Here is a 56,825-nt window from a genome sequence, read left to right as displayed (position 1 = left end):
GACAGGAGATTGCGCAGGGCTGCTGCCGTATCGATCTGACCCTGATGCCCACGCAATGTGTGAATATCTGGATGAAACGGAGCCGTTGAACCCATGGCCGCATCGGTCGAAAGTGCGCCGGTGATGAGGGCTGCCTGCAATGCACGATGCGCGCGGAACAGGCCGGCCAATGCCAATGCGGTTGAGGTCTGTGTGCCGTTGATGAGGGCTAGACCTTCCTTGGCAGCCAGAACAACCGGCTTGAGGCCGGCTTTTTTCAGTGCGTCAGCAGATGGCAGGCGTTCGCCCTGATAGAAGGCTTCGCCTTCGCCGATCATTGTCGCGGCCATATGCGCAAGCGGCGCGAGATCGCCAGAAGCACCAACCGAACCCTTGGCCGGGATCATCGGGATCACGCCCTTTTCCAGCATGGCTTCGATAAGGGTAATGAGTTCCAGCCGCACGCCTGATGCACCACGGCCAAGCGAAATGAGCTTCAGCGCCATGATGAGGCGCACGATGTTTTCGCTCAGCGGTTCACCGACGCCGCAGCAATGCGACAGGATCAGATTGCGCTGAAGTGTTGCTACATCTTCGGGCGCGATGCGGATCGAGGCGAGCTTACCAAAGCCGGTATTGATGCCATAGACCGGTGCATCGCCGGCGGCGATTTCGGCAATGCGGCGAGCTGCCTTTTCAACGCCTGTATGGAAAGACGGATCGATGCGAACGGCATGATTTTCGCGGTAAATCTGTTCAAGTACGCCAAGTGAAACGCTGCCGGGTTTCAAGATAAGGGTCATGGAAAACTCCTTAAGAGCGCATCCCGAAAAGTGTGAAGCGCTTTTCGGACAAGGTGCGCGTTGAAATAAACTCTGATTAAATCTGGCCTTTGAAAACCCGCTTCCACAGCGGGTTGAAGCCGATGCGGTAAACAAGCTCTGCTGGGCGCTCGACGTTCCAGATCGCGAGATCCGCGTCCTTGCCGACTTCAAGCGTGCCGGTCTTGTCGAGCACGCCGAGGGCACGGGCTGCTTCGCGGGTGACACCTGCAATGCATTCATCGACTGTCATGCGGAACAGGGTTGCGCCCATATTCATGGTGAGCAGAAGCGAGGTCAGTGGCGACGTACCGGGATTGTTGTCGGTGGCCAGCGCCATCTTTGTGCCAGCGGTACGGAAAAGCTCCACCGGCGGCTTCTGCGTTTCGCGGATGAAATAATAAGCGCCGGGAAGCAGAACTGCGACAGTTCCAGCCTTGGCCATAGCGGCTGCACCTTCTGCATCGGTATATTCGAGATGATCGGCGGAAAGCGCATCATAGGACGCGGCAAGGGCTGCGCCATGCAGATTGGAAAGCTGATCGGCGTGGAGTTTGACTGGCAGGTCGTGCGCCTTTGCAGCATCGAAAACGCGTGCGATTTCGTCCGGCAGGAAGGCGATGCCTTCGCAGAATCCGTCCACTGCATCGGCGAGATTTTCGCTCGCAATGGCAGGCAGCATTTCATTGACGATCTTGTCGATGAAAGCCGTTTTATCGCCATTCATTTCCGGTGGCAGGGCATGAGCGCCCAAGAAGGTGGTGCGAATAGCAACATCGCGTTCATGCCCAAGACGCCGGGCTGCTCGCAATGATTTTATCTCGCTTTGCGTATCGAGGCCATAACCCGATTTGACTTCAACCGTCGTCACGCCTTCAGCAATCAGCGCATCGAGGCGGGGCAGGGTTTCACGGACCAGATCATCTTCGCTGGCCGCGCGCAGATTTTTAACAGAGGAAACAATGCCGCCGCCCGCGCGCGCAACTTCTTCGTAAGTGGCACCATTCAGGCGCAGCTCAAATTCATGTGCACGGTTGCCTGCGTGGACCAAATGCGTGTGACAGTCGATCAGACCGGGCGTGATCAGGCGGTTTTCGCAGTCAATCTTCTCAAGCGAGGCATATTCAGCAGGAAGATCAACTTCTGCGCCGACATAAGCGATTTTGCCATCCTTGACGGCAATTGCTGCAGCTTCAATCAAGCCAAGCCCTTCCGCCTGCTCGTTGAGCGTGGCGATGCGTGCATTGGTCAAAACGAAGTTCGATTTCTGTGTCATGAGCGTTTTCTCGCTTCCCCTGTTTTTCGATAATGTATATACATATTAGCGAAGCCGCCAAGAGAAAAAATGCATCCGATTGTGATCTGTTGAAAAATGGTGCTGCAAAACGGATGGAAAGAGGAGCGAAACAGCATGTCCGCCATGGTCGAAAAAACGCAATTTATTCATGCGCAACAAGCGCTTTTGCAAAGCGGCTGGGCAGAAGATGTGCGGCTTGGTCTGGCGCATGGAAAAATTGCTTCTGTGGAAGCTGGTGTTGGTGCGCAGTCGGGTGACGAGCGTTACAAGGTGATCGTAGCTGGGATGCCGAACCTCCACAGCCACGCGTTTCAATATGGCATGGCTGGCCTTGCTGAACGGCGCGGACCATCGGCTGACAGTTTCTGGAGCTGGCGCGAGATCATGTATAAGTTCGCGCTGACCATGACGCCGGAACAGGCGGAGGCAGTCGCATTGCGGCTTTATATCGATATGCTGGAAGCCGGTTTTACACGCGTCGGCGAGTTTCATTATCTGCATCATGATCGCGACGGCACGCCTTATAGCAATATTTCTGAAATGGCGGATCGTATTGCCTCGGCAGCGCAAAGCGCTGGCATCGGTCTAACGCTGTTGCCCGTGCTTTATGCGCATTCGAGTTTTGGCGGGGCCGAACCCAATGAAGGCCAGCGTCGTTTTATCAATGATCAGCAGAGTTTTGCGCGCCTGATCGAGGGCTGCCAAAAGGCGCTTTCAGGTTTTGAGGGTGCCGTGCTTGGCGTGGCACCGCACAGTCTGCGAGCTGTCACCCCGGATGAGCTGACATTTGCAGCAAAGCTGTTGCCCGGCGCGCCAGTGCATATTCACATTGCCGAGCAGGTCAAGGAAGTCGAGGACTGCATTGCGTGGTCGGGACAGCGACCTATCGAATGGCTGCTTGACCATCAGGAATTGTCGTCGCGCTGGTGCCTTATCCACGCAACGCACATGACTGACGAGGAAACCGTGCGCATGGCGAAAGCTGGTGCGATCGCGGGTCTTTGCCCGGTCACGGAAGCCAATCTCGGCGATGGCACATTTAACGCTACCGTCTTTGAAGCCAATGGTGGCCGTTTCGGCGTTGGTTCTGATTCCAATGTGCTGATCGGCATTGGCGATGAGTTGCGGCAATATGAATATTCGCAGCGTTTGCTGCATCGAGCGCGCAATGTGCTGGCGAAAAACGAAGGCTCGACCGGACGCGCCTTGTTCGATAATGCATTGGCAGGCGGGAATATTGCTATGGGTCGTGAGGGTGATGGATTGAAGCAAGGTGCTTCAGCAGATTTTGTATCGCTTGATGTTGAGCGTCTGCCCCATGCAAAAGGGGATGCGGTTCTCGATGGCTGGATTTTTGCCGGTCGTGCGCGTGCCTCTGATGTGTGGGTGCGCGGCGTGAAACAGGTGGAGGGCGGACATCATCGCTTGCGCGATGCGGCAGAGCGTGCTTTCCAGAAAGCAATCGGCGAATTGCTGAACTAATAAATGGGGCGAGCGGGACGTGCAGGACAATCCATCCGGAAAAGAAGAGCCGACATTATCGCTGCATCAGCGTATTCTGGATGATATTGAAACGCGCATTATTTCTGGCGAGTGGCAGCCCGGTCATCGCATCCCGTTCGAGCACGAGCTGACCGAGTATTATAATTGCTCGCGCATGACCGTGAACAAGGCGCTGACGCAGCTGGCAAAAGCCGGTCTGATTGAGCGAAAGCGCCGTTCGGGAAGCTTTGTTTCCGTCCCGCAGTCGCAAGCCGCAATTCTCGAAATCCATGATATTCGCGATGAGGTTGCAGCGCTTGGGCAGCCTTATCGTTTTGAGCTGCTGAAACGAAACGAGCGGTTAAGCGGCCCTGCCGATGCACGTCATATCGACATGCCACGACACACGCCGCTCATCGAACTTGTTTGCCGTCATTATGCCGGAAAGCGGGTCTTTGCGCTGGAAGAACGCATTATCAGTCTTGATGCCGTGCCAGGCGCAGCAGAGACCGATTTTGCCGAGCAGTCACCCGGTCCATGGCTCGTTTCATGCGTGCCGTGGAGCAATGCGCAGCATTCCATCCGCGCGGTTGTCTCAACCGAGGAAAATGCTGCGACACTTGGCGTACCTGCCGGTTCGCCCTGTCTTGTTGTTGAGCGTCAGACATGGAATGCCGATCAACCAGTGACGCATGTGCGTTTCACTTATCCGGGCGATAGTCATGCGCTTGTGGCGAAGTTTACACCGTCGCAGAGCTGAATTTAGCGATGTAATGTAACGTTATTACGCTTTTGGTGGCTTCGCGCGTAGTGGCCGCTAAAATGATAATGTGCAGAATCCTTTGCGCGCGATTCCAGAGAATGCGATTCACAAAAAAAGCCGCCGCAGGGGAAAGCGGCGGCTACAGCATCGGCCCAAAAATCGATTTCGATTTTTGGAAAGCTCGATGCGTAGTTAAATTTTCAGAGCGTCCTTTGCGCGTCCTATCGGACGCGCGGCGCTCTGTTGCAGCCTGACCTGGGTGGTGATCAGGCCGCGCGTTTAAGCGCATCTCCGATCATGGAAACGATGGTGTCGATCTGTTCCTTTTCCACGATGAGCGGTGGCGAAAGCGCGATCACATCGCCGGTGACGCGGATCAGGAGACCCTTCTTGAAGCAATCGACAAAGACATCGTAAGCGCGTGCGCCGATGGCGCCTTCGCGGGACGAAAGTTCGATTGCGCCAACGAGGCCAAGGTTGCGGATGTCGATGACATTTGGTGCGTCTTTGAGCGAATGCAGCGCATTTTCCCAATGCTCGGCCAGCTCTGCGCCGCGGGTCAGAAGACCTTCTTCGGCGTAGATTTCAAGTGTTGCGAGACCAGCAGCACAGGCAACCGGATGGCCGGAATAGGTGTAGCCGTGGAAGAGCTCGATGGCATTGGCCGGGCCAGTCATCAGCGCATCATGCACTGTGCGGCTGGCGAAGACTGCCCCCATCGGGATTGCGCCGTTGGTCAGGCCCTTGGCAGTGGTGACGAGATCAGGCTTAACGCCGAAATAATCAACCGCAAATGGTGTGCCGAGGCGACCGAAGCCGGTGATGACTTCGTCATAGATCACCAGAATGCCGTGCTTGTCAGCGGTCGCGCGGATGCGTTCGAGATAGCCCTTTGGTGGCAGAATAACACCGGCAGAACCGGACATCGGTTCGACGATGACGGCAGCAATCTTTTCTGCGCCATGGAGCTGAACCAGACGTTCCAGATCATCAGCCAGCTCGATGCCATGTTCTGGCAAGCCTTTGGAGAAGGCATTGCGGCCAATATCGAGCGTATGGCGCATATGATCGGCAGGAATCTGCGGGAAGACACGACGGTTGTTGACGAGGCCGCCGACAGAAATGCCGCCGAAGCCAACGCCGTGATAACCTTTTTCGCGACCGATCACGAGCGTACGGGTGCCCTGACCAATGGCACGCTGATAGGCGATGGCGATCTTGAGTGCAGTATCGACCGATTCCGAGCCGGAATTGGTGAAGAACACGCGATCAAGCTTGGCATCCGGGCCACCGGGCGCAATGGCTGCGAGCTTTTCAGCAAAATCGAAAGCGATGTTGTGGCCCATCTGGAAGGTCGGCGCGAAGTCCATGGTCGAGATCTGGCGCTCGACTGCCTGGGTGATCTGCTTGCGGCCATGACCGGCATTGCAGCACCAGAGGCCTGCGGTTCCGTCCAGAACCTGATTGCCGTCGACATCGGTGTAATACATGCCCGAAGCGCTTGCGAGCAGGCGTGGGGCGGCCTTGAACTGGCGGTTGGCCGTGAACGGCATCCAGAAGTTATCAAGACTTGGCGCGTTGGTGTTGTTAAGCATTCAGACCTCCTATTTGATAGCCTGTTCCAAAAGCCGCCCTGAGCGGCTGCAAATGGCAATTTGCTGCGTTCCGGTGCTCATGTACCTTTAAGTACACTGCGCTCCGGTACTCGAAAATCACCATTTTCGCGCGCACATGCCGCTTTTTGAATGAGGCTCTTTGGAGTAAAAGGACATGTATCACCGAAGGCAACAAGTCCTTTTCTCATAAAATTTAAATCATTGAAATTATGTGCTTTGAAACAAAAGTTTGTGATATATCGAACATCATAAACAGTAAGGGACGTGTCGATGAGCATCGATATTGGGGGCAGGCTTCGTTATGTGCGCATGCGGCAGAATCTGTCTCAGCGCGAGCTTGCAAAACGGGCCGGTGTGACCAATTCCACCATATCGCTGATCGAAGCCAATCAGTCCAATCCATCAGTGGGTGCATTAAAGCGCATTCTGGATGGAATTCCTATCGGAATGGCCGAGTTTTTTGCGCTTGAGCCGGATGCACCGCACAAGGTCTTCTATCAGGCGGATGAGCTGGTGGAGATCGGCAAGGGGCCGATTTCCTATCGGCAAGTGGGTGATCACTTGTTCTCGCGTTCGTTGCAAATCCTCAAAGAGCGCTACGAGCCGGGGTCTGATACCGGTAAGGTTCTGCTCATGCATGAAGGCGAGGAGGGCGGCATCGTGATTTCCGGTCGCATCGAAGTGACGGTCGGCAGCGAGCGTCGTATCTTAGGTCCGGGCGATGCCTATTATTTCTCAAGCAAGCTGCCGCATCGGTTCAAATGCGTGGGGCCAGTGGCCTGTGAGGTGGTGAGCGCCTGCACACCACCGAGTTTTTGATAGTGTTACGCTTATGAGTAGCGGGCGATGCTTAAATCATCAGCCTGAATGTCTGGCTTGTTACCCGAGATAAGGTCCGCGAGCAGCTTGCCGGAACCCGGGCCCATGGTCCAGCCAAGCGTGCCGTGGCCCGCATTGATGAACACATTTTCATAGCGGGTTGCACCGATGATCGGCGTTGAATCCGGCGTCATTGGACGCAGGCCCGACCAGAAGGTTGCAGCCTTGAGATCGCCACCGGGGAATAGATCGCTCACCGACAGATCAAGCGTTGCACGACGTGCAGCGGGCAGATCTTTGGTGAAGCCTGAAACCTCGGCCATGCCGCCGACGCGGATACGGTCGCCAAGGCGGGTGATGGCAATCTTGAAGCTTTCATCCAGCACGGTCGAGACCGGCGCCAGCTCTTCATTGATGATCGGTGCGGTGATCGAATAGCCTTTGACCGGATAGATTGGGGCGTCGAGGCCAAGAGACTTAACCAGCGCTGGCGTGTAGCTGCCAAGTGCCACGACATAACGATCAGCCGTCAGAATGCCTTGCGAAGTTTCAACGCCTGAAACCTTGCCACCAGACATGAGCAGCGATTTGATATCCACACCAAAGCGGAATTTAACGCCAAGACCTTCGGCAATTTTGGCCAGTTCATTGGTGAATTTGAAGCAATCGCCGGTTTCATCATTGGGCAGGCGCAGGCCGCCGACAAATTTATCGCGGGCGCGGGCCAGAGCTGGTTCAACACGCACGCAGTCTTCCCGGTCGAGCACTTCAAACGGTACGCCATCCTGACGCAGAACTTCAATATCCTTGCCGATACCATCAAGCTGATATTGCTCACGGAACAGCTGTAACGTGCCCTGCGTGCGCTGATCATATTGGATGCCGGTTTCATTGCGCAGTGCCATAAGGCAATCGCGGCTATATTCGGCCACGCGTACCATGCGGCTCTTGTTGACCTTGTAGCGTCTCTCCGTACAGTTCGCGAGCATCTGCAACAGCCAGCTATATTGCTTTGGATCAGAGGTCAGGCGCAGAACCAGCGGCGCATGTTTCTGAAACAGCCATTTGGCGGCTTTTAATGGAATGCCGGGGGCAGCCCATGGCGATGCGTAGCCCGGCGAAACCTGTCCGGCATTGGCAAAGCTGGTTTCCAACGCAGGGCCTTCTTCACGGTCAACAACGGTAACCTCGTGACCTTGTTTGGCCAGATAATAGGCCGTGGTGACGCCAATAACGCCGCTGCCGAGAATGGTGATCTGCATGTTCGCCTCTGTTTTATGCTTTTTCTTTTGGTGTTGGGCCATCCACGTAAACACGGGCATAGCGGTGGCCTAACGAAGTCAGGATTTCATAGGGAATGGTGTCGCAATCACGTGCCACATCTTCGAGCCGCTGATGTGGGCCGACGAGTTCGACCATGCTGCCGAGTGTGAGCGTGCCTTCGGGCAGGGCCGTGACGTCAAGCGTGATGGAGTCCATCGACACGCGACCGACAATCGGCAGGCGTGTGTCGCCATAAAAGGCAGAACCCTTATTGCTCAAAGCGCGGAACCAGCCATCGGCATAGCCAACTGCAATGGTTGCAATGCGCATGGGCTTGTCGGCGATGAATGTGCCGCCGTAACCGACCGCCGCACCTTTATCGATATCGCGCACCTGAATGACGCGGGCGGAGAGTTCCAGCACAGGCTTAATCGGGTTTTCGCCAGCGGCAGGTCCGACGCCATAAAGCGCTACGCCCGGACGGGCGAGATTGAAGTGATAGGTCTTTTCGAGGAAACAACCGCCGGAGTTTGAAAATGCCACGGGCATTTTTGGCAAACGGGCAAGCGCTGCCGACATAGCTGCTAGCTGGCGCGCATTGGCGGGGTTTTCCGGTTCATCACCACTCGCCAAATGGCTGATGACAAATTTGACGTCGATAGGGTCCAGAAGGTGCTTGTCATCGACAAGCTGATCGAGTTCTTTGGCGGACAGGCCAAGGCGCGACATGCCAGTATCAATTTGCAAGAGCGCGGGCAGTTTTTCGTTCAGGCTTGCCGCAAGTGCCGACCAGTTTGCAATTTGCTCCAACGAGTTGAGAACAGGCAGGATTTTCTCGCGTGCACAGGCAGCTTCCGTGCCGGGCTGCAAACCATTGAGCACATAAAGCGTTGCATCAGGATTGAGAAAAGGGCGAAGGGCAATTGCCTCGCCAAGATGGGCGACGAAGAAATCGCGGCAACCTGCTTCATAAAAAGCCGGTGCGACGCGGTTTGCGCCCAAGCCATAGGAATCTGCTTTAACCACTGCTGCCGCACGCGTTGGCGCGATGCGTTTTGCAATGGTCGCATAATTGTGGCGCAGAGCTTGGAGGTCGATGGTCAGCACGCCACCAGCGGCGAGGTCTCGTTCTGTTTGAGAAAAATGCATCGACATAGGGCTCATTTCCAGTGCACTCAATTTGTTAGTGGGATGACTGGAATTTAATCCGCTTCCTCCCAAAAGCACATCGCCTCGGCGGTGCGGATCACAATTCCTTGCCACCAAAGCGATAGGCTCAATGATAGTCGAAGACTATTCGAATGTTTTTGCTATTTGTCGCATATTATGCGAATTTTAACACGAATTACGCATTTATTAGCTTCTAGATTGAAGATTCTGCATGCCGACACTCGATAGCATTGACCGTAATATCATCCGCTGCCTCCGTCGCGACGGGCGTATGACCAATAGCCAACTTGCAGCCGAAGTCGGGCTTTCGCAGTCCGCTTGTCTGCGGCGTGTTCAGATTCTCGAAGAAAGCGGGGTTATTCGCGGCTATACGGCAATTGTCGGCTCATCGGGTGGCGATGAGCGGTTGGTGGCGATTGTGCGCATTACGCTGGACCGGCAGACGGAAGAATATCTCAACCGGTTTGAAGAAGCCGTGCGGCGCCATCCGGAAGTGCAGGAATGCTATCTGATGACCGGCGATGCTGATTATATTTTACGCGTTGAAGCGGAGAATGCTGCTTCCTATGAAATCATTCACAAGGAAATTTTGTCGCGATTGCCGGGCGTCGCACGCATTCATTCGAGCTTTGCAATACGCACTGTGCTTTTATCAAAAGCACCCGTTACGAGGACATAAAAAAACCCGGCTCTTGCCGGGTTTTTCTAATTATTTTTCAGATATTAGTTGAACTCGTAGCGAAGACCAGCGCGGACGGTATGGATGTTGAAGCCATTGTCGCGTGCCTGTGCGCCTGTTGCGCCCGGACCTTCGGCGTTGCCGTATGGGTTGGTGCTGCGATCAGCAGCGTCATAACCATAGGCCTTGCCACCGTTGATGCGCAGATACCGATAGCCCAGGTCAAATTTCAGCTGCTGGGTGAGGTCGTAGCTGACACCAGCCATCAGGCCCATGGCAAAGCGCCAGCTATCCAGACCATTCTTGTCGGATTGGTAATCACAATCACGGGTTGTGACGCCAGAGCATATCTGACGTGTATCCCAATTGCCGTATTTCACATAGGCAGCACCAAGACCGGCACCGAGATATGGGGTGACGGCTCCAACCTTTGGCAAGTCAACATAGGCATTCGCCATTGCCGTCCAGATATTTGCCGTCGAAGCATCTTCATAATTGCAATTATCTTCAACCGGATTGAGGCCGTGGGCGCTCTTTACATAACTGGTGCACTTGGTCCGGCCGTTGATATTGGCTCGGAAAAAGTCCAGCGTGGCATCGGTGCGGAACATTTCGTTGAAACGATAACCAACGCCGAGGCCATAAGATGCGCCCCCTTTCAGCTTGAAACTATCGTATTTCAAGGTGTCGTCGATGCCGCGATAAGGTGGATCAAACTGGTTCCAGAAATTCCAGTTGCCATCGGTTTTGTTCTTAAAATTATAGCCAAGGTCACCGCGAATATACCAGCCGGATGCGACAGGGGGTGGAGCGATGATCGTTGGAGCTGGCTCATCGTAAACAATGTCAGCAGCGCGCGCTCCGTTGGCGCAAAATGCTGTACCAAGGGCGATGAACGCGATCGCTGAAACATTCTTCATCTAACCAACTCCAGACTAATTTCACCACAGCTCCCGAACTGTTGGTTGAAGTTGGTAAACGAATATACTTAAATTAAGGTTACTTCTTATTAGGTTACACTAAAATTTAACGTTTTAGTTGTGTCTTAAATACTGTTTTTATTGAAAAAACCCGACACAAGCCGGGTTTTACAATTTTAGATGGTTGTCAGGATTTTAGTTAAAATTCGCTGACTTGATGATGGATTGATCAATGTCGTTGATGTTGCGTTTACCGCAAAGCGCCATTGTCACGTCGAGTTCTCTGCGGATGATGTCGAGCGCCAGCGTTACGCCTTCTTTACCCATTGCGCCAAGACCGTAAAGGAACGGGCGGCCAATGAAGACGCCTTGCGCGCCAAGTGCGCGTGCTTTGAGAACATCCTGACCAGAGCGAACACCACCGTCCATATGTACTTCGATCTGGTCGCCAACGGCGTCGACGATTGGCTTGAGCATCGAGATGGAGGAAACCGCACCATCCAACTGACGGCCACCGTGATTGGAAACAATAATCGCATCTGCGCCGGTCTTCGCCGCCATCAATGCATCTTCCTCGTCGAGGATGCCTTTGAGAACCAGCTTGCCGCCCCATTGCTCCTTGATCCAGGCAACATCGTTCCAATTGAGTTGCGGATCGAACTGTTCGGCAGTCCATACGGAGAGCGAAGAAAGGTCGGTCACGTTTTTCGCGTGGCCCGCAATGTTGCGGAAGGTGCGGCGCTGGGTACCCATCATGCCCAGACACCAGCCGGGGCGGGTGGCCATCTGCCAGATATGCTTTGGCGTGAACTTTGGCGGGGCAGACAGGCCATTGCGCAAATCTTTGTGACGCTGGCCGAGAATTTGCAGATCAAGCGTCAGCACCAGCGCCGAACAGCCTGCTGCTTTGGCACGGCTGATGAGGTTCTTCACGAACTCCCGATCTTTCATGACATAAAGCTGGAACCAGAATGGCTTCTTGGTAACCGATGCTACGTCTTCGATAGAGCAAATGCTCATGGTTGACAGAGTGAAAGGAACGCCAGCGGCTTCGGCGGCCTGTGCAGCCAGCATTTCGCCATCCGCATGTTGCATGCCGGTCAAACCCGTTGGGGCGAGGGCGACAGGCATCGAAACTTTTTCGCCGATCATCGTCGTTTCAAGAGAGCGATTGGTCATATCGACCAGTACGCGCTGGCGAAGCTTGATCTTCGAGAAATCGCTTTCATTGACGCGATAGGTCGATTCCGTCCATGCGCCAGAGTCTGCATAGTCAAAGAACATCTTTGGGACACGGCGCTTTGCCAATCGTTTCAGGTCGGCGATTTCAACGATTTTGGGCATTCTCCACCCCTTGTGGTCAGTTTTGTTTACCAGTCGAATGACCGATTGCGTTGCTGAAATCAAGGAAAACAATCATCACAGTTTCCATTGCTCTCGGTTATTTGATGCCACAATTCTTCGGACCATACTATCTGGTGTCTTTTGTGACTGAGATGTTGATGCCATATGGTATAAAGTAAAGATAACTTTAAGACAGTTAGCGGCCACTTTTGACGCATATTGAAGGTCAAGAGGCGTAAAAACATAGATAATCGGGCACGAAGCGCTGTGCAGTCGAGGATAGCAAAATGAGCAAAACTCACGACACTGGATTTATCGGCAAGAAGTCGAGTGCTGCTGGTGGGTGGGGTGCGTTAAAAAGCTGCGGCAAGCAATTGCTGGCCAGCGGTGCGCCTTTAACGGGTGCGCGGGCATTGCTTAAAGCCAATCAGCCCGACGGATTCGATTGTCCCGGCTGTGCGTGGGGCGACCCGGAGCATGGCTCGTCGTTTGAGTTTTGCGAAAATGGTGTGAAGGCTGTCGCGTGGGAAGCCACCGAGCGACGCACGACGCCCAAGTTTTTCACCGAGCATACGGTCTCCGAACTGCGCTCGTGGACGGATTATGCGCTGGAGAACGCCGGGCGTTTGACGCATCCGATGCGCTATAATGCGGCGAGCGATAAATATGAAGCGGTCGAATGGGACGAGGCTTTTGCGACTATTGGCAGTATTTTAAACAGCTTTGATACGCCGGATCGCGTTGAGTTTTATACATCGGGCCGTGCCTCCAATGAGGCCGCCTTTCTCTATCAGCTTTTTGTGCGCGCTTATGGCACCAATAATTTTCCTGACTGCTCGAACATGTGTCACGAGGCGAGCGGCGTTGCGCTGACACAGGCGGTCGGTGTTGGCAAAGGCACTGTTCTGCTTGAGGATTTCGAGCATGCCGATGCGATTTTTGTCGTTGGCCAGAATCCCGGCACCAATCATCCGCGTATGTTGGGTGATCTCAGGCGTGCAGCCGAACGCGGTGCGAAGATTGTCGTCTTCAACCCAGTGCGCGAGCGCGGACTGGAACGTTTTTCCGATCCGCAAGACAAGCTCGAAATGATGCGTGGCGGCAGCGAAGCGATTGCCAGCGATTATTATCAGCCGCGTCTTGGCGGTGATATGGCCGCCTTCCGCGGCATGGCCAAGGCGGTGTTTGCGGCTGATGATGCAGCACTGGCGAAGGGTGAACTGTCGGTTCTTGATCGGGAGTTTTTGGCGCAGCATACGGCCGAGTTTGAAGCCTATCGCAAGGCTGTTGATGCGACAACGTGGGAAGAAATCGAAGATCAGTCGGGTTTGTTGCGACAGTCACTCGAACATGCGGCACGCATTTATATGCAGGCTGGCAAGGTGATCTGCACATGGGCGATGGGTATCACGCAACATAGACATTCCGTCATCACCATTCGCGAGATCACCAATTTCATGCTGCTGCGCGGCAATATTGGCAAAACGGGTGCTGGTCTGTGTCCGGTGCGTGGCCATTCCAATGTGCAGGGCGATCGCACTGTTGGCATCAATGAAAAGCCATCAGCAGCGTTTTTAGATGCGCTGGAAAAAGAGTTTGGGTTCGAGGTGCCGCGTGCGCCCGGGCATAATGTGCTTGCTGCAATTGGTGCCATGCTTGATGGAACGGCGAAGGCCTTTATTGGGCTTGGCGGCAATTTCGCCCGCGCCACGCCGGATAGTCCGATCATTTCCAAAGCGCTGTCTTCGCAACGACTGACAGTGCATATCGCAACTAAGCTCAATCATTCGCATCTGGTGCCGGGGCAGGACTCGTTCATCCTCCCATGTCTTGGACGCACAGAGATTGATCTCAATTCCAAAGGCGTTGCGCAGATTGTAACGGTCGAGGATTCCATGAGCATGGTGCATGGCTCGGGTGGTATCAACAAACCAGCATCGTCCTTGTTGCGTTCGGAAATCGGTATTATCGCTGGAATGGCCAATGCGACGCTTGGAGCAAAGCCTGTCAACTGGCTGGCACTGGCTGATGACTATGATCTGATCCGCAATCATATTGCGAAGGTGCTGCCTGATTTTTACGATTTTAATGAGCGGGTTCGGGTGCCGCGCGGCTTCCATTTGCGCAATTCTGCGCGAGAATTGGAATGGCGAACGCCAAAAGGCAAGGCGACGTTCTGGAGTGGAGCATTGCCGGAAGCGGTTGAACATCAGCAGGCGCGTGGCAAGCCGGGGCGTTACGTCCTGCAAACCTTCCGCAGCCATGATCAGTACAATACAACGATTTATGGCATGGATGATCGCTATCGCGGCGTGTATGGTGAGCGTCAGGTCGTTTTCATGAACCCTGCCGATATGTCGGATATTGGTGTTGAAGCGGGTGACCGTGCCGATATTGTCGGCGAATTCAATGATGGTGTTGAGCGCGTTGCCCGTGATTTCCGTTTTGTGCCTTACGATATTCCACGTGGTTGTATTGCTGGCTATTATCCCGAGATGAATGTGCTCGTGCCGCTTGGCAGCGCTGGTGAAGGCAGCGATACGCCGACATCAAAATCGGTTATCGTTTCATTCCGGCCGGTGCAGGCTGTGAGTGCGTGACCGACGCCACTGACTATATGGCGCTGGTCGATGCAATCGAAGCGCAATCCGGCAAAATCTCGCGGCTGGGTGCTGGTATTCTTGCGGCCGCGGCACTTGAAATTGCATCGGACAGCCGCAGTTTTGCACGAATATTCGGCGTTGCCCATGCGCTTGTGTTGCGCGAAATTGCAGCATTGAGCGTAGAGGGTGGTTATATTTCTATTCTTCAACGCGATGAGCGAACACAGCGTACAAAATATGCGCTCAACGCTTCTGTTGTTCGACTTATTGAAGATACACGCAGATAATTTATTCTGCTTCTTGTTTTGTCCGGCGGCGGTGCCGATATTCCGGAGAATTCAGAATTGGCAGTTAATGATGTTTAGAAGGCGTGCTTTCCTTAGCACTCATTTAATAGCATTGTGCGCGCCGTAGAAACAGGCGAGAACCGTTCAAATGGCTAGTGAAATTCCTCCGCTTATGCAGATAAGAAAGGTTCGTCTTCGAGCTATTGCGCTGGTTCTTTTGACTAGCGGCATTGTCGGTGGTTCTGGCTATGTTGCACATGCCGAAATGAGCGGGACGATTCCTGTTGCTGTGGTTGAAAGCACGCTTGTTGAGTATCAGCCGCAACTGACTTTGTCGGGCGCGATTGCTGCCCGCTCGCTGGTCAATGTTTCTTTCCGCGTCAATGGACAAGTGGTCGAACGGCTTGTCGAAATCGGTCAGCATGTCGATAAGGGCGAAGTTCTTGCGCGCATCGATAATGCTGAGCAGCAAGCCAATATCCGGGTTGCGCAGGCCTCGCAGGATGCCGCGCGTGCGCAGCTCGTGCAAGCTGAGGCAAGTTTCAAACGACAACAGGCTTTGTTGGAGCAGGGGTTTACGACGCGCAGTCAGTTCGATCAGGCGCAACAGATTTTACGCACCGCGCAAAGCTCAATAACCAACGCTGAAAGCCAGTTGAGTAATGCGCGTGACGAGCTGTCTTATACAGAGCTGCGCGCGCCTGTTTCAGGCGTTATAACGGCGCGTAACGTCGAGAGCGGACAGGTGGTGCAGGCCGCACAGACTGCGTTTTCGATTGCCGAAGACGGCGCACGCGATGCGATTTTCGATGTGCAGGAAACGCTGGTCAATCATGCCAAAATTGGCATGGGTGTGACGCTGGGTCTGCTTTCGGATGAAGAGGTTAAGACTGAAGGCAGTATTCGCGAAATTTCGCCGGTGGTTGATGCGCAAACTGGCACTGTGCGCGTGAAGGTTGGAATTTCGGACGTGCCTGAGCAAATGGCGCTTGGTGCAATCGTTACCGGCACCGTGCATATGGATGGGCGGGAAGTGTTTATTCTGCCGTGGAGCGCGGTCGCATCGAATGCCGGAAATACGGCTGTGTGGCGCGTGGCTAAGGATACGAAGCTCGCAGCGCTGGTTCCGGTGCAGGTGCTTGCTTTTGAGAAAGAGCGGGTGATCGTTGCGTCCGGTCTGAATGAAGGCGATCTGGTTGTGACCAAGGGTGCGCAGATGTTGCGCACGGGTGCCCAGACAGAGATTATTCAGGGTCTTGAAGGGGCAGCTGCGCAATGAAGCCGTCTATGAAAATCTTTGGCTCTCTTGCTTTGGCGGGAGCGCTTGTTGCGCTGGCAGCCTGTGGCAAGGAGGATGATAAGTCCGCAGAAGCCGCTCCTGTTCGTCCGGTGCTTTACACAATTGCTACGCCAAAGCCTGCGATACAAACCAGTTTTGCCGGTACAATCGAGCCGCGCTATTCGACTGATCTCGCTTTTCGGGTGCTGGGGCGATTGATTGCGCGTCCTGTCATTGTTGGTGATCTCGTCAAAAAAGGCGAAACAGTCGCCATGCTTGATCCTACGGCACTTGATCTTTCTGTGCAGTCGGCAAAAGCTGATCTTGCAAGTGCGCAGGCGCAATATGCCAATGCTGCCGCGAGTGAGGAGCGTCTTCATATTCTGCTCAAAGGCAGCAATATTTCGCAAGCCGATTATGATGCCGCAAAACAGGCGCGTGACAGCGCACAGGCCGGGCTTGAAAAAGCACAAGCTGGTTTGCGCAAAGCGGAAGATCAGCGTGGCTATGCTGTGTTAAGCCCGGATTTTGACGGGGTTATTTCCGCCACCAATGCGGAAGTTGGACAAGTGGTTGCAGCAGGCCAGGCTGTGATGACAGTAGCGCGACCGGATATTCGCGAAGCCGTTCTTGATATACCTGACAATATGACTGAGTTTTTTGCGGCAGGAACGCCATTTCATGTTCAGCTTCAGGCCGATGGAAGTGTCACAGGGCAGGGAACTGTGCGTGAAGTTGCACCGCAAGCGGATGCGCAAACACGCACGCGTCGTGTTCGTATAGCACTTGAAAATCCACCAGAAGGTTTCCGGCTTGGCGCAACCATTCGCGCAGGCCGCACACGGTCGCAGAACGATCATGTGATCTTGCCGATTGAGGCGCTGGTGGAAAAAGACGGTAAAACGGCAATCTGGGTCGTTGATCCCAAAACGCAGACCGTAAGCCTTCATGATATTGAGGTTGTGGAGCGCGGTCGCGATAGTTTTATGGCCAATAATGTTGAAGCGGGTAGCTACGTGGCAACGGCTGGCGTGAACCAGCTTGAAGAAGGACAAAAAGTCCGGCTGGATGCGAAGGGGAGCGGCCTGTGAAAAAAGGTTTTAATCTTTCTGACTGGGCTTTGAACCATCGTTCGCTGGTCTGGTATTTCATGCTGGTTTTTCTGGTTGCAGGCCTTGTCTCCTATCTCGACCTTGGCCGTGCGGAGGATCCTGAATTTACCGTAAAGACGATGGTTGTTCAGGCAAGCTGGCCGGGTGCGTCCATTGATGAGACGATGAATCAAGTCACCGACCGGCTTGAAAAGAAGCTCGAAGAGCTGGATACGCTTGATTATACGCGCAGCGTGACCACGCCCGGCAAGTCGGTGGTGTTTGTGTTCTTGAAAGACACTGTGCGCAAGGAACAAGTGACCAAGGCGTGGTCCGAGGTTCGGCACATGCTGGATGACATCAAACCCACTTTGCCTGAGGGCGTTTATGGTCCTTATTACAATGACAAGTTTGGCGATGTGTTTGGCAATATTTATGCTTTCACATCCGATGGGTTGTCGATGCGCCAATTGCGCGACTATGCGGAAGATGTACGAACCAAAATTCTGACTATTCCAAGCGCTGGTAAGGTTGAGTTGATCGGCGCGCAGGATGAGGCGATCTATCTCGAATTTTCAACTCGTCAGGTGGCAGCCCTTGGTCTTGATCAGCAGGCTATTCTGAAAGCGCTTCAGGATCAGAATGCGATAACGCCGTCGGGTGTCGTGCAGGCAGGCCCGGAGCGCATCAGCGTACGGGTGAGTGGTCAGTTTAACTCAGAAGATGATCTTCGAGCCGTCAATTTGCGCGTCAATGATCGCTTCTTCCGCCTCTCGGACGTTGCCACAATCACACGCGGCTATGTTGACCCGCCAACAGCGATTTTCCGCGTGAATGGCGAAGATGCCATTGGGATTGCAGTTGGTATGAAGCCAAATGGCAATCTGCTGGAGTTTGGCGAAAAGCTTGACGCGATGATGAATAAGGTGAAAGCCGATCTGCCGGTCGGTATCAATGTTTCCAAAGTTGCTGACCAGCCAGAAGTGGTTCAGGATGCGGTGTCAGGTTTTACCAAAGCGCTGTTTGAAGCGGTGGTGATTGTTCTGGCCGTCAGCTTCATCAGCCTTGGTCTGCGAGCTGGTTTTGTGGTCTCGCTCTCGATCCCGCTTGTGCTGGCGATTACCTTCCTCGTCATGTCGCTGATGGACATTTCGCTGCAACGTGTGTCGCTGGGTGCGCTGATCATCTCGCTCGGGCTTCTGGTCGATGATGCGATGATTGCTGTGGAAATGATGGTGGCGCGGCTTGAACACGGCGATCCCATCCATAAAGCCGCGACTTACGTCTATTCGCACACCGCATTTCCGATGCTCACAGGTACGCTTGTGACCATTGCGGGCTTTATCCCGATTGGCCTTAATTCCAGTCAGGCAGGCGAATATACTTACACGCTGTTTGTGGTGATCGCGGTTTCGCTGATCGTTTCATGGATTGTGGCGGTGCTGTTTGCGCCGCTGCTGGGTGTGACGATATTGCCGAAAAAGATGAAGCATCATGAGCATAAGCCCAGCCGGTTTTTTCAAGCTTTCTCAAAAACACTGCTGCTGGCGATGCGCCATAAATGGATCACCATTACAGCGACCATCGCTTTGTTTGTCGTCTCGGTTTTTGGAATGGGCTTTATTGAGCGCCAGTTTTTCCCGGAATCGGATCGCCCTGAACTGGTGATCGACTGGACACTGCCGCAGAACAGCTCGATTGCGGATACCAAAGCGCAGATGGAGCGCTTTGAGCAGACGATGCTTAAGGACAATCCAGATATCGAACACTGGAGTACCTATATCGGGCAGAGCGCAATCCGTTTCATTCTGTCGTTCGATGTGCAGCCAGCCAATCCTTATTTCGGGCAGATGGTCGTGGTCGCGAAAGACGTCGACGCACGCGATCGCCTGAAAGAAAAATTCGATGAGGTGCTGCGCAAGGACTATGTTGGCACTGATACGTTCGTGAAATTCCTGGAACTTGGGCCGCCGGTCGGGCGACCGGTGCAGTATCGCATTTCCGGGCCTGACATTCAGCAACTGCGTGGCATCGCGCAGGATTTCGCAGGCGTCATGAGTGCCGATAAGCGCCTTGGTGTTGTCAGCTATAACTGGAATGAACCGGGCCGGGTTATTCGGGTCGATGTGATGCAGGACAAGGCACGCAAGCTTGGCATTTCATCCAAGGATATTGCAACGACCTTGAATAGCGTGGTGGGCGGTATTCCGGTCACGCAAGTGCGCGATTCGATCTATCTGATTGATGTGATCGTGCGCGCGCAGAAGCATGAACGCGATTCCATTGACACATTGCAGAGCCTGCAAATCGCAACGGGCAACGGAACTTCGGTCCCGCTCGCAGCTATTGCCAATTTCCGCTACGAGCTTGAGCAGCCGGTTGTTTATCGCCGTTCGCGCATTCCAACCATTACCGTTGCTGCTGGCATCAACGATAACACCATGCCCGATACAATCGTCAGCGAGTTGCAGCCTTCGGTGAACAGTTTCATCGAAAAACTGCCAGCGGGTTATTCGATTGTGACGGCGGGCACGGTTGAAGAAAGTGGCAAGAGTCAGGGACCAATTGCAGCTGTTGTACCGCTGATGCTGTTCGTGATGGCAACGGTGCTGATGATTCAGCTGCAAAGCTTCCAGCGCTTGTTCCTCGTGGTCGCCGTTGCGCCTCTTGGACTGATCGGTGTTGTTGCGGCGCTGCTTCCAAGCGGGAAGCCGCTTGGTTTTGTTGCAATCCTCGGCGTACTGGCGTTGATCGGCATTCTGATCCGTAACTCAGTCATTCTGATCGTTCAGGTTGAGGAACACATCAGCGAGGGCATGCATCCATGGGATTCGGTTGTGCAGGCAAGCCAGCATCGTATGCGGCCTATCGCATTGACCGCCGCAGCTGCAAGTCTGGCGCTGATCCCGATTGCGCGGGAAGTGTTCTGGGGCCCAATGGCTTATGCCATGATGGGCGGCATTATCGCCGGAACAGCGATCACGCTTCTGTTTCTGCCAGCGCTTTATGTTGCATGGTTCCGCATCAAGGAGCCGGATGCAAAAGCAGATGAAACAACGGTGGAGCCACAGCCACAACATTGATATGGATTGAGTGATCCAACTGGAGAATGATCATGCAAACTGCTCCATCGTTGATGCTGCAAGAAACCGAACAGTCACCCTCTGTCGTGGCGAAACTTCTTGAGGCTGAGGCCGGGACATTTGCTGAAATCCGTCGGTTGTTTGAAAAGTCGCCCACCATGATCACGACGGCGGCCCGCGGCTCATCTGATCATGCTGCGACGTTTTTCAAGTATCTGATGGAGATTGCGACCGGCATTCCGGTTGCCTCGATTGGGCCATCGGTGGCCTCCGTTTATGGCGCACAACTGAAACTGACAGGAGGGCTGCATTTCACGGTTTCGCAATCGGGTGCCAGCCCGGATATTATTGCGGTGCAGGACGCTGCAAAGCGGGGAGGGGCGACAACCGTTGCAGTGGTCAACGTCACGGATAGTCCGCTTGCGAAGGGTGCAGATATTGTGCTCCACCTTCATGCGGGTGAAGAGAAAAGCGTTGCTGCAACGAAATCCTTTATTGCATCAATTGCTGCGCTTTCAGGCGTGGTGGCTGCTGCCAGCAGTGATGCGAGATTGCAAGAGGGTTTGAGCCGCTTGCCAGAAGCACTTTCCGCAACGAAGCCGGAAGGTCGTGAGGCAGTGGAAGACCTGTTGGTTGAGGCAAAGTCGCTGTTCACAGGTGGACGCGGCACGGCCTATGCCATTTCGCTTGAAGCAGCACTCAAGGCCAAGGAAACCGCCAATATTCATGCGGAAGCATTCTCGCTTGCCGAGCTGATGCATGGGCCGATGCGGCTGGTGGAAACCGGCTTCCCAATTCTGTCGTTCATACCGCAGGATGAAGCGCTTGAAACAAGCATTCAGGCACTGGGCAGGCTTGGATCGTTAGGCGCGAACCTTGTCTCGTTTGGTGATGCTTCGGTGCCGGGCCATCGGGTGCCGTCTGCGAGCACCGGCAACGGCCATCTCGACCCGCTGGTTTCGCTCATCAACTATTATCGGATCATTGAATCGGTCACGCGCCGCAAGGGCTACGATCCCGATAAGCCCCGTCATTTGAACAAGGTGACGTCGACCGTCTAAAGAATACTCCTACAAATTTGCTCATCACGCATTATCGACTTGATAGCGCAATCCGGTCAGTGCATTACGCATTCTGGCATGGTGATCGTTGCTCTGTAGAGTAAAAATCATCATGCGAATGAGCCTGCACGATGGATCGGTTCCGCTTAATGGGAAATCTCAGAGCCGCTCTATCGATTGGTAATACGCATTATTCGACGCAAAACCGCTCCGCACTTTTGGCTCGAAAATGCTTTAAAGGAAGTCCGATGCATAACTTTGTCCTGACCGTCACCTGCAAGTCCACCCGCGGTATTGTTGCTGCGATCTCGGGTTATCTTTCGGGCAAAGGGTGTAATATCATTGACAGCGCCCAGTTTGACGATCTTGACACGGGTCGCTTCTTCATGCGCGTCAGCTTCATTTCTGAAGAAGGTGTTGCGCTCGATGTTCTGCGCGATGGATTTGCGCCGATAGCTGCGCCGTTCGAGATGGATTTCGACTTCCACGACAATGCCCATCGCACGAAGACGCTTTTGATGGTCTCGCGTTTTGGTCATTGTTTGAATGATCTTCTGTATCGCTGGAAAATCGGTGCGCTGCCGATCGATATTGTCGGCGTTGTGTCGAACCACTTCGATTATCAGAAGGTCGTCGTTAATCACGATATTCCGTTCCACCATATCGCTGTCACCAAGGCCAACAAGCCGGAAGCCGAACAGCGCCTGCTGGATATTGTTGAGAACACCGGCACCGAGCTTGTGGTTCTTGCGCGTTATATGCAGGTTCTGTCTGATTCACTTTGCCAGAAAATGTCAGGTCGAATCATCAATATTCATCATTCATTCCTGCCATCGTTTAAGGGTGCAAACCCTTACAAACAGGCCTATGAGCGCGGTGTGAAGCTGATTGGTGCGACAGCGCATTACGTGACGGCTGATCTTGATGAAGGTCCGATCATCGAGCAGGACGTTGCGCGGGTGACCCATGCGCAGAGTGCGGCTGATTATGTGTCCATTGGGCGTGATGTCGAAGCTCAGGTTCTGGCACGCGCTGTTCACGCGCATATTCACCACCGTTCATTCCTCAACGGCAATCGCACCGTCGTATTCCCGGCTAGCCCAGGCTCCTTCGCCTCCGAACGCATGGGGTGATCGACCAGTCGATATTTACGCACTGACGGTCTGCAAATGGCGCCTCTCTGCGCTTCCGGTGCTCATGTACCGAAAAGTACACTCCGCTCCGGTTCTCGAGAACCCACCATTTTCGCCACGTCATTGCAAAAATCTCAACTGGTCGATACGTTGCGGCCATAAAAAAACCCCGCTTTTGGCGGGGTTTTCTTTTGATCTATCGTGAGGCCGATTAGTCGATGTCGAAGGAAACGCCCTGTGCGAGCGGCAGAGCCTTCGAGTAGTTGATGGTGTTGGTTGCGCGGCGCATATAGCCCTTCCACGCATCCGAACCCGATTCACGGCCGCCGCCGGTTTCCTTTTCGCCGCCGAATGCGCCGCCGATTTCAGCACCCGAAGTGCCGATATTGACGTTTGCAATACCGCAATCCGAACCTTCAACCGAAAGGAAGCGCTCTGCTTCCTGCAAGTTGAGCGTGAAAATCGACGAGGACAGGCCTGCACCAACTTCGTTATGGCTCGCCAGCACGTCGTCGAAGTCGGAATATTTCATGACGTAAAGGATCGGTGCGAAGGTTTCTTCGAGAACCGGGCCTTCCTGTTTTGGCATTTCAACGATAGCCGGACGCACATAGTAAGCGTTTTCATGGCCAGTATCGACGCGTTCGCCGCCCTGTACCTTGCCGCCGTGAGCAGCTGCTTCCTTGAGTGCCTTCTGCATGTTGTCGAAAGCAACCTTGTCGATCAATGGACCGACCAGAGCTGTGGTTTCGAGCGGCGAACCAACGGTAACGCTGGCATATGCCTTCTGCAGACGTGGGACGAGAGCGTCGTAAACGCTTTCATGCACGAACAGACGACGGAGCGTGGTGCAACGCTGACCAGCGGTGCCCATTGCACCGAAAGCGATTGCGCGCAGCGCCATGTCGAGATCGGCCGATGGGCAGACGATACCGGCATTGTTGCCGCCGAGTTCGAGAATTGCACGCGCAAAACGCTTTGCAAGGCGTGGACCAACTTCGCGGCCCATGCGGGTCGAACCGGTTGCCGAAAGAACAGGAACCTTCGGGCTGTCAACGAGAACTTCACCAACAGTACGGTCGCCGAGTACAACTTCAGCCAGACCTTCTGGAGCATCGCCAAAACGCTTGATGGCGCGCTTCAGGATCGCGTCACATGCAATAGCGGTGAGCAGGGTCTTTTCCGATGGCTTCCAGACAACCGCGTTGCCGCAAACGAGAGCGAGAGCGGAGTTCCATGCCCAGACAGCAACAGGGAAGTTGAAGGCCGAGATAACGCCGACAACGCCAAGCGGATGCCAGGTTTCCATCATGCGATGGCCAGCGCGTTCGGTTGCGATGGTAAGACCGTAGAGCTGACGCGACAGACCGACTGCGAAATCGCAGATGTCGATCATTTCCTGTACTTCGCCAAGGCCTTCCGAAGGAATCTTGCCAGCTTCGAGCGATACGAGACGGCCGAGATCTTCCTTGGAAGCGCGGAGTTCTTCACCCAAGAGACGGATCAGTTCGCCACGCTTTGGAGCTGGAACAGTGCGCCAAGCGCGGAAAGCTGCGTCAGCCTTGTCGATGATCTTGACGGCATCTTCTTTGCTGTGAGTTTTGATCGAAGCGATCTGTTCACCGGAGACCGGGCTGAAGCCAGCGAGGTCGCCCGACGTGTAAAGGTCTGCATCAACGCCAAGCTTGGAAAGCAGATCAGCGGCTTCTTTTTTCACGTCGAGTTTTTTAACAGCGGTGTTCATGTTTATCCTCTTAGCCTGCTTAATCACGAGAGCAGTTCAAATTAGATCAGTTTCGTAGTTACTGCTCTCGTTGTTTATATTTACGCATTGTCCGACGCAAAACCGCTTCGCACTTTTGCTGGAAATGCTTAGTTATTCGGCTGCTTCAAGACCGCTCAGGCGGGCCTGTACAGCTTCGATGGATTCGCGTTCGATACGGGCATAATGCTCGAATTCATTAAGAACTTTGGCGCCAAGGTCTTCCTCGAAACGCTTCTGGTTCGGGCTTTCCACAAAATCCTGCGCGTCGTCATCGCCCAGATTGGACTGGAAGATACCAGCGGCACTGACCGGCAGGAAGTCTTCATAGATAATCGGATCGAACTGGACAGCGCCGCCTTCGATCAGAGTTTCAATATCGGTGTCAGGTTTGAAAGCTGCAAGACGTGCGGCATCCTTAACCGAGTAGGCGAAATAGCCAAGCGCTTCTTCGCGAATGCCTGCCCATGTGTCAGGGAAAGCGGCAAAAGTGTCGCTCAGTGCCTTCACATATTCAGCCGAGTTTGAACCATCTGGCGCCGGGCGTGCAACTGCGCGGGTATCGTTGAGCAGCTTGTCGTAAAGCGCACGGCCCTTCGGTGTCAATGCTACGCCGCGCTGTTCGATTTCACCGAAACGGGCGGTGTGAGAGCCTGGGGTCCAGGTGCCATCTGCGCTGACAAACGAGACTTCTTCTTCCAGCGCCTTGAACGAGGTCTGGCGCAGAAGGATCGGGCATTTGCGGGTTGGTGGACCTTCGACAACTGCCTTCGGGTTGATGCCGCGATCCGGCATCTGAACCTGTACAGCGTCGATGTCGAGCGTGCGTGGTGTCAGGTGGTTGATGTGCGGACCCTTGAAGGACACAACGTCGGCGATCAGGCGATGCGCATCGTGGAGGCGATGGTAAAGCTCGGCACTGACATTGGCATGATCGTGCCAGCGGAATGTTTCAAGCACTTCTGCAACGAAGGTTTTTGCGTCAGCTTCATCAAGGCCACCATTGGCTTCTGCCTTTTCGACAAGCGCGATTGCGCCCGGCGTGAAGATGTTACGCTTCGCCAGAACTTCTTCCGATTCTGCGCGCAGCTTTGCGTCGGCAATCAGATCAAGGCGCAGGAGTGATGTGAAAACACGGAATGGATTGTGCTTGAGGGCCGCATCGTCAATCGGGCGGAAAGCGGTGGAATGTACCGGCACGCCAGCGGCACTCAAATCGTAGTAACCAACCGGGAACATGCCCATGACCGAGAAAACGCGGCGCATCATCGACAGTTCAGCGGCAGTACCCAAACGGATTGCACCGTGACGTTCTTCGGAAATGCGCTCAAGCGAGTCGGTCTCCGTCAGACGCTCATGCAGATGTGTGTCGTCTGCGAGAACCTTTGCGTTCACATCGGAGACGAGTTCCATCAATGTGCCATAAGCAGGCACTTCTTCCTTATACATGGCCGACATGGCTGCCGAAAAGGCGGAGCGAATGGCGTCCGGTGAAACGAATTTCTGCGCGTTCATTGCAAGAGCTTCCGTAGAAGTTGGTTCGTCTGCCTGGAAGGTATGTGTGATAATAAAAACATACCGCGATTATGATGAAAATGTATCATATCAGCCGTTTTGCCGTTATGATCGCGACGAACGCAACTATGTTAATGCGAGATTGGAATGAAGCTTAGCAGGAGACTGATCCCCGACATTGCCACGCTGCAAGCGTTTGAATGTGCGGCCCGCCATGGCAGTTTCACGCAGGCTGCCAACGAATTGAACCTCACACAAAGCGCTGTCAGCCGTCAGATCAAGGATCTCGAAAGTCAGCTCGGGGTCTTGTTGTTTGAGCGCATCCGCCAGCGCATTCTTTTATCTGATGCAGGGCGAAAGTTCCTGCCGGAAGTGCGGCGTCTGCTCAACCAGACTGAGGATACCATGTTGCGCGCTATGGCGTCAGCGCAATCGACATCGTCATTCAGCGTGGCGACGCTGCCGACTTTTGGTACACGCTGGCTGATGCCGCGCATCCCGGATTTTATTGAAAAGCATCCCGGGATTGCTATCAATGTGGCTTCGCGTTCCGGCGTTTTCGACTTTGAAGAACAGCCATTTGACCTTGCCATTCACTATGGACAGCCGGTCTGGGCGCATGCGACCTGCACCTTCCTGTGCTCAGAAGTGATTGTGCCTGTGGCAAGCCCGAGCCTTTTGAAAGCACGCCATCCGGCAAACCCCGAAGAGCTGGAAGATGAGCCGCTGCTGCATCTCGCGACCCGCCCTAAAATGTGGGCGCAATGGTTTGAAAGCTGTGGCGTTGAAGGCAAGTCGGCTTATCGTGGTCACCGTTTTGATCAGTTTTCGATGGTGATCGGGGCGGCTCTTGCGGGCCTTGGCTTCGCGCTGTTGCCGCTTTATCTGATCGAGCAGGAATTGCGCAACGGCGAACTGGTCATGCTTTTCGAGCAGCCGATGCGGACCGAGAATGACTATTATCTGGTGGTTCCGGAAGGCAAACTTGAGAACCCGCTGACGCAGGTTTTCTGTCAGTGGATCGCTGGACAGGTGGGGAACGTTGTTCTTTAGTATAGGTCATTCCGAACGAGCATGAATTGTTGCGCAAATATTGCTGTCCTTGTGGCTTCCGCAGCGTGAAATAGCCAGCACGGCACTAGTCGCCGGTTTTTCATTATACGAAATGGTTGTCTTGAATGTTGAACGATCCGCGCTCGCATGGCCTTTGGGAAAAGACCGCTCCTGCTGCACCGAAGACCACGTCGCTGAATGGTGACCTGGCCGCCGATGTGGTGATCGTGGGTGGCGGATTTACCGGCCTTTCGACGGCTTTGCATCTGGCTGAAAAAGGCACCAACGCCGTCGTACTGGAAGGCATTGAGATCGGCTATGGTGGTTCCGGTCGCAATGTGGGCCTTGTCAATGCTGGCATGTGGGTGATGCCGGATGATTTGCCGGGCGTGCTTGGCCAGCAATATGGCGACCGTCTGCTTGATGTGCTCGGCAATGCGCCGAAGCTGGTTTTTGAAATCATCGAGAAACACAAGATTGCCTGCGAAGTGGAAAAGCAGGGTACACTGCATTGCGCTGTTGGTAAGAAAGGTCTCAAGGAGCTTGAAGACCGCTATGAACAATGGGCGCGGCGCGGTGCCAATGTGAAGCTGCTCGACGCAAAGGAAACCGAAGCCAAGGTCGGCACCAAGGCCTATTCCGGATCGCTGCTCGATCTGCGCGCCGGAACAATTCAGCCGCTTGCCTATGTGCGCGGGCTTGCGCATGCAGCCGTTGCTGCGGGTGCCCGGATTTTCACGCAAAGCCCTGTGATCGGCGCCAGCGAACAAAACGGCAAATGGGTGGTCAAGACGGCTTCTGGTACGGTGACAGCCGATTGGATAGTGGTTGCGACCAACGCCTATACCAATGTGCCGTGGGCGGAAGTGCGCGCCGAGCTTGTGCATCTGCCCTATTTCAACATGGCCACCAAGCCTCTCTCGGACAATATCAAGCGCTCCATTCTGCCGGAGCGTCAGGGCGCTTGGGACACCAAGGAAGTTCTGTCGTCTTTCCGCTTTGACCAGCAGGGCCGTCTTGTGTTTGGCAGCGTCGGTGCGCTGCGCAATACGGGTGCGAGTGTGCATAAGGCATGGGCAAAGAAGTCGCTCAAACGTCTCTTCCCGCAAATCGGCGACGTGGAATTTGAATCGGAATGGTACGGCAAGATCGGCATGACCAATGACAGTCTGCCGAAGTTCCATCGCCTTGCACGCAATGTTGTAGGCTTCTCCGGTTATAACGGCCGCGGCATTGCGCCGGGGACGGTGTTCGGCAAGCACTTGGCGAAGCTCGTTTCAGGCGAAATCAGCGAGGCCGATCTGCCGCTTCCGGTCAGCGATCCGAAGGAACAGAGCTTCCGTGGTTTGCGCGAAGCCTATTATGAAGCCGGCGCACAGGTTGCACATGCGGCTGAGATAATTATTTGAGACTGTCATATAATTGAAGTCTAAGTCCTTTATGGCATCCGCATCGCTTCCAGAGTGGAAGGGATGCGGAAGGTAAAATGATCGTTGGATCGATGCCCTTCTGCGGATCAAAAATCTGCCGGAGGGCATTTTGCTTTCTGAAATCAGTTCCGATTTTCTGGCAGATGTTTTAGAGATTTGTTTGACAGGTGAGTCATGAACAGGAATGATCGCGCTTCTCGATATGACAGTATCTGTGCCATTTCGGCTCGTATGCAGCGCAATCACGCTGGAGCGGCGGCACATGCTGCTGAAAACCACACAGAAATTCGAGGAAAGAACGCCATGACCAAGATGCTGAAGCGCGCTACAGCAATTCCTGCTCTTCTTGCTCTGTCTATCGTTGTTGCGCAGGCCGACACGTTGACGCTTTACACCTCGCAGCCAGAAGCTGATGCGACCAAGACGGTTGAAGCTTTCCGCAAGGCCAATCCGGACACGGATGTGCAGATTTTCCGCTCAGGTACGAGCGAACTCCTCACCAAGCTTGCCGCCGAATTTTCGGCTGGCGCGCCGCAACCTGATGTTCTGCTGATCGCTGATGCGGTGACGATGGAAGGTCTCAAGAAGGACAAGCGCCTTCTGCCTTACACCGAGGCTAAGGTCGATGGTTTTTCCGCCGATAGTTATGACGCTGACAAGACCTATTTCGGCTCCAAGCTGATCACCACCGGCATTGCTTATAATACAGGCGCTGCACAAAAGCCTGAACATTGGGCCGATCTCGCAAAGGCCGACTATAAGGGCCAGGTTGTCATGCCGAGCCCGCTTTATTCGGGTGCTGCGGCTTATCTCTTAAGCGGCTTTGCGCTCGATAAGGATCTTGGCTGGGATTATTTCAAGAACCTCAAAGTCAATGAACTTGCAAGCGTTAAGGGCAATGGTGCTGTGCTGAAGTCGGTTGCAAGTGGCGAAAAGCCATATGGCATTCTCGTTGACTTCATGGCGCTCAACGCCAAGGCCAAGGGTTCGCCGATCGAGTTCGTGTTTCCGTCGGAAGGTGTGCCTGCCGTAACCGAACCAGTTGCGATTATGGCGACCGCCAAGAACGTCGATGGTGCCAAGAAGTTCGTGGACTTCATCCTGTCGGATGATGGTCAGAAGCTGGCATTGGAGCAGGGCTATCTGCCTGCCAAGGAAAGTGTTGGCCGTCCTGCATGGCTGCCAGAAGGCACCAAGATCAACATCATGTCGATTGATACCCAAAAGGTTCTCAATCAGACGGATGCCGACAAGAAGCAGTTTTCTGAGCTGTTTGGCGGATAAAGTCTAAAATGCGCATGTTTCGATATATTCAGGGCCGTGATACGGCCCTGATTGTTGGCGTCACGCTGATTGTTGCTGTTTTGTCGCTGCTTCCAATGGCACGGCTGCTTGTTGAGCTTGTTGCGCCGCAGGGACAATTTTCGACATCGGTTCTTTCCGAAACATTGAGCAGCCGTTCCACATGGGTTGCCACGTGGCATTCCCTGCAGATCGGTATTGGCGGCACGCTGCTGGCACTTGTGTTTGGCATTGTGGCGGCCTTGCTCGTCGGCCTTACAGATATGCGCGGGCGCAATATCTTCGTGCTTTTCTATGTGACCCCGCTGCTGATTGCGCCACAGGTAACTGCGCTGGCGTGGCTCCAGCTTTTCGGACCTTCCAGCCAGTTCCTCAAGATCATCGGCATGGCGCCGCCACTGGGAAGCCGCAATCCGCTTTATTCCGTCTGGGGCATTATCTTTCTGCTGGGCGTGCAATATGGACCGCTGGTCTTTCTGATCGTAAGAGCGGGCTTGCGCAAGCTCCCGCGTGAATTGGTGGAAGCGGGCCTGAGTGCCGGTGCCAGCAAATGGACCGTTCTGCGCACCATTATTCTGCCGGTGATGACGCCATCGATCATCGGTGCTGCGGCTTTGGCTTTCGTGTCGTGTGTCGGCAATTTCGGCATCCCGGCATTTCTTGGCATTCCATCGAATTATCTCGTTCTGCCAACGCTGATTTATCAGCGTCTTGCGGGCGGCGGGCCAGCCGTGCTCTCCAGCGTCGCTGTGCTTTCTGTGCTGATTGGTCTGATCGCCATGGCAGGGATCGCAGCACAAGATTATGCCTCGCGCCGTCGCGATTTCCGTATTGTTTCAACATCGTTGCCCGCTGCACCTTTTGCGCTTGGCGCATGGCGCATATGGGCGGAACTGGCTGCATGGCTGTTGATCGTCATCGTGCTGTTTCTGCCGCTGATTGGTTTGACGCTTTCAGCACTGGTTCCGGCCTATGGCGTGCCGCTGACATTTGCGACGGCCACTCTGGAAAATTTCCGCTTTGTCATGTTTGAACATGGTGGTTCCGCGCGTGCCTTTGGCAATAGCCTGATGCTGTCCTTTGCGGCGGCTGTGTTTGCTGTGCTGATTGCGGTTCCGCTGGCCTATATGCTTGCATGGCGCAAACGGCGCTGGACGCCGATCCTCAACTTCGCAGCCGAGATGCCCTATGCGTTACCGGGTGTCGTGCTGGCCATTGCTTGCCTGCTGATGTTCTTGAAGCCGCTGCCAGTGGTGGGTGTCAGCCTTTATAACACGCTCTGGATTATCCTGTTTGCCTATCTTGCGCGCTTCTTCGTGCTGGCACTGCGGCCAACGGTTGCTGGTCTGCATCAGATTGACCGTGCGCTGGAAGAAGCCGCGCGAATTGCAGGCGCTGGTCTTTTCTATCGCCTTAGGACCATTATATTTCCTCTGGTCGCACCAGCGACGCTTGCAGGCGGCGTGCTTATTTTCATGACCGCATTCTGTGAGCTGACGGTTTCAGCGCTTTTATGGGCGTCGGGATCGGAAACGCTGGGCGTGGTGATGTTTTCTTTTGAACAGGCGGGCGATTCCGCCTATGCGGCTGCCATATCCATTCTGGCCGTTGCGGTGACATTCATGCTGATGCTTGCAACAAATCTGTTTGCGCGGCGTCTTCCAAACGGGGTGCTGCCATGGCGCGACTGAAAATCGCTTCTGTTTCTAAAGTGTTCAACGAATTTCAGGCTCTGTCTGAAGTGTCGCTTGATGTGAAGGATGGCGAGTTTGTTGCCATTCTCGGACCATCGGGCTGCGGCAAGACCACGCTTTTGCGGATGATTGCTGGTTTTGAAGATGTTGACGGCGGCGAAATCCATATTGGTGACAACCGCGTTTCCCATGTGGATGGTAATGTGCCACCCGAAAAGCGGCAAGTCGGCATCGTCTTCCAAAATTATGCGCTTTGGCCGCATATGACGGTTGCTGAAAATGTCGGCTACAGTCTGCGGGTAGCAAAGGTTGCCAAAGCCGAGCGCGAGGCGCGCGTTCGCCAAGCACTTGCGCTGGTCGATCTGGACGGGTTTGGTGATCGCCGCCCGGCCAATCTATCGGGTGGCCAGCGGCAGCGTGTGGCTTTGGCCCGCTGTCTGGTCGCAGCCCCATCGCTGGTCTTGTTTGACGAACCGCTTGCCAATCTCGATGTGCATTTGCGTGCTTCGATGGAAGACGAATTTGCGGCTTTCCACAAGCGCACCGGTACGACGATCATCTACATCACGCATGACCAGGCCGAGGCCATGGCGCTTGCTGACCGGATTGCGGTGCTGGATCACGGCAAGCTTCAGCAGTTCGATACGCCGCGCAAGCTTTACGAGGAACCCGCCAGCGAAATGGTCGCGTCCTTCATCGCGCATGGCATGGTTTTGCCGGCGGAGGTCGTGTCTTTTGCGCAAGCGGGACATTGCGAGGCGCTGGTGCTGGGAAGCCGTGCTGAGGTGCGTTGTTCCGGCATTGAAATGCCGCGTGCCAATGCGCAGCTCTGCGTTCGTTCAGAAGATCTGGCATTGACCGAGGTCGGCGGCATCCCCGTGCGGGTCAAGCGTTCGGTCTATCGCGGTGGCGGTTCGCGTATCGAGGCACATCCGCTGCCAAAACCGGATATTCACCTGCATTTTGAAGTGCGCGATCCGGTAAGACTGGAAGAAGGCGATGAAGTGCGTGTCGCCATTCGCGGTGGCTGGATTATTCCCACCGATGAAATGCCGGTGAGAAAAGTCTCCACCGGCTTTCCAATCGGCAACAAGATCTGAATGTGAAAAGGGCGGCTTTTATAGCCGCCCTTTTTGCTTATTTCTTCTTCATTGCTTCCAGAAGGGCTGCACCGAAACCGCCAGTTGATGGCTGCTCGTGTTTGCGCGGGGTGAAGTTCTGCTTTTGTGCAGGTTTTGTGTCGCGCTGCGCATTGTTGCGCGGGGCAGTGGCTTCTCCGCCGTCCTTTCTCATCGTGAGGCCGATACGCTTGCGTGGCACATCCACTTCGGTCACGCGCACCTTCACCACATCGCCAGCCTTGACCACTTCATGCGGGTCTTTAACAAATTTATCCGCAAGTTGCGAAACATGGACAAGTCCGTCCTGATGCACACCGATATCGACAAAGGCACCAAAGGCCGCAACATTGGTAACTGTGCCTTCCAACATCATGCCGGGTTTCAGGTCCTTGATGTCATCGATGCCATCAGCAAAGGTCGCTGTCTTGAATTCAGGACGCGGATCGCGGCCCGGTTTATCGAGTTCCGCAATGATGTCACGCACGGTTGGCAGACCAAAACGCTCATCAACAAAGACACGCGGATCAAGCGCTTTCAATGCCGCACTGTCACCCATGAGGCTGCGCACATCGCGGCCGCAGGCGGCAACGATTTTTTTCGCAACGCCATAGGCTTCCGGGTGAACGGAGGACGCATCAAGCGGTTCGGTTCCGTTGGCGATACGCAGAAAGCCTGCGCATTGTTCAAAAGCGCGATTGCCGAGGCGGGCGACTTTCAGAAGCTCCTTGCGGTTCTTGAAGGCTCCCGCTTGATCGCGATGCGTAACAATTGCCTCGGCGAGCGACTTTCCCAGACCCGATACACGCGCCAGCAGTGAGGCGGATGCCGTGTTGAGATCAACCCCGACAGCGTTCACTGCATCTTCGACCACTGCATCGAGCGAACGCGCCAGACGGGACTGATCGACATCATGCTGATACTGGCCAACGCCGATGGATTTCGGTTCGATCTTGACGAGTTCTGCCAATGGGTCCTGCAGGCGGCGGGCGATGGAAACCGCACCGCGCAGCGATACGTCGAGCTGCGGAAATTCGGCGGCTGCGGCTTCTGACGCCGAATAGACCGATGCACCTGCTTCCGACACGATGACTTTGAGCGGCTTGGGCGCTGGCAGGACGTTGAGCATATCCACGACAAGGCGTTCGGTTTCGCGGCTGCCTGTGCCGTTGCCAATCGCAATTAGTTCGATCTTGTGTTTGCGGATCAAGCTTGCAAGTTCGGCCTGTGTGCCGCGCACATCGTTTTTTGGCGGAAACGGATAGACCGTCGTTGTGTCGAGCAGTTTGCCAGTGCCATCGACGATTGCAACTTTGACGCCGGTGCGGATGCCCGGATCAAGGCCCATGGTGGCACGCGAACCGGCAGGGGCTGCGAGCAGCAGGTCTTTGAGATTGCGGGCGAAGACGTTAATGGCTTCTTCCTCGGCGCGTTCACGCAGGTCGCGCATGAGGTCGAGTGACAAGGAGAGCGAGAGCTTGACGCGCCATGCCCAGCCTGCAACTTCCATCAGCCAGCGATCGCCTGGAAGCGTTGCACCGATATTATAGGCGGCTGCAATTTTGCGTTCGACCGGCTTTACCGGGGAGGTGTCGTCGGCGTCGATTTCAATGTCGAGCGACAGAAAATCCTCATTGCGACCGCGCAGCATGGCCAGAGCGCGGTGGCCTGCAACATTTGCCCAGCGTTCGGAATGGTCGAAATAATCGGAGAACTTTGCGCCAGCCTCTTGTTTGCCATCCACAACGCGCGAACGGAGCACCGCGCGTTCTTTGAGATAGTTACGCAGATTACCGATCAGTTCAGCATTCTCGGTGAAGCCTTCTGCAATGATGTCGCGCGCGCCTTCAAGAGCTGCCTTCACATCGGCAACATCGCCGGTGACATATTGTGTGGCAATCTCTGCGGGGACCAGCTTGCGGTCGGTGAGAATGGCTTCTGCAAGCGGGCCAAGACCGCGTTCGCGGGCGATTTCCGCTTTAGTGCGGCGCTTTGGCTTATAAGGAAGATACAGATCTTCAAGCTCGGCCTTGGTCTGGACGCCTGCGATTTTGAGCTCCAGTTCTGGCGTCAGCTTTTCTTGCCCGCGGATCGATTCCAGAATGGAAGTGCGCCGTGCTTCCAGCTCGCGCAGATAGGAGAGGCGCTCATCGAGCGTACGCAACTGCGTGTCGTCAAGTCCGCCAGTGACTTCCTTGCGGTAGCGCGCAACAAACGGCACAGTCGAGCCTTCATCGAGAAGACCAATGGCTGCTATGGCCTGTTCGGGCTTTGCGTTGATCTCCGCTGCAATGATTGCGGCAATGCGCTTAATATCGTTGGCCATATTCATTCCAATCTCAAATCTTTACGCGAACATAGTCGGATAGGTTTTTGACGCAATCACGACCGCCATAATGGTCCACAGGAAAGCACGTATATTTTTGTTCACGCGCCTGTGAACGCGCAGGGTCTTTTAAAATCGGAATTGAGCGATACATATATCGTGAAATGACGATATGAATGAAGATCAGCGAGGTGACCTTGATGTCGGATAATCAATCTATAGCAACAGCTATGCCGTTGGACGAGATACTCAAGGCACTTGGCCATCCAGTTCGTCTCGACATTTTAAGCTGGCTCAAGCAGCCGGAGAAGCATTTCTCCGCTCAGCACATGTCTTTGGAGATGGGCGTGTGCGCCGGTCAGTTTGAACGGTGTGGCCTGTCGCAATCCACCGTTTCTGCTCATTTGTCCGTGCTGACCAAAGCGGGGCTGATTACGCCCAACCGCGTTGGCCAATGGACCTTCTACAAGCGCGATGAGGAGGCAATTGCCGCCTTGCTCAAATCACTGTCCGATCTTTAATCCCATTTTACTCATCCGCCCAATCGTTCCCATTTGAAGGAAATGCATCTATGGCCACATTGTTCGATCCAGTTACAATCGGCGATCTCAAGCTTGCCAACCGCATCGTTATGGCACCCCTGACGCGCAACCGCTCGCCCCGCGCTGTGCCAAACGACCTCAACGTCACCTATTATGAACAGCGCGCTAGTGCTGGTCTCATCATCACTGAGGCAACGCCGATCAGCCATCAGGGGCAGGGCTATGCCGATGTGCCGGGCCTTTATTCGGGCGAGCAGCTTGCAGGCTGGAAGCGCGTCACCGACGCTGTTCACAGCGCAGGCGGCAAGATCGTCGTGCAGATGTGGCATGTTGGCCGTATTTCGCATGACAGCCTACAGCCAAATGGCGGCAAGCCGGTAGCGCCTTCGGCTATCACGGCCAAGTCGAAGACCTATCTCGTGCATCCAGACGGCACCGGCGAGTTTGCACCCACTTCAGAGCCACGCGCACTGGAAAAGAGCGAGATTCCAGAGATCGTTGCGACTTATGCCAAGGCTGCAAAGGATGCTGTCGAAGTGGCTGGTTTTGACGGCGTCGAAATTCATGCTGCAAACGGCTATCTGATTGATCAGTTCCTGCGTTCGGACAGCAATCACCGGACCGATGAATATGGCGGCTCCATCGAAAACCGCGCACGCTTCCTGTTTGAAGTGGTGGATGCAATCACAAAGTCGGTTGCGCCGGGCAAGGTGGGTATTCGTCTTTCGCCGGTAACGCCTGCCAATGACGCATCGGATTCCGATCCGCAGCCGCTGTTTGATTATGTAGTCGAAAAGCTCGCTTCATACGGTCTTGCTTATGTCCATATTATTGAAGGTGCGACAGGCGGTCCGCGCGATTTCCAGCAGGGCCCACAGCCTTTCGATTATGCGCGTCTCAAGCAGGTTTATCGCGATGCCGGTGGCAAAGCTGCCTGGATGGTCAATAATGGCTATGACCGTGATCTGGCGGAAAAGGAAATCGAAAGCGGTCGCGCTGATGTGGTTGCCTTTGGAAAACCGTTTATTGCTAACCCTGATCTGGTGCGCCGTTTTAAAGAAAACGCGCCGCTCAATGAACTGGATCAGCAGCATATGTATGGCGGAGGTGCCAAGGGATATACGGATTATCCGATCCTCGCCTAGTCTCTGTTCTAAAAACCGCCATGCCGGTCTGCAAATGGCAATTTGTCTGCGTTCCGATGCTCATGTACCCAAAAGTACACTCCGCTTCGGTACTCGAAACACACCATTTTCGCCACGGCCTGCCGTTTTTTGATTCAGACATTTAATCAAAAAGCCCGGCTTCGAACCGGGCTTTTTATTTACAGACGTGCACGCGTCGAGCGCGGTGTTGCCAACAGGAGATTGGTCTCGCTGGCCTTGATCCCCGGCACCAGTCGGATGCGGCGCAGCACGGCATCGAAATCGGTCAGCGTTGCAGCCCCCAGTTCCACCACCAGATCGAAACGACCATTTGTGGTGTGGATGGCTGAAATTTCGGAGAAACCGCCGAGCGATTTTACCACGCGATCGGCCACATGGCCTTCGATTTCGATCATCATGATACCGCGAACGGGAAGATCAACCGCATCAGAGCGCAGGATCACCGTATAGCCGATAATGTCGCCAGACTGCTCCAGCTTTTCCATACGCGCGCGTACCGTGGCGCGCGAAACGCCCAGATCAAGGGCCACATCGGAAATGCTGCGGCGTCCATTGTGACGTAAAAGCGTGATGAGCTTTTCATCCAGATCGTCCATGTTTTCTCCATTTTGAAAAGCCAATCCGACATTCTGATAAACCAAACCGATAAAATTGCCAATCCGGTTGCTTCACATCGCCAAGCGTAAATGGTGAATTTCAGATAGAAAAAAGAAGGATTCTTACTTTATGCATTGCAAGATTTTGGGATTGCCTGTTCAGGAGGGCACTGGTCGTCTTGGCTGCAATATGGGCCCGGATGGTTATCGCGCCGCTGGCATTGCGGATGCGATCCGCGAACTCGGTCATGAATTTACGGATCTCGGCAATCTGGCACCGGCTCAGTTGCGCCCGCTGACACACCCCAATTCTGTGATCAAGGCTTTACCGCAGGCTGTGGCGTGGATCGAAGCGATCAGTGATGCTGCTTATCGTGAGAGTGAAGAAGGTTTTCCCATTTTTCTTGGTGGCGATCATCTTCTGGCCGCCGGCACTGTTCCCGGTATTGCACGCCGCGCTGCCGAAAAAGGCCGCAAGCAGTTCGTCCTTTGGCTTGACGCGCACACGGATTTCCACACGCTGGAAACAACAGGCAGTGGCAATCTGCATGGTACGCCTGTGGCCTATTATACGGGCCAGAAGGGCTTTGAAGGCTATTTCCCGCCATTGGCAGCACCAATTGATCCGGCCAATGTCTGCATGATGGGTATTCGCAGTGTCGATCCGGCAGAACGTGCTGCGATCAAGCAGACTGACGTTGCCGTCTATGACATGCGTCTTATCGATGAGCATGGCGTCGCCGCTCTGCTGCGCCGCTTTCTGCAACGCGTGAAGGATGAAAATGGCCTTCTGCATGTGAGCCTGGATGTCGATTTCCTTGAGCCATCGATTGCGCCCGCTGTCGGCACCACGGTTCCGGGCGGCGCAACGTTCCGTGAAGCGCATCTCATCATGGAAATGCTGCATGACAGCGAACTGGTGACCAGCCTTGATCTCGTTGAGCTTAACCCGTTCCTCGATGAACGTGGACGCACTGCAACCGTCATGGTTGACCTGATGGCGAGCCTTCTGGGTCGCAGTGTCATGGATCGTCCAACCATCAATTACTGATTTCAGAAATCGCATTCGTGGCTGGCGAGCCATTAGAGTTTGCCGCCGAATGGTAAGGAGCTAGAATGACCCAACCGAACCTCAATATCGTACCTTTCGTCAGTGTTGATCACATGATGAAGCTGGTTTTGTCTGTCGGCGTTGAGACTTTTCTCAAGGAACTTGCTGATTATGTTGAAGAAGATTTCCGCCGCTGGGAAAGCTTCGACAAGACGCCACGCGTTGCATCGCATTCCGATGAAGGCGTGATCGAGTTGATGCCGACAAGCGATGGCACGCTTTACGGCTTCAAATATGTGAACGGTCATCCGAAGAATACGCGCGATGGTTTGCAGACTGTGACAGCCTTTGGCGTATTGTCTGATGTTGGCAATGGCTATCCGATGCTGTTGACGGAAATGACCATCCTGACAGCACTGCGTACCGCGGCGACGTCAGCCGTTGCAGCCAAGCATCTGGCGCCAAAGAACGCACGCACGATGGCGATCATTGGCAATGGTGCGCAGAGCGAGTTTCAGGCACTTGCCTTCAAGGCGATCCTTGGCATCGACAAGCTGCGTCTTTACGATATTGACCGCACGGCTTCTGAAAAATGCGCGCGCAATCTCGAAGGCACAGGCATTGATATTGTGATCTGCAAGAATGTCGAAGAGGTGGTGGAAGGTGCGGATATCATCACCACTGTCACCGCTGACAAGCTCAATGCCACGATCCTGACCGACAACATGGTTGGCGCTGGCGTACATATTAACGCGGTTGGTGGCGATTGTCCCGGCAAGACCGAACTGCATGGCGATATTCTGCGCCGTTCGGATATTTTTGTTGAATATCCGCCGCAGACCCGCATTGAAGGTGAAATCCAGCAGCTTCCGGAAGATTATCCCGTCAAGGAACTCTGGGAAGTGATTACCGGCAAAATCGAAGGCCGCACCGATGCGCGCCAGATTACGTTGTTTGACTCGGTTGGCTTTGCGACAGAAGATTTCTCTGCGCTGCGTTATGTCCGTGACAAGCTGAAAGACACAGGCTTTTATGTGCAGCTTGATCTTCTGGCTGATCCTGATGAGCCACGTGATCTGTTCGGTATGTTGCTTCGCCATGAGAAGCAGCTTTTGGCGGAAAATACCAAGCCAGCCGCATAAAGTTAAAACGCCCGCCTCTTAGAGCATTTCCTGTTTAGATTGAGTCATTGGAAATGCTCTATCTAACTGTTTTTACGCGCATCTTGTTCCGAAAACCGCTTCGCACTTTTCGGGATACGCTCTAGTTAAGAGGCGGGCATTTTTATAATGGCTTGCGAGAATGACGCGGCGTTGAAAATGTCCCGCCATGCGTGGCTATCGCCATCTCGAAACTATCAGCGATCCGCCGCGCACGGTCGATGAAGATCACAGCGCCTTCCGGTGGGAAGATCTCGCGCGTTGTTTGCTCGAACAGCTCCAGCCAGCGATCAAAATGATCGCTTTTCAAGCCAAGCCGCAGATGCGGCGGCATCGGGCGCCCTTCATAAGTGCCGGTTTTGAGAATGACCGATGACCAGAACTCCGCAATCTGCGCCAGATGATGATCCCAGTCCGCGACGGCTTTCGTGAAAATCGGACCGAGCAATTCATCTTCACGCGCACGACCATAAAACGTGTCGACCAGCTGCTTGATGGAAACTGGATCAATGGACGGGTGAGGCTGGTTAGTAAGCAAGGACATTATCGATCAATTGCCTCTGGTCGCAAAGTGTCACCGGTTGCGTTTGTTATTCAACGCGTGGCGTGCAACGAGATAAACAAGAACAACAAATGCCACGACAGCAAAGATGCTCGACGTGTAGAGCATCACGATTGCATCGCCGATGCGTTCATTTGCCATCAGCCAGCTTGCCAGCGACAGCCCACATGCGATGCCGAAAATCCATGTAATGAATATAATCAGTGATTTCATTTTGGCTCCGCTATTTTGCTTCGTCTGCGAAGACGAGCTTCGCATATCTGATGTGCAATTTATAGCGACATAAGATTCTGTACGATATTCAGAACATAAACAGCGGCTTGCGCTAATGCAGCAATAGCAGCAGCGGTCGCTGCGGCTTTGTTGAACTGCGTCGCCTTCACCCAGCCTTTATGATGCGAATCGAGGTTCGTTGCGACCTCATTGACCCATTCTTCAGATACTGTCCCGTCGGGCTTTCGCAGCTTTCTCGATGGTTTAATCGCAGGTACGTCAACACCTGCAGATCGCATCCAGAGAATACCTGCGGCGACGCCTGTTATAACCGAAACCAGATGCAGTATCAGAAAAGCGAGATTCAAAAATATCATACCACCCACTCTTAATACGTGTTGCAATTTATCTTATTTAATCGCCACGCATTATCTATGTGTCTTTAAAGCATGCCCCTATCCCCAAAACCGCTTCCCACGTCCTGGCGACATGCTGTCGTTTTCGCTGAGGGTTATAATAGTTCGATTATTTTGTTGAAAGCGAACTTTGCCTGAAGCAGCAAAAACTTGTGGGGGGGATTGGTAGCGGAGGACGGATTCGAACCGCCGACACAAGGATTATGATTCCTCTGCTCTAACCTACTGAGCTACTCCGCCACACATTGCAGTGAAACAGTTTACAGCGCCGTTTCCAGCGTTTCCAGAACTGTGTTCTTGCAAGGAATGGCGGCGGTATATGTGGGTAATGGGACCCTGTCAAGCACTCTTGGGTCGTGTGGACAATTATATTTTGGAGCGTGGTATGACTGAAAATCTCACAGATTTAGGAGCAAAACCGAAGATGGAGTATTCTCCCTCAAGGTTTTGTGACGCTAAGCTGGGAGATTTTCATCAAATCCCTTCGGGACGTGGCGGATTTTCTCTCTGAATACGTCGAACAGCCCTTGTGGAGATACACTCCACGGCGGTCTGTTCTCCTGTTCATAAAGAAAATCCGTCTCACGCCACGCCCGAAAAATAATCGTCCACACGACCCCACATGGCTTTCGTCTTGTTTTCCATGTTTTGCGTAGATAAGTAACTAGCGGAAAGCAAAGGCATAGTTATATGGCACCTCGTATTGCGGTTTTGGGTTGTGGCTATTGGGGCGGCAACCATATTCGTACCTTGAAGGGGCTCGGTGTCCTTCAGGGTGTTTCTGACGCCAATCCACAGAATGCGCAGCGATTCGCTTCTGAATTTGGTGTTCCGAATATTCCGGTTGATGAACTCTTCTCGCATCCCGATATTGATGGCATCGTTTTGGCGCTGCCTGCGCAGTTTCATGCGCAATATGCAATAGAAGCGGTGAAAAACGGCAAGGATGTTCTGGTTGAAAAGCCGATTGCGCTGGAAGTTGCTGACGCTGAGGCAGAAGTTGCTGCGGCGCGCGAAAACAATCGCGTGTTCATGGTTGGGCATATTCTTCGTTTCCATCCGGCTTTTGAAAAACTGCTCGATATGGTCAAAAGCGGCGACATAGGCGATGTTCGCTATGTGCATTCGCACCGCGTTGGTTTCGGTAAGTTCCACGACAAGTTCGATGCGCTGTGGGATCTCGCTCCGCACGATCTTTCGATGATTCTCGCGATCACCGGCGAAGAACCGTCAGCTGTTCGCGGTGAGGGGACTGCGGTGATCGACAAGATCAGCGACTTTGCCCATGTGCATCTCGAATTTCCAAGCGGTATTCGCGGGCACCTTTTTGCATCGCGTTTGAATTCTTATCGCGAGCGTCGTTTGAGCGTGACCGGAACCAAGGGCATGCTGGTCTTTGACGATGCTGAGCCTTGGGATCGCAAGCTTGCATTCTACAAGCATGAAGTCTGGCGTGAGAATGATCAGTGGGCCTTCAAATCGGTCGAGCCGGAATATGTGGCTGTCGAAGAGGGCATGCCGCTGACACGCGAATTGCAGCATTTCCTGCATTGCATCGAAACTCGTGAAACACCGCGTACCGATGGACAGGAAGCAATTAACGTGTTGCGTATTTTGACCGAAGGTTCGGTCAATCATTCTAAATAGCCACCGTTTGACAGAAATTGCTGTCAACTGGTGTTACGAAACTCGCAAAACTTTGAACGCTCCCCCATGGCAGGGAGGGGCGTGAAGGAATAAGAGAATTGTCGCGGATTCGCTTCTGATGGGGCGGACCAGATAAATTGGAGCCAACATGCAGTTCATTGATCTTGGAGCGCAACGCGCGCGTATCGAAGACCGTCTCAATGCCGCCGTTACCAAGGTTGTTGCGGAAGGTCGTTATATTCTCGGTCCTGAAGTTGCGGAGTTCGAAAAAAAGCTCGGTGAATATCTGGGCGTTGAGCATGTGATTGCCTGTGCCAACGGTACTGATGCTTTGCAGATGCCTTTGATGGCACGCGGCATTGGTCCGGGGCATGCGGTTTTCGTGCCGTCCTTCACATTTGCTGCAACCGCTGAAGTTGTTGCGCTTGTTGGCGCAGAGCCGGTTTTCGTTGACGTCGATGCCGACAGCTACAACATGAATGTCGAGCAGCTCGAAGCGGGGATTGCGGCGATCCGCAAGGAAGGCCGTCTTGAGCCAAAGGCAATCATTCCTGTCGATCTGTTTGGTCTTGCTGCTGATTATAATCGCATTACTGCGATTGCGGAGCGCGAAGGCCTGTTCATCATTGAAGATGCGGCGCAGTCGGTTGGTGGCAAGCGTGACAATGTCATGTGTGGTGCTTTCGGCCACGTTGGTGCGACAAGCTTCTATCCAGCCAAGCCGCTCGGCTGCTATGGCGATGGTGGTGCAATGTTCACCAATGATGCCGAACTGGCCGACACGCTGCGCTCAGTGCTGTTTCACGGCAAGGGCGAAACGCAGTACGACAATGTTCGCATTGGTCTCAACTCGCGTCTTGATACCATTCAGGCTGCTATTCTTCTGGAAAAGATGGCGATCCTTGAAGACGAAATGGAAGCGCGTGACCGTATTGCCAAGCGCTATAATGAGCTGCTCAAGGACGTCGTCAAGGTTCCGGGTCTGCCTGCTGGCAACCGTTCTGCCTGGGCACAGTATTCGATTGAAAGCGAAAACCGCGATGGTCTGAAGGCGCATCTTCAGGCGGCTGGTATTCCATCGGTTATTTACTACGTAAAGCCGCTGCATTTGCAGACTGCTTACAAGCATTATCCGATTGCACCGGGTGGTCTGCCTGTTTCGGAAGCGCTGCCTGCGCGTATTCTGAGCCTGCCAATGCATCCTTATCTTTCGGAAGAAGATCAGGACAAGATTATTGGGGCAATCCGTGGTTTCCACGGCAAATAAGCTTGATAATCAGTTATCGAGAAAAAGCCCGGCGAAAGTCGGGCTTTCTTATTTCTGCCGGTTCGCAATGCGTGACGCAACGAAGCGGGCGATTGCCGGACCAGCAAGCAGTACGATGAAAAAGCGGCTGGTTTGCATGGCGATGATAAATGGCAGATCGACATGGCTTGATGCTGCGATAATCGCCACTGTATCGGCCCCGCCGGGGCTTGTGGCCAGATAAGCGGTGAGTGGATCAAGACCGAGCACATGGCCGAGCGCCATGCCGAACAATCCGCAGACGGCAATCAGAATAAGCGTCGATCCGAGCACGGCCGGAAAGGCGCGCGCTGCATGGGCAATGATGCTGCGTGTGAAGCCAAGGCCGATGCGCCAACCGATGAAAATATAGCTGCCTGCCAGCAACCATGGCGGCAGGTCGATGGTCATCAGGCCGATATCTTGCAGCAATGCGCCCAAAGCGAGCGGTACGAGCATGGCTCCGGTTGGAATGCGTGATAATTGCCCTAAAAAGGCACCGCAGACGATCAGGGCGAGTGTTGGGCCAAGTGTGTGCCAGCGAATGTCTGGAAACCATTCTATGGCGGCTGGAGCCGCAATTTCGATATCGGTTGTGAACATCACGACGAGCGAGGCGGCAGTCGCAACGAGAACAACACGCAGATATTGCATGAAGGCGATCAGTCGAGCGTCTGCACCGAAAGATTCAGCCATCAATACGATTGCGGTGGCTGCTCCCGGAGAGACACCCCAAACGGCAGTTGTTCCCGGTAAAACGCGGAACCTTGCCAGAAGATAACCGACCGTCGTGCTGGCGAGCAGCGTGAAGCCGGTCGACAGCAGGATGATCGGCAGATGCTGCCCCATATTGCTGAAAAATTCCTGCGTCATGGCGCGCGCGATCAGCAGGCCGACAATTGCCTGCGCAAGCAGCGAGAAATGGGTATGAACCTTAATCGCGCTTTCGCGTGATGCCAGAACAATCGCGCCGAGCATCGCGCCCAAGAGGAATGCGGCCGGTAGCCCAAGCCGTTCGCCGATATAGATGAAAATTGCAGACGCAACCAGCAGCAAGCCCCATTGGACTGGCTTTGGTTTGTGACTGATCGTGAATCTATCGCGGGCCTTTTCTTGCCCGGGGAGGACGGGTTTCTGCATCGCGCGCAATTCCTACTACCAGGTGCAGCAGGAATGCAAACGTGAATTGGCATATGCCGCGCAATAAGCGCATCACGTTGCATGATCGGGTCAGAGGATCGTGCCGAACTCCATGCTGATTGGCTCAATCAGTGCCAGAAACGCGTCACAGTCTGAATTGCCCTGCCAGCTTGCGCAGATTTCGGTGGCTATTGTTTGGTTATCCGCAAAAGCCAGGTCAACGAAAGTACCGTCTGCAAGTTTGACGAGATGCTGTCCACGCCAGCCCGACTGATGCGAGAGGTGCTTGCTTACCATCGCGGCATAGGCTTCGCGCATGGCTTGTTCGCTTATGCCAGATTTCAGGCGAAAACGACCAAGCTCAATGCCATTGCCAGATGTGGCAGGCAGTTGTGGCGTTGGCAGTGCTGTGTAATGGCCTATCGATACCATTTGTTTCAGGGTTGCCCTGAAGGCAGCAAATTCTGGTGCGGTGCCAACGCACTTAGCTGCGTCCAGTGCTTCATCCATCGAGGCCCATGCCACGAGATCGGCGCGATCCTCAGTATCACTTGCCCCGGTGAATGGAACCCATGAGAGAAAACCGGGCAGGGTGCTGATGCGTTTGCGCGCGTTGTCGCGTTCCTTGTCGGCAGTTGAGGCATCGTTGATTTTGTAAACGACGATTTCATAATAAGGGGTTTTCATGTGGTACTCCTTTTCATCTGGAGTGCCGCACATACATCTTCCCCCTGACAGTTTTTGTCAGGGATGTGGTATAGACGTTCCCTATGAAAACTCTGCGGCTTTTTTCTTTGCTCGATAGACTTCGTTCTGCGTCCGCGCCTGTTTCGGCGGAGGCGCTTGCGGAGCTCATGGAGGTTTCGCCCCGCACGATTTATCGCGATATGGCGACTTTGCAGGCCATGGGTGCGCCGATCAGAGGCGAGTCGGGCTTAGGGTATCAGCTTGAGAAGGGCTATTTTCTGCCGCCACTGCACTTCGATGCCGATGAGCTGGAAGCGATTATGCTTGGTGTGAGGCTGGTTGTGGCAAGAGGTGATCAAGAATTGTCCGCTGCAGCGCAGCGTGTGTCGGGCAAGCTCAGCGCCACGATGCAGTCGGGTGCGGGGGATCGATATAAAAATCTTCCGCTCAGAGCTGTATCAAAAATGACTGAGGAACATAGCAAGGCGAACCTGCATCTATCATTTCTGAGGCGGGCGGTTCGAGATCGCGTCATCGTGAAAATTGACTATCTGGACCTTCGGGACAAAGCCACTGAACGCAGCGTAAGGCCGCTCGGGTTGACGATGTTTGATGCCGTGTGGCTGTTGACGGGATGGTGTGAAAGTCGCAATGATTTCCGCAACTTCCGACTTGATCGCATCACCAATGTTGTGAGCGATGGGCAAGTATTCCGGCATCAGAAAGGTCAGCGTTTCGAGGACTATCTGCTGACGCTTTAAAAATAGAAAAGGCCCGGCGCCCTCTCGGATACCGTGCCTTTTGTAATTGATTCCGGCTATTTTAACCGATCATCGCGCGACGCTGGTTGAGCGGGCGCTCAACGATTTCGCGCGGTGCCTTGACGCCGTCACGCTCTTCCAGCGCTTCTGCTTTCGCGAGATCCGCTTCGGCGACAACGAGTTCAGCTTCGGCGGCTTCCTTCTGCTGCATCAAATCGCGAATCGAGCCAAATAGATTGTCGCGACGCTGGCGTGCAGCTTTCGCAAAGGTCGGATAAGCGAAATGATTGATGTCAGTGATACCTGCCTTCTTTTCTTCCGATAGAATCTGGGCGTCGAGCTCTCCGGCCATCCGTTCGAACTCACCCATCATCAGGTCCAGTTGGCCCAGTTGGCGGCGCTTTTCCTTCACCTGGAACAATTTCAGCCTGACGAGGCTTTCACGTGGCTTCATACGCAATACTCCTTGAACACCAACCAGCTTTCTACACGTTGGGGCGTTCCCCCCGACTTTATTAACAGGCATATAAGGGAGTCGTTTTCCCGTAATGTGCCGTCTAAACCTTTGCAAAGCTTTGCTTTTCAGGGCTTTCGCTAAGCACGCAGTGTTAAGAGTGGTTAATTTTAGCGAAACGAAAAGTTAATATTCCGCTCTTTTGGTAACCATTTCTTTACCTGCAACGTTAATCATACGCGTTAGGAATTAAGGCTCGGTAAATTTGGTGTGCTTTTTGAGTAACAGGTGAAAGCTAGAGTCAATTGAATCACTTAAGAGATTTTCTTAATGTGATTCATGAGTGTCGAGTGGGCGAGAGAATTTCTTATGATTCAGTTGGATACGGTTTTTTTCTAATAGTTAAAGAATAAGGCTTGCCAACCAGAATCATATTTTGTTAACCATTTGCAGACACCTTCATATTAAGGCAACGACAGTTCCGTCAGCTGCCGTGAGGGAAATCTGGTCAGCGGCGGAAAGGGGATAAGTATGCGCGTCCTTTTGATTGAAGACGACAGTGCTATCGCACAAAGCATTGAACTGATGCTTAAGTCCGAGAGCTTCAATGTCTACACCACCGATCTGGGTGAAGAAGGCATCGATCTCGGCAAGCTTTATGATTATGACATCATCTTGCTGGACCTGAACTTGCCGGACATGTCCGGTTATGAAGTTCTGCGTACTCTGCGCCTTTCAAAGGTTAAGACGCCAATCCTCATCCTTTCCGGCATGGCTGGCATTGAAGATAAGGTTCGTGGTCTCGGCTTTGGTGCAGATGACTACATGACGAAGCCGTTCCACAAGGACGAGCTCATTGCCCGTATTCATGCGATTGTTCGTCGTTCCAAGGGGCATGCCCAGTCGGTCATCACCACCGGCGACCTGATTGTTAACCTCGACGCGAAAACCGTTGAAGTTGGTGGTCAGCGCGTACACCTGACCGGCAAAGAATATCAGATGCTTGAGCTTCTTTCGCTCCGTAAGGGCACGACGCTCACCAAGGAAATGTTCCTCAACCACCTTTACGGCGGTATGGACGAGCCTGAGCTGAAGATTATCGACGTGTTTATCTGCAAGCTGCGCAAGAAGCTCGATGCCGTTTCGGGCAGCCAGAGCTATATCGAAACCGTTTGGGGTCGCGGCTATGTGCTGCGTGAGCCAGATGGCACAGAGCTGCGCGAAATCGCATAAGCAGTTTCATTTGCTCTTCAATAAGGCCCTGCTCAAGCAGGGCTTTGTTTTATCGCGTACCCTTTTCAAACGCTGCTGAACAGTTTTCAAGACGCTTTTTAAAGCAACAAAAAAGCGCAGATTTTACACTGCGCTTTTTCGTTTATCTGCCATTATGATCTTATTCGGCTGAGAAGACGATATCTTCTGCGGTTGCATGAATTGAGATCGTCATGCCTGCTTCTTCAGCGAGCAGCAGCGTGTAATATGGCTGTACCGAATGCGCATCGATTGGCTCTTCCGGTTCAGCGCCTGAATGAAGTTCAAGGAACTTCGGCGGGACGCGCAGCATCCGGCCCTTTACGGTAACGACGAAACGCGGGTCCGTATCACCGTTTTCAAGACGCACCGCCAGCGAGCCACCACGCGGAATAGCAGCGTTGCCGATCAGCAGCATATTGAGCAACAACTTGACCTTGTTCTTTGGCAGCAGGACGCGTGCGCCTTCCCATGTCAGTTCCGGCTTTTCATTTGCGAAATACTGTGTAGCGACATGCTGCGCATCGCCGGTGTCGATCTGTACGCCTGCAGAGCCGGCGGCACCAAAGGCGATGCGGGCAAACTGGAGACGGGCAGAGGCATTGCGCGCGCTTGATTTGATGAGCGCCATTGCGTCTTCATCCGCACCACCTTCTTCCAACAGTTCAAGACCATTGTTGATCGCGCCTACCGGCGAAATGATGTCATGACAGATACGGCTGCACAGAAGCGCACCAAGATCGAGTGCGGACAGGGTAACAGGCAATGGCATGGTGGTTTCTCCAGGCGCGAACCGTCTCTGATGATCGACTTTTATCCCGATGTCAGACGGCAATGAGTTGATGAGCATAAACCCCGACGAATCATCATCGGGAACCTTGCGAATCTGGATACACGCCACGCTGGATTGCCGCAAGAAAGCTGTTTTTTCTGCCATTCTAAAGCCAATTTCGACGCATAAAGATTTAGACAAGAATTTCGCGGTTAGAATATGCACGATTCGTCAAAAGCGTTCATAAGAAGCGCATGCTAAAGCTTTTAACAGGGCGTCAGACAGAGAAGCTGGTAGGCAAAAGGAATTTATAAATGGCCATACCGTCCCTGTCGAAGATCAGGTTCCGCAACGCGGCGTATAGTTTAGCGTTTGTTGCGGCTTTCATGATCTCCATCATCGCGGTGCCGCACAATGCGCTGGCACAGAGCAGCAACACATATTCGTCTCAGGAAATTGTTGATTCCGGACACAGATTTTTTGGTTCTACATCGGGCGGCATTGCCAGTGCCGTTGAAAAAGCATTCCAGAGCTTTGGCCTCCCCAATGGCTACATTCTGGGTGAAGAAGGCTCCGGCGCTTTCATTGGCGGTCTGACCTATGGCGAAGGTACGCTTTACACAAAGAACGCTGGCGATCACCGCACTTTCTGGCAGGGGCCATCGCTCGGCTGGGATTTCGGCGGTCAAGGCTCGCGCGTTATGATGCTGGTGTATAATCTCGACGATATCCAGAGCCTTTATGGCCGCTATGCCGGTGTCGCTGGTTCGGCTTATGTGATTGCAGGCGTTGGTTTCAACGTACTCAAGCGTCAGAACATCATGCTGGTGCCGATCCGCACAGGCGTTGGTGCGCGGTTGGGTGTCAATATTGGTTATCTGAAGCTTTCCGCTTCACCGACCTGGAACCCGTTCTGATCGTTACCATGAACAGTCGCCAGTTATCCATATGGCTGGCGGCTCCTGTTTTTTAAATGTGAAATGCCGTGATCCAGTCAGCGCTTATTTTCATACTTGGCGTTCTCGTGGCGGTTTTCGTCGTGGTTCTGCTTGGGCCTTCAGTCTGGCGCCGTGCATTCTTCTTGGCGCGGCGGCAGATTCATGCCGAACTCCCGGTCACTCTTGCAGAAATTCGCGCGGACCGTGATGGCTTGCGTGCAGAACATGCGGTTATCGCCAGCAAGCTGGAGCAGCAACTCAAGCTGGAACGTGAAAAATCAGCACGCCAACTGATTGAGATCGGTCAGCAACACGATGAGCTCAAGCATTTTGCGACGCTCGAATCTGACATGGTAGAGCTCCGCGAAACGCTCAGCGCGCGTGACAAGCGAATAGCGGAAATCACCATTGAACGTGATAATGCTGCTGAAGAAGCAGAAATTGTTGAAGCTGAAGTGCAGCGACTGCAAAAACACCTTTCATCTCTTGAAGAGCTAACCGATACGCTGCGTATAGAGTTGAGTACCAAAGAGGCCGATTATGGCCGTTTGACAAATGAGATGAGCGAAATGCGTCGGGAACGGAAAGATGCATCTGCACGCTATAATGAGGTTTCGACGCAATTGACTGCCGCACAGACTGAACTGAAAAGCGAAAAGCGCCGCAATACAGAATTGCAGCAGAAGCTCGATAAACTGATTGCTGATTTTTCTGATGCGCAGGAGCGGCTTGAACGTTACGCGCGTGACAGAGCATCAGTGACAGGCACACCAGCAGATATTCTGAAAGAGAATGCCGCGTTGCGCGAAGAAATGGCTGTTCTGGCAGCAAGAATGGTCGCCGCTACAGCCGACAAAGAAGGCGCTGCTTCGCCAATCAACAAGCTGCTCGATGCTGAGAAAACGGACAACGGTACCTCTCGCCCCAAAAGCCTTGCAAGCCGCATCCGCGATCTGCGCTAAGTTGTAGATCGCGTTTTTTCCAATAACGTTTTGCGCTTTTCGGGATGTGCTCTAGCCTTCCGCAACAACATCGGCCCAATCGCCATGGCGCTTCACTTGCGCATGCATGAAGCTGCATATTGGAATGATCTTCCAACCCGTTTTGCGCGCGTCTTCTACGGCATTGAGCGCAAGCGCCTGTCCTATACCCTTGCCGCGCATCGAATCGGGCACAAATGTGTGATCGATTGAAATGAGCGTCGGGCTTCGTTTCGTATAGGTCATCTCCGCTTGATCGCCATCAATGTTGACGACATAGCGACCGCTATCAGCAGCGTCGAGTTTTGTAATCTCTATATTCCCAGCCATGAGTTGACCCTTCGAAAGCATATGTCTTTCAAACTCATATAGTCGCATCAACCAAAAGAAAAACCCCGGCCAGTGAACCGGCCGGGGTTTGATTTTGATCTTGCCGTTTCAAAGAAACAGCAAGAGCTTAGTGTCGATATTGCTGGATGCGGGTCGTCCTGAGACCGGCGAGACCATGCTCGTCGATTGAGGACTGCCAGCCCAGAAATTCCTCCACCGTCAATGTATAACGCTGGCATGCCTCCTCAAGGCTGAGAAGCCCACCGCGAACAGCGGCGACGACTTCAGCCTTTCGGCGGATGACCCAGCGCCTTGTCGAGGCGGGGGGGAGGTCGGCGATGGTCAGCGGACTGCCATCGGGACCGATAACATACTTTATACGCGGTCTTGTCAGATCGGCCATTGTACTCTCTACACAACACTCAAGGACCTAATCGAGACTGAGACTACCCCTATAGCTTTTAACATTTACCTAAACTGCTGGTAACTATCTGGTAACACTTGCAAAAAAATGCCTTATTTAGTGCGTAAGTCATAAAAAAAACCGGACCACCAGTCATTTTTCTTAAAATGTCACGCGAAATTGTGGCGCAATTGCTGCAAATCAGACGATGTTTTTACTGCGACATCTTGGCAAGCACCCATTGTTTGACCTATATAGGGCGCAAATCTAAACTTTGAGAAGCAGGGCCTATGCCCGGAAGCTGGATTCAATCATGAGCCTGAACAGCCTCGATCTGCCGGGAAAGCCGGAAGACACGCGCGTTGTCGTCGCCATGTCGGGTGGCGTCGATTCTTCTGTTGTGGCCGGCATCCTCAAACGTGAAGGCTATGATGTTGTTGGCGTAACGCTACAGCTTTATGATCATGGCGCGGCTGTGCATCGCGCTGGTTCATGCTGTGCCGGTCAGGACATCGAAGATGCACGCCGCGTTTCGGAAAGTCTCGGCATTCCTCATTACGTTCTCGATTATGAAGCGCGTTTCCGCGAAGCAGTGATCGATACGTTTGCAAATTCTTACGTGAGCGGTGAAACACCGATTCCTTGCGTGTCGTGTAACCAGACCGTAAAATTTGCCGATCTGTTGCAGACCGCGCGCGAGCTTGGGGCCGATGCATTGGCAACGGGTCATTATATCCGCAGTGGTTTGAATGGCGAACATCGTGCGATGTTCCGTCCGGAAGATTCTGATCGCGATCAAAGCTACTTCTTGTTCGCAACCACCCAGGAGCAGGTCGATTATCTGCGCTTCCCGCTTGGCCATCTGCCAAAGGCGCGTGTGCGTGAGATTGCGGAAGAAATGGGACTGACTGTTGCAAAAAAGCAGGACAGTCAGGACATCTGTTTTGTGCCGCAGGGTAAATATACCGACATTATTTCCAAGCTGAAGCCGGAAGCGGCAACGCCGGGCGATATTGTCCATATTGATGGCCGTGTGCTTGGACGTCATGACGGCATTGTTCACTATACGGTTGGCCAGCGCCGCGGCATTGGTGTTGCAACGGGTGATCCGCTTTATGTTGTGCATCTTGATGCTGCCAATACACGGGTGATTGTTGGCCCACGTGAAGCGCTTGAAACACACAAGGTGTTTTTGCGTGACGTGAACTGGCTCGGTGACCAAGCACTTGATGCGCTGCCAGAAGGCGGCATGGAAGTGTTCGCCAAGGTCCGTTCGACACGCCCACCACGCCCTGCTGTTCTGCATCATGCAGACGGCAAGACATGGGTAGAACTTGTTGATGGCGAAAGTGGCATTGCACCCGGACAGGCTTGCGTGCTTTATTCTGACGACAGTAATACAGCGCGCGTGTTTGGTGGTGGGTTCATCGCCCGTTCGGAGCGTGAACCACGCGCCGAGGAAATGCTCCGTCGCCTTGTTACGGGGACAGCCAGCGCTTCGGCTGCCTAAGAACGATTTTTAAACAGCTTAAAAAAAGCCTCCGACATTTGCGGGAGGCTTTTTTGTGTTCAGCCAAATTTGCTGAAGCGGGAGAGGGCAATTCCTGAAGCCGTCGCCACGTTAAGGCTGTCAAATTGCGATGACATGGGAATGCGCGCACCCGTGAGCTGCCGTAAAAGATGTGCAGGGAGCCCTTCGCCTTCAGTGCCAAATAACAGCGCCTGACGATTGTTGCTTGGCGCCTGATAGATATTCAACTCTGATGAAGGACTGAGCGCCAATATATTGAATTTGGCGGCCTGTAGTGTTGCTACAATCATTTCGATGTTAGCGCCGTGAAAATATGGAACCTTCAATGTCGCGCCAACCGAAACGCGTATGGCTTTTCGGTAGAGGGGATCGCAGCAGGTTTCGTCCATCAAAACGCAATCTGCCTCAAAAGCAGCTGCATTGCGGAAGATCGATCCGACATTGTCGTGGTTGGAAATGCCACACAAAACGACGGCGAGTGCGTTTGCCGGCAAACGATTGATCATGTCCGCGAGTTCAGGCTGAGGCTTGCGTCGTCCGACCGCCAGAATGCCGCGGTGGACATGAAATCCAGCCACCTGGTCCATGACGGATTGCGGTACGGAATACACCTCTACACCTGCTGGCAGTTGTGCAAGCTGATCCTGCAGGCCACTCAGCCGGTTTTCGAGAATAAGCAGGGATTCTGTTTGAAAGCGCGCAGCTTCCGAAAAGAGAACATTGAGAACGACTTTACCCTCAGCGATAAAGCGCTGTTGGCGGCCAACCAGATCTTTTTCTCGGATGTTTTTATAGGCTGCGAGCCTGACATCATTGGCGTCAGTTATTTCGACGACAAAGTCGTGCGATCCGGGTTGTGTTGCCTTCATCGCACGACTTATGCCTCATGAGGTTATGTTATTGATGGAGTACAGCCGCCATTTCGCGCCGACGCGGAGCTGGATTCATATAGAGACTTGAAAGCGTAGACAACATCAACTCGATATGAGGCGATGATACAATATAATAAATTGTCTGGGCGTCTCGTCGTGTAGACACTAGGTCAAGCGCTCTCAGTTTTGCCAGATGTTGCGATAAAGCAGACTGACTGAGGTCGATAGCTTTTGCTAACGCGCCAACAGACATTTCATTGTGAAGCAATTTACACAAAATGAGCAGTCTCTTATTATTTGCTAATGCGGAAAGAAAATCCGCTGCGGAATCAACATTTTCAACTAAATCAAAAAAATTTTCGTTAGACATTTGCAGTCATACCCCCGTAAGACAGCATAAGGTTAAAATTGCCCGGCTACATTTTTGAGCGAGCAGTACAAAAATTAATACTATATGCGGAAATTTTAAAGTCCTTGCTTATATGTCTACGCATAAAAAAACGCCCTATTTGTCCCAAAAAATATGGCGATTTGTTTCAACGGGCGATTTTAGGCCCGCTAGATACCCTTGTTGATTGTTTTCTGTGACCGCTGACAGCTGATATCAGAAATGCATCTTTACAGAGAAAAATTCGATTCTTAATCCGCAGCTCATATATCAAAACAGAGAACTTATGCGGGTAAAGATTATTATAAATGAACAGCCCTTAGCGCAATTTTCTAAAAAGTGACCCGATATAAGAATCTGAATCTAATTTTCGGTTAGAAAATCGGTTAAGAATATAACTAGATTCTAAAAATTACGCTTGCATTGTTCGGTTGTACACGTTTCGATAAGCGCCACTTGCGCGCTTAGGGTGCGCGCAATAATATTTCCGTGGAGGCGGGCACTAAATGAAATTTTATAAAACACTTCTGGCGGCAACGGCAGTTGTCGCTCTGATGAGCGGCGCAGCATCGGCAAAGACCTTTGTCTATTGCTCGCCAGCTTCTCCTGAAGGCTTCGATCCTGCTGCCTACACTGGTGGTGACACGTTCGATGCGTCGGCGCATCCGGTCTATAACCGCCTTGCAGAGTTTGAAAATGGCACAACTGAGGTTGTTCCAGGCCTGGCAGAAAGCTGGACTGTTTCGGACGATGGTAAGGAATACACTTTTAAGCTTCGTGAAGGCGTCAAGTTCCACTCGAGTGACAATTTCACGCCAACCCGTAATTTCAACGCTGATGACGTGATCTTCTCGTTCGACCGTATGGGCAACAAGGAAAACCCTTGGCACGAATATACGTCCGGCATTTCGTACGAATATTTCGATTCCATGGAAATGGGTTCGCTGATCAAGGAAATTCAGAAGATTGACGACAACACCGTCAAGTTTATTCTGACCCGTCCGGAAGCTGCTTTCCTCGCAAATATCTCAATGCCTTTTGCGTCGATCATCTCCAAGGAATATACAGATAAGCTCGCAGCCGATGGCAAGCAGAGCGATCTTAACCAGTTCCCGGTTGGTACTGGTCCTTTCCAGTTCGTCGCTTATCAGAAAGACGCAGTTGTTCGTTTCAAGGCGAACCCGGATTACTGGGGTGGCAAGCCTAAGATCGATGATCTGGTCTTTGCAATCACCACTGACCCTGCGGTTCGTGCGCAGAAACTCAAGGCCGGTGAATGTCATCTGATGTCTTACCCTGCACCTGCTGACATTAAAGGTCTTCAGGGCGATTCGAACCTTAAGGTCGATGAGCAGGCTGGCCTGAACGTCGCTTACTTCGCTTACAACACCACTGTTGCTCCATTTGATAAGCCAGAAGTGCGTAAGGCACTCAATCAGGCTGTCAACAAGCAGGCAATCGTTGATGGTGTTTATGAAGGTCAGGGCCAGGTTGCCAAGAACCCGATTCCACCGACAATGTGGAGCTACAACGACAAGATCGAAGACGACAAGTATGATCCGGAAGCTGCCAAGAAGGCTCTCGAAGCTGCTGGCGTCAAGGATCTGAAGATGAAGCTGTGGGCAATGCCTGTCAGCCGTCCTTACATGCCAAACGCACGTCGTACTGCTGAACTGATGCAGTCAGATCTTGCCAAGGTTGGTGTAAACGCTGAAATCGTTTCGATGGAATGGGGTGAATACCTCAAGAAGTCCGGCGAAAAAGACCGCGACGGTGCAGTCATTCTCGGCTGGACTGGTGACAATGGTGATCCGGACAACTTCCTCGGCACGCTTCTGGGCTGCGCAGGCGTTGGCTCGAACAACCGCGCTCAGTGGTGCTACCAGCCATTCGAAGACCTGATCCAGAAGGCCAAGGTTTCGACAAGCCATGATGAACGCGTGAAGCTTTATGAAGACGCTCAGGTGATCTTTAAGGAGCAGGCTCCTTGGAACACGATTGCTCATTCGACTGTTTTTGTGCCGATGTCGGCCAAGGTCACGGGCTTCAAGCAGAGCCCTCTTGGTGACTATCGCTTCGAAGAAGTCGATATCACAGAGTAAAATCCCGACAACACCAGCGGCCGGGTGTGGAGGTTTCCTCCGCACCCGGTCGGAGTTTTTGTATGTTTCGTTTCATATTTAACAAACTTCTCTATCTGATACCGACTTTCATCGGCATCACGATTGTTGCTTTCGCCTTTGTGCGCGTGCTGCCGGGAGATCCCGTTCTGCTGATGGCGGGTGAGCGCGGCGTCAGTCCGGAGCGCCATGCGCAATTGCTGGCTCAGCTCGGATTTGACCGGCCATTGTGGGAGCAATACCTCCATTATGTCGGCAATCTCCTGCATGGTGATTTTGGTCAGTCGCTGGTGACGAAAAAGCCAGTTATCGACGAATTTTTTGCGCTGTTCCCGGCAACGGTTGAACTGGCATTCTGTGCAATCATTCTGGCTATTCTTGTCGGCATCCCGGCAGGCGTCATCGCTGCTGTCAAGCGCGGTTCATGGTTTGATCAGGGACTGATGGGTATCTCACTGGTCGGTTATTCAATGCCGATTTTCTGGTGGGCACTGCTTCTGATCATTCTGTTCTCGGGTGTCTTACAACTGACGCCCGTTTCAGGCCGTATCTCGCTGCTTTACTACTTCCCTCCAGTGACAGGTTTCATGCTAATTGATAGCTTGCTGTCTGGTCAGAAAGGGGCGTTCACTTCTGCTGTATCGCATCTGATCCTGCCGACGATCGTTCT

51 protein-coding genes, 1 tRNA gene and 1 pseudogene (2 of these 53 only partly in view) are annotated in these 56,825 nt (G+C 53.4%); 30 read left to right on the top strand and 23 right to left on the bottom strand.

The features are described 5' to 3' along the window. Together hutH and hutI are read right to left on the bottom strand one after the other, a co-directional pair. Nucleotides 1–782, bottom strand: the 5' portion of a protein-coding gene (gene hutH, locus U2P60_RS17975; RefSeq protein WP_413573578.1) for a histidine ammonia-lyase. It extends 754 nt beyond the left edge of the window; 782 of the gene's 1,536 nt are visible here — the first part of the coding sequence; it begins with the start codon at nucleotides 780–782; its stop codon lies beyond the left edge, outside the window. A 76-nt stretch (nucleotides 783–858) separates the two neighbouring features. Next, nucleotides 859–2,076 (bottom strand): imidazolonepropionase, encoded by a 1,218-nt coding sequence (gene hutI / locus U2P60_RS17970; RefSeq protein WP_413573577.1) that lies wholly within the window; start codon nucleotides 2,074–2,076, stop codon nucleotides 859–861. 135 nt (nucleotides 2,077–2,211) lie between these two features. Between hutI and U2P60_RS17965 the strand changes: the two genes are divergently transcribed. Both U2P60_RS17965 and hutC read left to right on the top strand, forming a co-directional pair. Then, nucleotides 2,212–3,579 (top strand): formimidoylglutamate deiminase, encoded by a 1,368-nt coding sequence (locus U2P60_RS17965; RefSeq protein ID WP_413573576.1) that lies wholly within the window; start codon nucleotides 2,212–2,214, stop codon nucleotides 3,577–3,579. A gap of 19 nt (nucleotides 3,580–3,598) precedes the next feature. Then, nucleotides 3,599–4,339 (top strand): histidine utilization repressor, encoded by a 741-nt coding sequence (hutC, locus tag U2P60_RS17960; RefSeq protein ID WP_413573575.1) that lies wholly within the window; start codon nucleotides 3,599–3,601, stop codon nucleotides 4,337–4,339. Between the two features lie 269 nt (nucleotides 4,340–4,608). Here the strand turns inward: hutC and U2P60_RS17955 are convergent, their stop codons facing one another. After that, a complete protein-coding gene (locus tag U2P60_RS17955) occupies nucleotides 4,609–5,937 on the bottom strand; it encodes an aspartate aminotransferase family protein (RefSeq protein ID WP_413573573.1) in 1,329 nt (442 codons plus the stop codon). A 52-nt stretch (nucleotides 5,938–5,989) separates the two neighbouring features. Here U2P60_RS17955 and U2P60_RS17950 point away from each other — a divergent pair. Both U2P60_RS17950 and U2P60_RS17945 read left to right on the top strand, forming a co-directional pair. Further along, nucleotides 5,990–6,122 (top strand): annotated as a pseudogene (locus U2P60_RS17950) (flagellar basal body P-ring protein FlgI); the annotation flags it as partial. Between the two features lie 106 nt (nucleotides 6,123–6,228). Then, nucleotides 6,229–6,777, top strand: coding sequence for a cupin domain-containing protein (locus U2P60_RS17945; protein ID WP_140903681.1), 549 nt, complete (start codon nucleotides 6,229–6,231; stop codon nucleotides 6,775–6,777). An 11-nt stretch (nucleotides 6,778–6,788) separates the two neighbouring features. Here U2P60_RS17945 and U2P60_RS17940 read toward each other — a convergent pair whose 3' ends face one another. Both U2P60_RS17940 and alr read right to left on the bottom strand, forming a co-directional pair. Then, the gene (locus tag U2P60_RS17940) at nucleotides 6,789–8,039 is read right to left on the bottom strand and encodes a D-amino acid dehydrogenase (RefSeq protein ID WP_413573572.1); all 1,251 of its coding nucleotides are present in this window, start codon (nucleotides 8,037–8,039) and stop codon (nucleotides 6,789–6,791) included. A gap of 13 nt (nucleotides 8,040–8,052) precedes the next feature. Further along, entirely contained in the window at nucleotides 8,053–9,204 is a 1,152-nt protein-coding gene (alr, locus tag U2P60_RS17935; protein WP_413573571.1) for an alanine racemase, read from the bottom strand. Between the two features lie 217 nt (nucleotides 9,205–9,421). On the opposite strand from alr, the gene U2P60_RS17930 reads away from it, so the two are divergent. Further along, a complete protein-coding gene (locus U2P60_RS17930; RefSeq protein WP_413573569.1) occupies nucleotides 9,422–9,889 on the top strand; it encodes an Lrp/AsnC family transcriptional regulator in 468 nt (155 codons plus the stop codon). A 44-nt stretch (nucleotides 9,890–9,933) separates the two neighbouring features. On the opposite strand, the gene U2P60_RS17925 is transcribed toward U2P60_RS17930, so the two are convergent. Both U2P60_RS17925 and U2P60_RS17920 read right to left on the bottom strand, forming a co-directional pair. Next, the gene (locus U2P60_RS17925; RefSeq protein WP_313826947.1) at nucleotides 9,934–10,809 is read right to left on the bottom strand and encodes a porin family protein; all 876 of its coding nucleotides are present in this window, start codon (nucleotides 10,807–10,809) and stop codon (nucleotides 9,934–9,936) included. Between the two features lie 195 nt (nucleotides 10,810–11,004). Then, the gene (locus tag U2P60_RS17920) at nucleotides 11,005–12,153 is read right to left on the bottom strand and encodes an L-lactate dehydrogenase (protein WP_413573567.1); all 1,149 of its coding nucleotides are present in this window, start codon (nucleotides 12,151–12,153) and stop codon (nucleotides 11,005–11,007) included. 287 nt (nucleotides 12,154–12,440) lie between these two features. Between U2P60_RS17920 and U2P60_RS17915 the strand changes: the two genes are divergently transcribed. The 7 genes from U2P60_RS17915 (at nucleotide 12,441) to purU (ending at nucleotide 22,690) form a co-directional block, all read left to right on the top strand. Further along, entirely contained in the window at nucleotides 12,441–14,753 is a 2,313-nt protein-coding gene (locus U2P60_RS17915; protein ID WP_413573566.1) for an FdhF/YdeP family oxidoreductase, read from the top strand. A gap of 17 nt (nucleotides 14,754–14,770) precedes the next feature. After that, on the top strand, nucleotides 14,771–15,043 hold the full coding sequence (locus U2P60_RS17910; RefSeq protein ID WP_413573862.1) for a hypothetical protein: 273 nt from the start codon (nucleotides 14,771–14,773) through the stop codon (nucleotides 15,041–15,043). Between the two features lie 148 nt (nucleotides 15,044–15,191). Next, nucleotides 15,192–16,322: an efflux RND transporter periplasmic adaptor subunit gene (locus U2P60_RS17905; protein WP_413573564.1), complete on the top strand. Its 1,131-nt coding sequence runs from the start codon at nucleotides 15,192–15,194 to the stop codon at nucleotides 16,320–16,322. Nucleotides 16,323–16,330: 8 nt separating this feature from the next. After that, complete coding sequence (locus U2P60_RS17900; protein WP_409558611.1) at nucleotides 16,331–17,413, top strand: efflux RND transporter periplasmic adaptor subunit; 1,083 nt, start codon at nucleotides 16,331–16,333, stop codon at nucleotides 17,411–17,413. Beyond that, entirely contained in the window at nucleotides 17,410–20,496 is a 3,087-nt protein-coding gene (locus tag U2P60_RS17895; protein WP_413573562.1) for an efflux RND transporter permease subunit, read from the top strand. The genes U2P60_RS17900 and U2P60_RS17895 overlap by 4 nt, the downstream gene beginning before the upstream one ends. Before the next feature lie 32 nt (nucleotides 20,497–20,528). After that, entirely contained in the window at nucleotides 20,529–21,557 is a 1,029-nt protein-coding gene (locus U2P60_RS17890) for an SIS domain-containing protein (protein WP_413573560.1), read from the top strand. Between the two features lie 248 nt (nucleotides 21,558–21,805). Next, the gene (purU, locus tag U2P60_RS17885) at nucleotides 21,806–22,690 is read left to right on the top strand and encodes a formyltetrahydrofolate deformylase (RefSeq protein ID WP_313826939.1); all 885 of its coding nucleotides are present in this window, start codon (nucleotides 21,806–21,808) and stop codon (nucleotides 22,688–22,690) included. Nucleotides 22,691–22,901: 211 nt separating this feature from the next. Here purU and U2P60_RS17880 read toward each other — a convergent pair whose 3' ends face one another. Then, nucleotides 22,902–24,434 carry an aldehyde dehydrogenase family protein gene (locus U2P60_RS17880; protein ID WP_413573558.1) on the bottom strand — a complete coding sequence of 511 codons (1,533 nt, stop codon included), beginning with the start codon at nucleotides 24,432–24,434 and terminating at the stop codon, nucleotides 22,902–22,904. Nucleotides 24,435–24,566: 132 nt separating this feature from the next. Continuing rightward, complete coding sequence (locus U2P60_RS17875; protein WP_413573556.1) at nucleotides 24,567–25,967, bottom strand: VOC family protein; 1,401 nt, start codon at nucleotides 25,965–25,967, stop codon at nucleotides 24,567–24,569. Nucleotides 25,968–26,114: 147 nt separating this feature from the next. On the opposite strand from U2P60_RS17875, the gene U2P60_RS17870 reads away from it, so the two are divergent. From U2P60_RS17870 to U2P60_RS17850, 5 genes are all read left to right on the top strand, one after another. Then, nucleotides 26,115–27,020: a LysR family transcriptional regulator gene (locus U2P60_RS17870; protein ID WP_313826936.1), complete on the top strand. Its 906-nt coding sequence runs from the start codon at nucleotides 26,115–26,117 to the stop codon at nucleotides 27,018–27,020. 125 nt (nucleotides 27,021–27,145) lie between these two features. Further along, a complete protein-coding gene (locus U2P60_RS17865) occupies nucleotides 27,146–28,429 on the top strand; it encodes an NAD(P)/FAD-dependent oxidoreductase (protein ID WP_413573554.1) in 1,284 nt (427 codons plus the stop codon). Between the two features lie 324 nt (nucleotides 28,430–28,753). Next, nucleotides 28,754–29,734: an ABC transporter substrate-binding protein gene (locus U2P60_RS17860; RefSeq protein WP_413573552.1), complete on the top strand. Its 981-nt coding sequence runs from the start codon at nucleotides 28,754–28,756 to the stop codon at nucleotides 29,732–29,734. Between the two features lie 8 nt (nucleotides 29,735–29,742). Continuing rightward, nucleotides 29,743–31,443 (top strand): ABC transporter permease, encoded by a 1,701-nt coding sequence (locus U2P60_RS17855; RefSeq protein ID WP_413573550.1) that lies wholly within the window; start codon nucleotides 29,743–29,745, stop codon nucleotides 31,441–31,443. Next, the gene (locus U2P60_RS17850) at nucleotides 31,431–32,546 is read left to right on the top strand and encodes an ABC transporter ATP-binding protein (protein WP_413573549.1); all 1,116 of its coding nucleotides are present in this window, start codon (nucleotides 31,431–31,433) and stop codon (nucleotides 32,544–32,546) included. The genes U2P60_RS17855 and U2P60_RS17850 overlap by 13 nt, the downstream gene beginning before the upstream one ends. Nucleotides 32,547–32,583: 37 nt before the next feature. Here the strand turns inward: U2P60_RS17850 and U2P60_RS17845 are convergent, their stop codons facing one another. Beyond that, complete coding sequence (locus tag U2P60_RS17845; RefSeq protein WP_413573548.1) at nucleotides 32,584–34,890, bottom strand: Tex family protein; 2,307 nt, start codon at nucleotides 34,888–34,890, stop codon at nucleotides 32,584–32,586. Nucleotides 34,891–35,090: 200 nt separating this feature from the next. On the opposite strand from U2P60_RS17845, the gene U2P60_RS17840 reads away from it, so the two are divergent. After that, nucleotides 35,091–35,411 (top strand): ArsR/SmtB family transcription factor, encoded by a 321-nt coding sequence (locus U2P60_RS17840; RefSeq protein WP_413573547.1) that lies wholly within the window; start codon nucleotides 35,091–35,093, stop codon nucleotides 35,409–35,411. 50 nt (nucleotides 35,412–35,461) lie between these two features. After that, on the top strand, nucleotides 35,462–36,577 hold the full coding sequence (locus U2P60_RS17835; protein ID WP_413573546.1) for an alkene reductase: 1,116 nt from the start codon (nucleotides 35,462–35,464) through the stop codon (nucleotides 36,575–36,577). 179 nt (nucleotides 36,578–36,756) lie between these two features. Here U2P60_RS17835 and U2P60_RS17830 read toward each other — a convergent pair whose 3' ends face one another. Continuing rightward, entirely contained in the window at nucleotides 36,757–37,194 is a 438-nt protein-coding gene (locus U2P60_RS17830) for an Lrp/AsnC family transcriptional regulator (RefSeq protein WP_313826927.1), read from the bottom strand. Nucleotides 37,195–37,324: 130 nt separating this feature from the next. Here U2P60_RS17830 and rocF point away from each other — a divergent pair, with 130 nt between their 5' ends. Further along, nucleotides 37,325–38,245 carry an arginase gene (rocF, locus tag U2P60_RS17825; RefSeq protein WP_413573545.1) on the top strand — a complete coding sequence of 307 codons (921 nt, stop codon included), beginning with the start codon at nucleotides 37,325–37,327 and terminating at the stop codon, nucleotides 38,243–38,245. Between the two features lie 65 nt (nucleotides 38,246–38,310). Then, nucleotides 38,311–39,387 carry an ornithine cyclodeaminase gene (locus U2P60_RS17820; protein ID WP_413573544.1) on the top strand — a complete coding sequence of 359 codons (1,077 nt, stop codon included), beginning with the start codon at nucleotides 38,311–38,313 and terminating at the stop codon, nucleotides 39,385–39,387. A gap of 142 nt (nucleotides 39,388–39,529) precedes the next feature. Here the strand turns inward: U2P60_RS17820 and U2P60_RS17815 are convergent, their stop codons facing one another. The 4 genes from U2P60_RS17815 to U2P60_RS17800 form a co-directional block, all read right to left on the bottom strand. Beyond that, on the bottom strand, nucleotides 39,530–39,949 hold the full coding sequence (locus U2P60_RS17815) for a group III truncated hemoglobin (protein ID WP_413573543.1): 420 nt from the start codon (nucleotides 39,947–39,949) through the stop codon (nucleotides 39,530–39,532). Between the two features lie 30 nt (nucleotides 39,950–39,979). Continuing rightward, nucleotides 39,980–40,180: a hypothetical protein gene (locus U2P60_RS17810; protein WP_313826920.1), complete on the bottom strand. Its 201-nt coding sequence runs from the start codon at nucleotides 40,178–40,180 to the stop codon at nucleotides 39,980–39,982. Between the two features lie 59 nt (nucleotides 40,181–40,239). Continuing rightward, a complete protein-coding gene (locus U2P60_RS17805) occupies nucleotides 40,240–40,557 on the bottom strand; it encodes a hypothetical protein (RefSeq protein ID WP_413573542.1) in 318 nt (105 codons plus the stop codon). A gap of 202 nt (nucleotides 40,558–40,759) precedes the next feature. Next, a tRNA-Met gene (locus U2P60_RS17800) sits at nucleotides 40,760–40,836 on the bottom strand. A 450-nt stretch (nucleotides 40,837–41,286) separates the two neighbouring features. Between U2P60_RS17800 and U2P60_RS17795 the strand changes: the two genes are divergently transcribed. Together U2P60_RS17795 and U2P60_RS17790 are read left to right on the top strand one after the other, a co-directional pair. Continuing rightward, nucleotides 41,287–42,243 carry a Gfo/Idh/MocA family oxidoreductase gene (locus U2P60_RS17795; protein ID WP_313826918.1) on the top strand — a complete coding sequence of 319 codons (957 nt, stop codon included), beginning with the start codon at nucleotides 41,287–41,289 and terminating at the stop codon, nucleotides 42,241–42,243. A 148-nt stretch (nucleotides 42,244–42,391) separates the two neighbouring features. Then, complete coding sequence (locus tag U2P60_RS17790; RefSeq protein ID WP_413573541.1) at nucleotides 42,392–43,510, top strand: DegT/DnrJ/EryC1/StrS family aminotransferase; 1,119 nt, start codon at nucleotides 42,392–42,394, stop codon at nucleotides 43,508–43,510. Nucleotides 43,511–43,558: 48 nt separating this feature from the next. Here U2P60_RS17790 and U2P60_RS17785 read toward each other — a convergent pair whose 3' ends face one another. Next, nucleotides 43,559–44,668 (bottom strand): AbrB family transcriptional regulator, encoded by a 1,110-nt coding sequence (locus U2P60_RS17785; RefSeq protein WP_413573540.1) that lies wholly within the window; start codon nucleotides 44,666–44,668, stop codon nucleotides 43,559–43,561. Between the two features lie 90 nt (nucleotides 44,669–44,758). Then, on the bottom strand, nucleotides 44,759–45,355 hold the full coding sequence (locus U2P60_RS17780; RefSeq protein ID WP_413573539.1) for a hypothetical protein: 597 nt from the start codon (nucleotides 45,353–45,355) through the stop codon (nucleotides 44,759–44,761). An 83-nt stretch (nucleotides 45,356–45,438) separates the two neighbouring features. On the opposite strand from U2P60_RS17780, the gene U2P60_RS17775 reads away from it, so the two are divergent. After that, nucleotides 45,439–46,116 (top strand): YafY family protein, encoded by a 678-nt coding sequence (locus U2P60_RS17775; protein WP_313826912.1) that lies wholly within the window; start codon nucleotides 45,439–45,441, stop codon nucleotides 46,114–46,116. A gap of 61 nt (nucleotides 46,117–46,177) precedes the next feature. On the opposite strand, the gene U2P60_RS17770 is transcribed toward U2P60_RS17775, so the two are convergent. Beyond that, on the bottom strand, nucleotides 46,178–46,570 hold the full coding sequence (locus U2P60_RS17770) for a flagellar export protein FliJ (RefSeq protein ID WP_250038718.1): 393 nt from the start codon (nucleotides 46,568–46,570) through the stop codon (nucleotides 46,178–46,180). A 531-nt stretch (nucleotides 46,571–47,101) separates the two neighbouring features. Between U2P60_RS17770 and ctrA the strand changes: the two genes are divergently transcribed. Continuing rightward, nucleotides 47,102–47,803, top strand: coding sequence for a response regulator transcription factor CtrA (gene ctrA / locus U2P60_RS17765; protein ID WP_313826911.1), 702 nt, complete (start codon nucleotides 47,102–47,104; stop codon nucleotides 47,801–47,803). A 160-nt stretch (nucleotides 47,804–47,963) separates the two neighbouring features. Here the strand turns inward: ctrA and chpT are convergent, their stop codons facing one another. Beyond that, complete coding sequence (gene chpT / locus U2P60_RS17760) at nucleotides 47,964–48,593, bottom strand: histidine phosphotransferase ChpT (RefSeq protein WP_187544283.1); 630 nt, start codon at nucleotides 48,591–48,593, stop codon at nucleotides 47,964–47,966. A 314-nt stretch (nucleotides 48,594–48,907) separates the two neighbouring features. On the opposite strand from chpT, the gene U2P60_RS17755 reads away from it, so the two are divergent. Beyond that, nucleotides 48,908–49,510, top strand: coding sequence for a DUF1134 domain-containing protein (locus U2P60_RS17755; protein WP_313826909.1), 603 nt, complete (start codon nucleotides 48,908–48,910; stop codon nucleotides 49,508–49,510). 92 nt (nucleotides 49,511–49,602) lie between these two features. Continuing rightward, the gene (locus U2P60_RS17750) at nucleotides 49,603–50,493 is read left to right on the top strand and encodes a hypothetical protein (protein WP_413573860.1); all 891 of its coding nucleotides are present in this window, start codon (nucleotides 49,603–49,605) and stop codon (nucleotides 50,491–50,493) included. A 51-nt stretch (nucleotides 50,494–50,544) separates the two neighbouring features. Here U2P60_RS17750 and U2P60_RS17745 read toward each other — a convergent pair whose 3' ends face one another. Further along, nucleotides 50,545–50,841 (bottom strand): GNAT family N-acetyltransferase, encoded by a 297-nt coding sequence (locus tag U2P60_RS17745; RefSeq protein WP_413573537.1) that lies wholly within the window; start codon nucleotides 50,839–50,841, stop codon nucleotides 50,545–50,547. A gap of 127 nt (nucleotides 50,842–50,968) precedes the next feature. Next, complete coding sequence (locus U2P60_RS17740) at nucleotides 50,969–51,244, bottom strand: DUF1153 domain-containing protein (RefSeq protein WP_250038723.1); 276 nt, start codon at nucleotides 51,242–51,244, stop codon at nucleotides 50,969–50,971. Between the two features lie 313 nt (nucleotides 51,245–51,557). On the opposite strand from U2P60_RS17740, the gene mnmA reads away from it, so the two are divergent. Then, entirely contained in the window at nucleotides 51,558–52,754 is a 1,197-nt protein-coding gene (gene mnmA, locus U2P60_RS17735) for a tRNA 2-thiouridine(34) synthase MnmA (protein WP_413573536.1), read from the top strand. Nucleotides 52,755–52,813: 59 nt separating this feature from the next. On the opposite strand, the gene U2P60_RS17730 is transcribed toward mnmA, so the two are convergent. After that, the gene (locus U2P60_RS17730) at nucleotides 52,814–53,644 is read right to left on the bottom strand and encodes a TrmH family RNA methyltransferase (RefSeq protein WP_413573535.1); all 831 of its coding nucleotides are present in this window, start codon (nucleotides 53,642–53,644) and stop codon (nucleotides 52,814–52,816) included. Nucleotides 53,645–53,672: 28 nt separating this feature from the next. Then, nucleotides 53,673–54,017: an ArsR/SmtB family transcription factor gene (locus U2P60_RS17725; RefSeq protein WP_413573534.1), complete on the bottom strand. Its 345-nt coding sequence runs from the start codon at nucleotides 54,015–54,017 to the stop codon at nucleotides 53,673–53,675. Between the two features lie 524 nt (nucleotides 54,018–54,541). Between U2P60_RS17725 and U2P60_RS17720 the strand changes: the two genes are divergently transcribed. Continuing rightward, entirely contained in the window at nucleotides 54,542–56,137 is a 1,596-nt protein-coding gene (locus U2P60_RS17720; protein ID WP_313826903.1) for an ABC transporter substrate-binding protein, read from the top strand. A 62-nt stretch (nucleotides 56,138–56,199) separates the two neighbouring features. Next, nucleotides 56,200–56,825, top strand: the 5' portion of a protein-coding gene (locus U2P60_RS17715) for an ABC transporter permease subunit (protein WP_413573533.1). Its footprint extends 382 nt past the window's final position; the window shows 626 of its 1,008 coding nt (coding positions 1–626); the start codon lies at nucleotides 56,200–56,202; its stop codon lies off the right edge, out of view.

Origin of the sequence: Brucella sp. H1_1004 (genome assembly GCF_047308065.1) — a bacterium.
In the GTDB taxonomy this organism is placed as follows: domain Bacteria; phylum Pseudomonadota; class Alphaproteobacteria; order Rhizobiales; family Rhizobiaceae; genus Brucella; species Brucella pseudogrignonensis_B.
Note: the sequence above shows the minus strand (reverse complement) of the source record. Positions and strands in the feature narration are given on the sequence as shown.

What these genes read in the sequence shown, in the direction of transcription:
- U2P60_RS17865 (WP_413573554.1), top strand. Translation starts at nt 27,146, where the DNA reads ATGTTGAACGATCCGCGCTCGCATGGCCTTTGGGAAAAGACCGCTCCT.
- mnmA (WP_413573536.1), top strand. Translation starts at nt 51,558, where the DNA reads ATGAGCCTGAACAGCCTCGATCTGCCGGGAAAGCCGGAAGACACGCGC.
- U2P60_RS17875 (WP_413573556.1), bottom strand. Translation starts at nt 25,967, where the DNA reads ATGAACGCGCAGAAATTCGTTTCACCGGACGCCATTCGCTCCGCCTTT.
- U2P60_RS17850 (WP_413573549.1), top strand. Translation starts at nt 31,431, where the DNA reads ATGGCGCGACTGAAAATCGCTTCTGTTTCTAAAGTGTTCAACGAATTT.
- U2P60_RS17785 (WP_413573540.1), bottom strand. Translation starts at nt 44,668, where the DNA reads ATGCAGAAACCCGTCCTCCCCGGGCAAGAAAAGGCCCGCGATAGATTC.
- ctrA (WP_313826911.1), top strand. Translation starts at nt 47,102, where the DNA reads ATGCGCGTCCTTTTGATTGAAGACGACAGTGCTATCGCACAAAGCATT.
- U2P60_RS17815 (WP_413573543.1), bottom strand. Translation starts at nt 39,949, where the DNA reads ATGTCCTTGCTTACTAACCAGCCTCACCCGTCCATTGATCCAGTTTCC.
- U2P60_RS17830 (WP_313826927.1), bottom strand. Translation starts at nt 37,194, where the DNA reads ATGGACGATCTGGATGAAAAGCTCATCACGCTTTTACGTCACAATGGA.
- U2P60_RS17915 (WP_413573566.1), top strand. Translation starts at nt 12,441, where the DNA reads ATGAGCAAAACTCACGACACTGGATTTATCGGCAAGAAGTCGAGTGCT.
- U2P60_RS17775 (WP_313826912.1), top strand. Translation starts at nt 45,439, where the DNA reads ATGAAAACTCTGCGGCTTTTTTCTTTGCTCGATAGACTTCGTTCTGCG.
- alr (WP_413573571.1), bottom strand. Translation starts at nt 9,204, where the DNA reads ATGAGCCCTATGTCGATGCATTTTTCTCAAACAGAACGAGACCTCGCC.
- U2P60_RS17725 (WP_413573534.1), bottom strand. Translation starts at nt 54,017, where the DNA reads ATGTCTAACGAAAATTTTTTTGATTTAGTTGAAAATGTTGATTCCGCA.
- U2P60_RS17720 (WP_313826903.1), top strand. Translation starts at nt 54,542, where the DNA reads ATGAAATTTTATAAAACACTTCTGGCGGCAACGGCAGTTGTCGCTCTG.
- U2P60_RS17965 (WP_413573576.1), top strand. Translation starts at nt 2,212, where the DNA reads ATGTCCGCCATGGTCGAAAAAACGCAATTTATTCATGCGCAACAAGCG.
- purU (WP_313826939.1), top strand. Translation starts at nt 21,806, where the DNA reads ATGCATAACTTTGTCCTGACCGTCACCTGCAAGTCCACCCGCGGTATT.
- U2P60_RS17740 (WP_250038723.1), bottom strand. Translation starts at nt 51,244, where the DNA reads ATGGCCGATCTGACAAGACCGCGTATAAAGTATGTTATCGGTCCCGAT.
- U2P60_RS17810 (WP_313826920.1), bottom strand. Translation starts at nt 40,180, where the DNA reads ATGAAATCACTGATTATATTCATTACATGGATTTTCGGCATCGCATGT.
- U2P60_RS17745 (WP_413573537.1), bottom strand. Translation starts at nt 50,841, where the DNA reads ATGGCTGGGAATATAGAGATTACAAAACTCGACGCTGCTGATAGCGGT.
- U2P60_RS17770 (WP_250038718.1), bottom strand. Translation starts at nt 46,570, where the DNA reads ATGAAGCCACGTGAAAGCCTCGTCAGGCTGAAATTGTTCCAGGTGAAG.
- U2P60_RS17910 (WP_413573862.1), top strand. Translation starts at nt 14,771, where the DNA reads ATGGCGCTGGTCGATGCAATCGAAGCGCAATCCGGCAAAATCTCGCGG.
- U2P60_RS17860 (WP_413573552.1), top strand. Translation starts at nt 28,754, where the DNA reads ATGACCAAGATGCTGAAGCGCGCTACAGCAATTCCTGCTCTTCTTGCT.
- hutI (WP_413573577.1), bottom strand. Translation starts at nt 2,076, where the DNA reads ATGACACAGAAATCGAACTTCGTTTTGACCAATGCACGCATCGCCACG.
- U2P60_RS17855 (WP_413573550.1), top strand. Translation starts at nt 29,743, where the DNA reads ATGCGCATGTTTCGATATATTCAGGGCCGTGATACGGCCCTGATTGTT.
- U2P60_RS17780 (WP_413573539.1), bottom strand. Translation starts at nt 45,355, where the DNA reads ATGAAAACCCCTTATTATGAAATCGTCGTTTACAAAATCAACGATGCC.
- U2P60_RS17835 (WP_413573546.1), top strand. Translation starts at nt 35,462, where the DNA reads ATGGCCACATTGTTCGATCCAGTTACAATCGGCGATCTCAAGCTTGCC.
- U2P60_RS17905 (WP_413573564.1), top strand. Translation starts at nt 15,192, where the DNA reads ATGGCTAGTGAAATTCCTCCGCTTATGCAGATAAGAAAGGTTCGTCTT.
- U2P60_RS17755 (WP_313826909.1), top strand. Translation starts at nt 48,908, where the DNA reads ATGGCCATACCGTCCCTGTCGAAGATCAGGTTCCGCAACGCGGCGTAT.
- U2P60_RS17920 (WP_413573567.1), bottom strand. Translation starts at nt 12,153, where the DNA reads ATGCCCAAAATCGTTGAAATCGCCGACCTGAAACGATTGGCAAAGCGC.
- U2P60_RS17870 (WP_313826936.1), top strand. Translation starts at nt 26,115, where the DNA reads ATGAAGCTTAGCAGGAGACTGATCCCCGACATTGCCACGCTGCAAGCG.
- U2P60_RS17890 (WP_413573560.1), top strand. Translation starts at nt 20,529, where the DNA reads ATGCAAACTGCTCCATCGTTGATGCTGCAAGAAACCGAACAGTCACCC.
- U2P60_RS17925 (WP_313826947.1), bottom strand. Translation starts at nt 10,809, where the DNA reads ATGAAGAATGTTTCAGCGATCGCGTTCATCGCCCTTGGTACAGCATTT.
- U2P60_RS17840 (WP_413573547.1), top strand. Translation starts at nt 35,091, where the DNA reads ATGTCGGATAATCAATCTATAGCAACAGCTATGCCGTTGGACGAGATA.
- U2P60_RS17820 (WP_413573544.1), top strand. Translation starts at nt 38,311, where the DNA reads ATGACCCAACCGAACCTCAATATCGTACCTTTCGTCAGTGTTGATCAC.
- rocF (WP_413573545.1), top strand. Translation starts at nt 37,325, where the DNA reads ATGCATTGCAAGATTTTGGGATTGCCTGTTCAGGAGGGCACTGGTCGT.
- U2P60_RS17730 (WP_413573535.1), bottom strand. Translation starts at nt 53,644, where the DNA reads ATGAAGGCAACACAACCCGGATCGCACGACTTTGTCGTCGAAATAACT.
- U2P60_RS17805 (WP_413573542.1), bottom strand. Translation starts at nt 40,557, where the DNA reads ATGATATTTTTGAATCTCGCTTTTCTGATACTGCATCTGGTTTCGGTT.
- U2P60_RS17955 (WP_413573573.1), bottom strand. Translation starts at nt 5,937, where the DNA reads ATGCTTAACAACACCAACGCGCCAAGTCTTGATAACTTCTGGATGCCG.
- U2P60_RS17900 (WP_409558611.1), top strand. Translation starts at nt 16,331, where the DNA reads ATGAAAATCTTTGGCTCTCTTGCTTTGGCGGGAGCGCTTGTTGCGCTG.
- U2P60_RS17845 (WP_413573548.1), bottom strand. Translation starts at nt 34,890, where the DNA reads ATGGCCAACGATATTAAGCGCATTGCCGCAATCATTGCAGCGGAGATC.
- U2P60_RS17795 (WP_313826918.1), top strand. Translation starts at nt 41,287, where the DNA reads ATGGCACCTCGTATTGCGGTTTTGGGTTGTGGCTATTGGGGCGGCAAC.
- U2P60_RS17880 (WP_413573558.1), bottom strand. Translation starts at nt 24,434, where the DNA reads ATGAACACCGCTGTTAAAAAACTCGACGTGAAAAAAGAAGCCGCTGAT.
- U2P60_RS17790 (WP_413573541.1), top strand. Translation starts at nt 42,392, where the DNA reads ATGCAGTTCATTGATCTTGGAGCGCAACGCGCGCGTATCGAAGACCGT.
- chpT (WP_187544283.1), bottom strand. Translation starts at nt 48,593, where the DNA reads ATGCCATTGCCTGTTACCCTGTCCGCACTCGATCTTGGTGCGCTTCTG.
- U2P60_RS17930 (WP_413573569.1), top strand. Translation starts at nt 9,422, where the DNA reads ATGCCGACACTCGATAGCATTGACCGTAATATCATCCGCTGCCTCCGT.
- U2P60_RS17940 (WP_413573572.1), bottom strand. Translation starts at nt 8,039, where the DNA reads ATGCAGATCACCATTCTCGGCAGCGGCGTTATTGGCGTCACCACGGCC.
- U2P60_RS17945 (WP_140903681.1), top strand. Translation starts at nt 6,229, where the DNA reads ATGAGCATCGATATTGGGGGCAGGCTTCGTTATGTGCGCATGCGGCAG.